This is a genomic window from Streptacidiphilus sp. ASG 303 (assembly GCF_020991365.1).
In the GTDB taxonomy this organism is placed as follows: domain Bacteria; phylum Actinomycetota; class Actinomycetes; order Streptomycetales; family Streptomycetaceae; genus Peterkaempfera.
On sequence record NZ_JAJLRA010000003.1, the window covers coordinates 113,937 to 170,587 of the forward strand.

Sequence of the window (56,651 nt, forward strand, 5' to 3'; positions counted from 1 at the left end):
ACCCGCTGCTGGCGCGGCTGTACGCGCTGGGCGCGCTCTTCATGGCGGTCTTCGGCGCCGTCTACACCACCGCCGGGTACCGGCTGATCGCCGAGCCCTTCCGCCTGCCCGAGTCGGCCGCCGCCTCCGTCTTCGCCGTCTACCTGGTGGGCACCGCCACCTCGGCGGGCGCCGGGCGGCTGGCGGGCCGGCTCGGCCGGCGCGGCGCCCTGTACGCGGCGACCGGCACCACCGTGGCGGGCCTGCTGGTCAGCCTCGGCGACACCCTCGTCTGCGCCCTGCTCGGTCTGGTCCTGATCACCGGCGGCTTCTTCGCCGGCCACGCGGTGGCCTCCTCGTCCGTCGGGCGGACCGCCGCGACCGGCCGCGCCCAGGCCTCGGCGCTGTACCTGATCGCGTACTACACGGGCAACAGCCTCGGCGGCACCCTCGGCGCCGACGCCTTCCACGCCGCCGGGTGGCCGGGCACCGCCGCCGTCGGCCTGACCGCGATGGTCCTCGCGGCCGGCGTCACCCTGTACGCCACCCGCCGCGCCCTCGCCGACCGCCGGGCGGGCGTCCGCGCCCTGTCGGGCTCCGCCTAGCCGCAGGGCGCCGGACCCCGCGCGGACGGATGCGGTCGGGGCGGAGCCGTCCCTGTCCGCCGCCGTGCGGAGCCGGTCCGCGGGGCGGGGCGCGGCGGGCGCCCCGGACAGCGCCCGGGCAGCGGGGCCGCCGGGGGCGGAAAACCGGTCGCCGGGGGCGGGGTCGGGGCGCAGACTGGCGCGGTGCCCGACCTCGCCTTCTCCGACCCGGACCTGGCCGCCCTGTACGACGTGCTCAACCCCTGGCGGCCGTGCGACGACTTCTACCTGGGCCTCGTGATGCCCGCGGCCTCCGTGCTCGACGTCGGCTGCGGGACGGGCGCGCTGCTGCGCCGGGCCCGCGAGGAGGGCCACACCGGGCGGCTGTGCGGGCTCGACCCCGCCGCCGCGATGCTGGACCGGGCCCGCGTGCGGACCGACGTGGAGTGGGTCCTCGGCGACCTCGGCACGGCCGGGTGGCGCGAGGAGTTCGACCTGGCGGTGATGACCGGCCACGCCTTCCAGGTCCTCGTCGGCGACGACGAGGTGCGGGCCGCGCTCGCCGCCGTCCGCGCCGCCCTCGCCCCCGGCGGCCGCTTCGCGTTCGAGACCCGCAACCCGGCCGCCCGGGCGTGGGAACGCTGGACCCCGGACCGCGCGGTCGGGGCCGTGGACGGCGCCGGACGCCCGGTACGGGTCTCGCACGCGGTGGAGGAGGCGTCGGGGGGCGTCGTCCGCTTCACCGAGACCTACACCGGCCCCGCCTGGGACCGGCCGCGGGTGAGCCGCAGCACCCTGCGGTTCCTCGGGCCGGAGGCGCTGGCGGACTTCCTGGCCGGGGCGGGCCTGGCGGTGGAGGAGCAGTACGGGGACTGGGACCGCAGCCCGCTGACCGCGGCCTCCCCCGAGATCGTCACCGTCGCCCGCCGCCCCTGACCGGTCCGCGCCCCGGAGGCCGGGCCGCCCGTGACGCACTGCCGCCCGGCCCCGTGCCCGTCGGCATGCACCGGCCGGCCCGCGACAATCCGGTGGCCCCGGCGGACCGCCGCCGCTAGTCTGCGCCGCCGTGACAGGAACCCCCGCAGCGGAGCTGGTGATCCGCCCCGAGACGTCCGCCGACCACGCCCTGATCCGCGAGGTCCACGCGCGGGCCTTCGGCGACGCCGTCCGCGTCCCGGGCCTGGTGGACGCGCTGCGGACCGCCCCCGCAGCCCTGGAGCCGCTCTCCTTCGTCGCCGTGCACGACGGCCGGGTGGTCGGCCACGTGATGCTCAGCGCGGCACGTCTGGACGCCCCGCGGCGGATCGTGGACGTCCTCACCCTCTCGCCCCTGGGCGTGCTCCCCGAGCACCAGGGCCGCGGCGTCGGCACCCGGCTCGTCGGCCACGCCCTGGCAGCCGCCGCGGCGGCGGGGGCACCGCTGGTCTTCCTGGAGGGTTCGCCGGACTACTACGGCCCCCGCGGCTTCGAGCGCGCCGACGCCGCAGGATTCCGCTCCCCGTCGCTGCGCATCCCTCCCCCGGCCTTCCAGGTCGCCCGGCTCCCCGCGTACGAACCGTGGATGACCGGAACCTTCGTCTACGCGGAGACCTTCTGGGCGCTGGACTGCGTGGGCCTGCGCGAGGAGGGCGGCGGCGGGTGACGCCGCACCGCCCGGGGGCGGACGGCCCCCGCGGCCGGCCGGTAGGGTCGGGCGGCGTGACGGACCTGGAGGGCCTGCCCGAGGGGGCGCTGCGGACGGTCGACGGCACCACGGTCGCCCTGGTCGCCCCGCACGCCGGACTGGACCGGCTGCCCGAGGCGGTCGGCGCGCTGCGCGGCCTGCGCCGCGTCGACCTCGACGGCAACGCCCTGACCGGCCTGCCCGCCGGCGTCACCGGCCTGCCGCACCTGGAGACCCTCCTGCTCTACGGCAACCGGCTCACCGAGGTGCCCGCGGGGCTGGACCGGGCCGCCGCCCTCCGGCACCTGAGCCTCGGCGGCAACCGCCTCACGTCGGTCCCCGACACGCTCTGGCGGCTGACCGGCCTGCGCTCCCTCAACCTCGCCGAGAACGCGCTCACCCACGTCCCCGAGGCCGTCGGCCGCCTGACGGAGCTGCGGATGCTCGACCTGGGCCACAACCGGCTGGACCGCGTCCCCGAGGCGGTCGGCGACCTGCCGCACCTCACCGACTACCTGTACCTGAGCGACAACGGCCTCACCTCGGTCCCCGCCTCCCTCGGCAGGCTGGACCGGCTGGACTACCTCAACCTCACCGACAACCGGCTCACCGCGCTGCCCCCGGAGATCGGGGGCATGGCGGCCCTGTGCGAGCTGCGCCTGTACAACAACCGGCTGGAGGCGCTGCCGGACACCATCGGCCGGCTGTCCCGGCTGCGCGAGCTGCACCTCGCGGGCAACCGGCTCACCGCCCTGCCGGGGAGCGTCGGGGACCTGCGGCGGCTGCGCGTCCTGGACCTGCGCGGCAACCCGCTGGAGCGGCTGCCCGCCTCGGTGGGGCGGCTGACGGACCTCACCTGCCTCGACCTGCGGGCGACCCGGCTGCGCGAGCTGCCCGACGGCCTGGGCGCGCTGCCCCGGCTGGAGAGGCTCGACCTGCGGTGGACCAAGCCCGACCGGCTGCCCGACTGGATCGACGCACTCCGCGGACGCGGCTGCCGGGTCCTGCTCTGACGGCCGGGACCCGCGGTCCGACGTCCCCGGGCATGTCCGACGGCCCGGGTCGTGCGGGGGGTCCGCGGCCGGACGGCCGCGGACCCCCCGCACACATGACGCCCCGTCAGACGATCCGGTCCAGGACGATCGGGGACGGCGTGAAGGCGGTGCCCGCCGGGGCCACGGAGACCGCGCCGTCGAGGGCCTCGGCCGCGTAGGCGAAGCGCTCGGGGGTGTCGGTGTGGAGGGTGAGCAGCGGCTGCCCCTCGGTGACGGTGTCGCCGGGCTTGGCGTGGATCTCCACGCCGGCGCCCGCCTGCACCGGGTCCTCCTTGCGGGCGCGGCCCGCGCCGAGGCGCCAGGCGCAGACGCCGACGGCGTACGCGTCGAGGCCGGTGAGCACGCCGGAGGCGGGGGCGGTGACGACCTGGCGCTCGCGGGCGACGGGCAGCTCCGCGTCGGGGTCGCCGCCCTGGGCCGCGATCATCCGGCGCCAGTGGTCCATGGCGGAGCCGTCGCGCAGGGCGTCGGCCGGGTCCTTGCCGTGGACGCCCGCCGCGGCGAGCATCTCGCGGGCGAGCGCGAGGGTGAGCTCGACGACGTCGGCGGGGCCGCCGCCGGCCAGCACCTCCACCGACTCGCGGACCTCCAGCGCGTTGCCCGCGGTGAGGCCGAGCGGGGTGGACATGTCGGTGAGCAGGGCGCGGGTCTCGACGCCGGCGGCCCTCCCGAGGCCGACCATGGTGCGGGCGAGCTCGCGGGCGTCGTCGAGGTTCTTCATGAAGGCGCCGGAGCCGACCTTGACGTCGAGGACCAGGGCGCCGGTCCCCTCGGCGATCTTCTTGCTCATGATGGAGCTGGCGATCAGCGGGATGGCCTCGACGGTGCCGGTGACGTCGCGCAGCGCGTACAGCTTCTTGTCGGCCGGGGCGAGGCCGTCGCCCGCGGCGCAGATCACGGCGCCGCAGTCGCGCAGGGTGCGCATCATCTCGTCGTTGGAGAGCAGCGCCCGCCAGCCGGGGACGGACTCCAGCTTGTCCAGGGTGCCGCCGGTGTGGCCGAGGCCGCGGCCGGAGAGCTGCGGGACGGCGGCGCCGCAGGCGGCGACCAGCGGGGCGAGCGGCAGGGTGATCTTGTCGCCGACGCCGCCGGTGGAGTGCTTGTCGGCGGTGGGCAGCGGCAGGGAGGAGAAGTCCATCCGCTCGCCGGAGCGGATCATGGCGTCGGTCCAGCGGCTGATCTCGCGGGCGTTCATGCCGTTGAGGAGGATCGCCATGGCGAGCGCGGACATCTGCTCGTCGGCGACGTCGCCGCGGGTGTAGGCGTCGATCACCCAGTCGATCTGCGCGTCGGTCAGCTCGCCGCGGTCGCGCTTGGTCCGGATCACGGAGATGGCGTCCATGGGGGTTCCTTGCTGTGGGGAGGAAGCACGAGGAGTGTCGCGCCCCGGCCGGGGCCGGTGGGCCAGGACCGGGCGCGACACTCCTCGGGGGCACCCGTCGGGAAGACCCGCCGGGGTGCGTTCGGGTGTGCAGGGACCGCCGGGTCAGCGCCCCGGGAGTCGCTCGGGGCCGAAGGCGTCGGGCAGGACCTCCCGCATCGGGCGGATGCCCGACGGCAGGTCGACCAGGAGGTCCGGGCCGCCGTGCTCGTGGAGCAGCTGGCGGCAGCGGCCGCACGGCATGAGCCGCTCGCCCTCGCCGTCGCAGCAGGTGAAGGCCACCAGCCGGCCGCCGCCGCTGAGGTGCAGGGCGGAGACCAGGCCGCACTCGGCGCAGAGGCCGAGCCCGTAGGAGGCGTTCTCCACGTTGCAGCCGGTGACCGTGCGGCCGTCCTCGACCAGGGCGGCGGCGCCGACCGGGTACTTGCTGTACGGGACGTACGCGTGGGCCATGGCGTCCCGCGCGGCGGCCCGCAGGCCCTCCCAGTCGACGGCCGCGTCCGCGTCCCGGGCGGCCGTCACTTGCCCTGTCCCCTGCGGTAGACGAGGCCGTCCGCCTTGGGCATCCGCAGCCGCTGCGAGGCCAGGGAGAGCACCAGCAGCGTGGCCACGTACGGGGTGGCGCCGACGAACTCGATCGGCACGGTGTCGGTCGTGGCGTACCAGACCAGCAGCCCCGCGCCGGCGACCGCGCTGACGACGGCGGCGGTCCACCGGCGGCGGTAGGCCCGCCACAGGGCGATGACCAGCAGCAGCACGGCGACCAGGAGCAGCAGGGCGTGGACGGAGGGGCCGCCGTTGCGGAGCTGCAGCGAGTCGGTGTAGCCGAAGAGGCCCGCGCCCATGGCGAGGCCGCCCGGCCGCCAGTTGCCGAAGATCATCGCCGCGAGGCCGATGTAGCCGCGGCCGCCGGTCTGGCCCTCGTTGTAGATGTGCGAGGGGACCATGGCGATGAAGACGCCGCCGAGGCCCGCCAGGGCGCCGGAGGCGATGACGGCCAGGTACTTGTAGCGGTAGACGTTGACGCCGAGGGACTCGGCGGCGGTCGGGTTCTCGCCGCAGGAGCGCAGCCGCAGGCCGAAGGCGGTCTTCCAGAGCGCGAAGAAGGTGCCGATCAGCAGGGCCACCGCCAGCAGCGTCAGCAGCGACACGTCGGTGGTGAGGCCGCCGAGGATGCCCGCGACGTCCGAGACCAGGAACCAGTGGTGCGCCGCGACCTTGTCCAGCCAGTCCGAGACCCACGGGAGCGAGACGCTGCCGATGTCGTCGATCGGCGGGGACTGCTTGGGGCTGCCCGCCGGCTTGTCGGCGAAGACCAGCTTGGCGAGGTACTGGGTGGCGCCCAGCGCCAGGATGTTGATGGCCACACCGGAGACGATGTGGTCGACGCCGATGGTGACGGTGACGAAGGCGTGGACCAGGCCGCCGAGCGCGCCGCCGGCCATGCCGGCCAGCACGCCGAGCCAGGGGCTGGTCTGCCAGCCGGCCCAGGCGCCGAAGAAGGTCCCGAGGATCATCATGCCCTCGAGGCCGATGTTGACCACGCCGGCCCGCTCGGCCCACAGGCCGCCGAGGCCGGCCAGGCCGATCGGCACGGCCATGGTGAGGGCGCCGGCGATCTGGCCGGGGGAGGTGACGTCCTGGGCGCCGGTGAGGGCGCGCACGGCCGAGACCGCCACCAGGGCGCCCGCGACGATCAGCAGGACCACCGCCGGGGAGAGCCTGCGGCGGCCGGTCAGGCGGGCGGCCTGGCCGGCGCCGGTGGTGCCGGCGAGGGCCTCGGCGGTCTTGTCGCCGGTGGGGCTGGGGGCGCTCACGCCGGCACCTCCTGGTTCTGGGTCTGGACGGCCTGGGCGGCGAGCTCGCGGCCCACCCGGCTCTGCTGGCGGCGCAGCCCGTACCGGCGGACCAGCTCGTAGGCGACCACGACGGCGAGGACGATGACGCCCTGGATGACGCCGGCGATCTCCTTGTCGTAGCCCGCCATCTCCAGGTGGCCGGTGGCGCGCTCGATGAAGGCCCACAGCAGTGCGCCGACGGCGACGCCGATCGGGTTGTTGCGGCCGAGGAGGGCCACCGAGATGCCGGTGAAGCCGACGCCGGCCGGGAAGTTGAGGCTGTACTGGTAGGAGTTGTTCAGCAGCTCCGGCATGCCGACCAGGCCGGCCATGGCGCCGGAGATCAGCATGGCGGTGACGACCATCCGCCTGACGTTGACGCCGCTGGCGAGGGCGGCGCTGTCCGAGCCGCCGGCGGTGCGCAGGTCGAAGCCGAAGCGGGTGCGGGACAGGCCCCACCAGAAGGCGACGCCGGCGACGACCGCGACGAGGAGGAAGCCCCACAGGGGGCCGCCCTTCGTCGCGAACGAGAAGAAGTGGCCGGAGTCGGGGATGAGCGGGGTGGCGACGTTCCCGGAGGAGTCCAGGTTCGCGAGCCGGCTCGGGTTGAGCAGGTAGGAGATCAGGTAGGTGGCGATCGCGTTGAGCATGATGGTCGAGATGACCTCGCTCACGCCGCGGGTCACCTTGAGCGCGCCGGCGATGCCGGCCCACATGGCGCCGACCAGCATGGCGACCAGCACGATCACCAGGACGTGCAGCACGCCCGGCAGGTGCAGCTGCGCGCCGACCACGGCGGCGAAGAAGGCCGCCATGCGGTACTGGCCGTCCACGCCGATGTTGAACAGGTTCATCCGGAAGCCCAGGGCGACCGCGAGACCCGCGAGGTAGTAGGTGGTCGCCTTGTTGAGGATGTAGACCTGGCTGTCGGCCTTGGAGCCGTAGTCCAGCATCTCGGAGAACGCCTGGAAGGGGTCCTTGCCGGAGGCGAGCAGCACCAGGGCGGTGACGACCAGGGCGGTGACCACGGCGAGCACCGGGGCCGCGAGGCCGAGGAGCAGCCGCTCCCCGTCCAGCTTCTTCAGGGACTTGTTCATGGGGCTACTTCTCCGCCTGCTCGGTGGTGCCGTCCTGCCCGGTGGTGCCGTCCTGCCCGGTGGTGGCGGCCTCGCCGGAGGCGGGCCCGTCGGAGGCGGGGGCCTCGCCGGGGCCGGCGGCGGGCTCGGCGGTGCCGGACTCCCCGGCGGGGCTCTCCAGGTGGCCGCGGGCGGCGCCGGTCATGGCGGAGCCCAGCTCCTCGGGGGTGACGGTGGCCGGGTCGGCGTCGGCGACCAGGCGGCCGCGGTACATGACCCGGAGGGTGTCGGACAGGCCGATCAGCTCGTCGAGGTCCGCGGAGATCAGGAGGACCGCCAGGCCCTCGCGGCGGGCCTCGCGGATGTGGTCCCAGATCTGGGCCTGCGCGCCGACGTCCACGCCGCGGGTCGGGTGGGCGGCGATGAGCAGCCGGGGCCGGTGGCTCATCTCGCGGCCGACGATCAGCTTCTGCTGGTTGCCGCCCGACAGGGAGGAGGCGGTGACGTCGATGCCGGGGGTGCGCACGTCGTACTCGGCGACGATCCGCTCGGTGTCGCGGCGGGCCGCGCCCGGGTTGAGGACGCCGCGGCGGCTGTTGGGCTCCTCGGTGACGTGGCCGAGGATCCGGTTCTCCCAGAGCGGGGCCTCCAGCAGCAGGGCGTGCCGGTGGCGGTCCTCGGGGATGTAGCCGATGCCGGCCTCGCGGCGGGCCCGGGTGAGGGCGTGCGAGAGGTCGGCGCCGTCGAGGGTGACCGTGCCGGCGTCGGGCCTGCGCATGCCCATGATGGCCTCGACCAGTTCCGCCTGGCCGTTGCCCTCCACGCCGGCGATGCCCAGGACCTCGCCCTTGTGGATGGTGAAGCCGATGCCGTCGAGGACGACGCGGTCGACGCCGTCCGGGTCGACCTCGCTGAGCCGCAGGCCGTCGACGGTGAGCATCGGCACGTCGGTGACGGTGGACTCGCGGGTCTCCGGGGAGGGCAGCTCGCTGCCGACCATCAGCTCGGCGAGCTGGCGGGAGTTGACCTCGCGCGGGTCGACGCTGGCGACGGTGGTGCCGCGCCGGATGACGGTGATCGCGTCGGCGACGGAGAGCACCTCGTCGAGCTTGTGCGAGATGAAGATGACGGTGAGGCCCTCGGACTTCAGCCCGCGCAGGTTGTCGAAGAGCGCGTCGACCTCCTGCGGCACCAGGACGGCGGTGGGCTCGTCGAGGATCAGGGTGCGGGCGCCGCGGTAGAGGACCTTGAGGATCTCCACCCGCTGGCGGTCGGCGACGCCGAGGTGCTCGACCAGCACGTCGGGGCGCACGCCGAGGCCGTAGGCGTCCGAGATCTCCATGATCCGGGCGCGGGCCCGGCCGGAGATGCCGTGCAGCTTCTCGGCGCCGAGGACGACGTTCTCCAGCACCGTGAGGTTGTCGGCCAGCATGAAGTGCTGGTGCACCATGCCGATGCCGCGCGCGATGGCGTCGGCCGGGGTGTGCAGGTCCGCGCGCTCGCCGTCGAGGGTGATGGTGCCCTCGTCGGGGCGCTGCATCCCGTAGAGGATCTTCATCAGGGTCGACTTGCCGGCGCCGTTCTCGCCCACGAGGGCGTGGACGGTGCCGCGGCGGACCGTGATGTCGATGTCGTGGTTGGCGACGACGCCGGGGAAGCGCTTGGTGATACCGCGCAGTTCGACGGCGGCAGGCTCGGTCCCGGCGCCGGCTGGGGGTTCGCCCTTGCGGGCGCTCGGAGCAGTGATGGCGCACTCCTGGAGGGGCTGTGGCATCCGCCCCGGGTGGACGCGAGGCAGAACTCGGACGGTGCGGGTGGGGGGCATGGCCTGGACCGGGTCCGGTGCCGGGACGTGTCGTCCGGCCCGGCCCCGCCCGGTACGGGAAGGGGCCCGCCGCGCGCGGCGCGTTCGGCGGGCCCCTCGACCGTCGGTGCGGAACCTGCCCCGGGGGGCAGGGACCGGCGTTACTGCTTGACGGTGGTCGGCGGCGTGACCTTGCCGTCGATGATGTCCTGCTTGGCCTTCTCGATCTTGGCGACGGTGGCCGCGTCGAGGGCGGCGGTGTTGGTCTTGGAGTAGCCGACGCCGCCGCTCTTCAGGTCGAAGGTGACGGTGCCGGTCTTCGCCGAGCCGTCCTTGACCGACTTGATGAAGTCGAAGACCGCGACGTCGACGTTCTTGATCGCCGAGGTGAGGATCGCGTCCCTGCTCTTGGCGAGGGCGTCCTGCTTGTACTGGTCCGAGTCGACGCCGATGGCCCAGGCCTTCTTGGCGGCGACGGCCTCGATCGCACCGTTGCCGGAGCTGCCGGCCGCGGCGTAGACGACGTCGACGCCCTTGTCCAGCATGCCCTGCGCGGCGGCCTTGCCCAGGTCGGGCGAGGTGAAGCCCTTGAAGTCCGGCGGCTGCGAGAGGTACTGCGGGGTGACCGTGGCGCTCGGGTCGGTCGCCTTGACGCCCGCGGTGAAGCCGGCCTCGAACTTGTTGATCAGCGGCACGTTGACGCCGCCGATGAAGCCGATCTTGTGGGTCTTCGACTTCGCCGCGGCGGCCACGCCGGCGAGGTAGGAGCTCTGCTCCTCGGTGAAGACCAGGCTGGTGACGTTCGGGGCGTCGACGACGGAGTCGACGATCGCGAACTTGGTGTTCGGGTGCTCCTTGGCGACCGTCTTGACGGCGTCGGCGTAGGAGAAGCCGATGGCGATGATCGGGCTGTAGCCCGCCTCGGCCAGGTCCTTCAGACGCTGCGTCTTGTCGGCGGGGGTCTCGTTGGCGCCGGCGGAGAGCTCCTTGGTGGCCACACCGAGCTGCTGCTTGGCCTGGTCGAGACCGCGGGCGGCCGAGTCGTTGAAGGACTGGTCGCCACGGCCGCCGATGTCGTAGGCCATGCCGACCTTGACACCGCCGCCGGCGGCACCGGCCCCGGCCGAACCGGAGGGGCTGGTGGTGGTGGAGCTGCTGTCCGACGTGCTGCCGCAGGCGGCGAGCGTGGCGATGCCCAGCGAACCGCTGAGCACAACCGCGGCGAGCTTGGTTACTCGGCGCAAGGGAGTTTCTCCTTCCGACACGCACCTGTCTGGCGTGATCGAACGCCACCGTAACGCGCGTAGAACACAGTTGTGTTACGGCTTCGCCGGAAGGGGCGGTTGTTATCAAACCGTGGCGGGACGGGGCGTATAGCGGGCGGAACGGGCGGTGACACCGCCCTTTCGACCCCTTGCGCTCCCGTACCGTACCCCTCCCGGCGGCCCCCGGTCAGGGGGCGCGGGTCAGAGGGCGCGCGCGTGCTCCAGCGCCAGCGAGCAGAACAGCTCCACGCCCACGCCGATCGCCCGCTCGTCCACGTCGAAGGTCCCCTGGTGCAGGTCGCGGACCCCGGACTCGGCGGGGTCGCGCACCCCGAGCCGGGCCAGCGCGCCGGGGATCTTCTCCAGGTACCAGGAGAAGTCCTCGCCGCCGAGGCTCTGCTCGGTGTCCTCCACGACGGTGGTGCGCGGCCCGCCGAAGCGGGCGTGCATCGCGGCGTCCAGCTGGGCGACCGACTCGGCCTCGTTGACCACCGGCGGCACCCCGCGGTGGTAGGTCAGCTCCCACTTGGCCCGGTGGGCCTCGGCCATCCGGGCGATCAGCTCGTGCAGCAGCTCGGGCGCCTCGCGCCAGCCGGCCAGCTCCAGGCAGCGGACGGTGCCCTCCAGCTCGGCGTGCTGCGGGATCACGTTGGCGGCCGAGCCGGAGGTGATCCGGCCCCAGACCAGGCTGACGCCCCAGCGGGGGTCCACCCGCCGGCCGAGAGCACCCGGAAGGTCGGCGGCCATCCGGGCGACGGCGCCCACCAGGTCGGTGGTCAGGTGCGGCCGGGCGGTGTGCCCGCCCGGCCCGTCGAGGGAGAGCACCAGGCGGTCGCAGGCCGAGGTGATCGCCCCGACGCGCAGGCCGACCCGGCCCACGTCGACCTTCGGGTCGCAGTGCACGGCGAACATCCGGCCCACGCCCTCCAGGCCGCCGGCCTTGATGACGTCCAGCGCCCCGCCCGGCATGACCTCCTCGGCGGGCTGGAAGACCAGCCGCACCGGCTGCCGCAGCCGGCCCGCCTCCGCCGCCTCGGCCAGCACCAGCGCGGTGCCCAGCACCACGGCGGTGTGGACGTCGTGGCCGCAGGCGTGCGCCCGGCCGGGCACGGTGGAGCGGTACGGGACGTCGGTCTTGGCGTCGTCGATGGGCAGCGCGTCGATGTCCGCCCGGAACGCCAGCAGCGGGGTGCCCGACGGCGTGCCCTCGGGGACGATGTCGCAGACCAGGCCGGTGCCGGCGGGCAGCACGCGGGGCTGCAGGCCGGCCCGGGTCAGGCGCTCGGCGAGCAGCGCGGTGGTGCGGAACTCCTCGCGGCCCAGCTCGGGGTGCATGTGCACGTCGCGGCGGAAGGCCACCAGCTCGGCGGCGTGCGCGCGGACCCGGGCCCGGAGGAGGTCGGCCCCGGGGAGGTCGGTGCCGAGGAGGTCCGCACCGGGGAGGTCGGGCGCGGGCAGTCCGGAGCCGGGGAGATCGGCGCCGGGGAGGCCCGCGGCCGGTGCATGGTCCGCGGCGGGGTCGTCCGATACCGGGTCGAGGGGGGAGGCGACACTCCCGGGCGTTGGGTGGTTCACCTCAACTAGGTTACGACCGATCCGCTTGTCCAGCCGGTGATCGTCGTAATTACCGACCCCCCGGGGCGAAAAAGTCCCCCACCCGGCGCATGGTGAGCGGCGGGTTCGGGTATGACCTGTGGTTTACGCCACCTTCCCGGGTGACCCCTTCCGGCGCCGCCCCGCCGCCCCGCCGGCTCTCCCGCCCCCGCGGCCGCCTCCCGCCCCCGCGGCCTCCGCCGCCCCGGCCGAGGAGCCGTGCCTCCCGGCCGGACACCGCCCGGACACCGCGGGGAGCGCCCGCCGCGGCCCCCGGCCGCCCGGGCGCGCACCGGCCGGCGCCCCCGGGTGCCGACCGGGATCGGCGGCTCAGGACCGGCCGGTCCGGACCGGCGGCCCCGGACCGGCCGTCCTGTGCAACGACCGGCAGCCCGGCGGGACACGACCGGGTCATGTCAAGGCAAAGCTTCTCCCCCGGCCCTTGAGACGCCACGTTCGTTGCATATACACATCAACGGCACCTCTGTCGCACTCCTGTCCCAGATGCGACGACCAGTCCCACGGCCGCCGCGCCCGGCACAGGGCGCTGCCGCCCCATGACCGAACTGGGGGAACCCACGTGCCACAAGCTGCCCGCAGGCGGCTCTCCCGCATATCCGTGGCGGCGTCCGCCACGGCTCTGATCGCGGGATCGCTCGCCCTCGCGGCCCCCGCGGCCACCGCCTCCGCCGCCGCCCCGACCGGGGCCGCCCGGAGGCTCGCCGGCACCCACCCGGCCTGGGCCACCGCCTCGGCCGACCGGGGCGCCGCCTCCGCGAACTCCACCGCGGACGTCCGCGTCTACCTCGCCGGGCAGGACCCGGCCGGGCTGGCCGCGTACGCCCGCGCCGTCTCCGACCCGGCCTCCCCGCAGTACGGCCGGTACCTGACGCCCGCACAGGCGCGGGCCCGCTTCGGGGCCTCCGCCGCGCAGGTCGACGCCGTCCACGCCTGGCTGGCCGGCAGCGGTCTGAGGGTCGGCCGCACCACCGCCCACTACGTGGAGGTCTCCGGCACCACCGCGGCGCTGGAGAAGGCCTTCGGCACCCGCATCCACACCTACCGCACCGGCGGGGGCGTCCACCGCGCCCCGGCCTCCGACGCGGTGCTGCCCGCGTCCGTCGCGGGCGCCGTGCTCGGCGTCAGCGGCCTCAGCGACACGGTGCACAAGGCCGTCTCGCAGGCCGTGCCGGTGGACCGCAGCCGGCGGTCGGCCTCCCTCTTCGCCCGCGCCGCCTCCGGCGTCCCGGCGCAGAAGGGCCTGCCGACCGTCCCGACCTGCTCCGCCAAGTACGGGGAGCGCACGGCCAAGGGCGCGCCCGCCGGGTACGAGGCGAACGAGCCGTTCGCGCCGTGCTCCTACACCCCGAAGCAGCTCCGCGAGGCCTACGGCGTCAACGACAGCGGGCTGACGGGCAGGGGCGCGAAGGTCGCGGTCATCGACGCGTACGGCCTGCCCACCATGGCGGCCGACGCCTCGCACTTCGCCACCGCCCACGGCGACCGGGCGTTCCGCGCCGGCCAGTACACCGAGTACGTGACGCCGGGGCAGTGGACGCACGAGGACGAGTGCGGCGGCCCCGCCGGCTGGGCCGGCGAGGAGGCGCTGGACGTGGAGATGGTCTACGGCCTCGCGCCCGACGCCCAGGTCGTCTACGTCGGCGGCAACTCGTGCTACGACGACGACCTGTACGACGCCATGGCGAAGGTCGTCGACGAGCACCTGGCCGACGTCGTCACGAACTCGTGGGGCGAGATCATGCACTCCACGGCGGGCGACATCGACCCGGCCGTGGTCAAGGCCGACGAGCAGGTCTTCATGCTCGGCGCCGCCGAGGGCATCGGCTTCACCTTCTCCACCGGCGACTGCGGCGACGACTCCCCCGGGGCCGCCGCCACCGGCGTCAACTGCGAGCCGACCACCAGCCGGGCGCAGACCCAGTGGCCGGCCTCCTCGGTGTGGGTGACCGGCGTCGGCGGCACCGCGCTCGGCACCTCCTCCTCGCGCGGCCGGTACGGCTTCGAGACCAGCATGGGCGACCAGCGCTCGGTGCTCTCCGCCGACCAGAGGAGCTGGAACCCCTTCCCGGGCCGCTTCTACTTCGGCGGCGGCGGCGGCACCAGCGAGGACTTCGCGCAGCCGTGGTACCAGAAGGGCGTGGTGCCGAGGTCGGTCTCCACCACCCTGATGACCGGGGCGAAGGCGAAGAGGCCGATGCGCACCCTCCCGGACGTCTCGATGAACGGCGACCTGGTCACCAGCGTGCTGGTCGGCTACGACGACGGCACCGGGTACAGCGAGGGCGGCTACGGCGGCACCTCGGTCTCCTCGCCGGAGTACGCGGGCCTGCTCGCCGACGCGATCCAGGCGCGGCACGGCCGGGCCGTCGGCTTCGCCAACCCGGGCATCTACGACCGGGCCGGCACCTCGGCGTACCACGACGTCGACGACACGGCCGTGCACGCCAAGCTCGGCAATGTCGTGGACCTCGGGGTCGTCGACGGCAGCCTGCGGGTGCGGCTGTACCGGATCGGGGCGGACTTCGGCCTCAGGGCCGTCCGCGGCTACGACACCGCCACCGGTGTCGGCTCCCCGGCGAAGGACTACCTGAGGTCCTACCTGCCGCGCCGCTGACCCCGCGTCACACCGCCGCAGCACCACGGCACACCACGGCCCAGCGGCACCACCGCACGGAAGCCGGGGCCCGGGATCACCGCGATCCCGGGCCCCGGCCCCTTCCGCCGCCCCGTCAGAAGCTGTCGACCGGGGTGTAGGTGCCCCAGACGCCGCGCAGGGCGTCGCAGACCTCGCCGACGGTGGCGCGGGCGGCCAGCGCCTCCTTCATCGGGTGCAGGACGTTGTCCGTGCCCTCGGCGGCGCGGCTCAGGGCAGCGAGGGCGCGGTCGACGGCGGAGGAGTCGCGGTCGGCGCGGAGCTTGGCGAGGCGCTCGGCCTGCTGGGCCTCGATGGCCGGGTCGACCCGCAGCGGCTCGTAGGGCTCCTCCGCGTCGAGCTGGAAGCGGTTGACGCCGACGACGGTCCGCTCGCCGGAGTCGGTCTCCTGCTGGACGCGGTAGGCGCTCCGCTCGATCTCGGCCTTCTGGTAGCCGCGCTCGATGGCCGCGACCGCCCCGCCCATGTCCTCGACCTTGGCCATGAGCTCCACGGCGGCGGCCTCGACCTCGTCGGTCATCGACTCGACCACGTAGGAGCCCGCGAAGGGGTCGACCGTGTGGGTGACGTCGGTCTCGTAGGCGATGACCTGCTGGGTGCGCAGCGCGAGGCGGGCGGACTTCTCGGTGGGCAGGGCGATGGCCTCGTCGAACGAGTTGGTGTGCAGCGACTGGGTGCCGCCGAGGACCGCCGCCAGGGCCTGGACGGAGACGCGGACCAGGTTGACCTCGGGCTGCTGGGCGGTGAGCTGCACGCCCGCGGTCTGGGTGTGGAAGCGCAGCATGAGCGACTTGGGGTTCCTCGCCCCGAACTCCTCGCGCATCACCCGGGCCCAGATACGGCGGGCCGCGCGGAACTTCGCGACCTCCTCCAGCAGGGTGGTGCGGGAGACGAAGAAGAAGGAGAGCCGGGGGGCGAAGTCGTCGACGTCCATGCCGGCCGCGACGGCGGTGCGGACGTACTCGATGCCGTTGGCGAGGGTGAAGGCGATCTCCTGCGCGGGCGTCGCCCCGGCCTCGGCCATGTGGTAGCCGGAGATCGAGATGGTGTTCCACCGGGGGATCTCGGCCCGGCAGTACTGGAAGACGTCGGCGATCAGGCGCAGCGACGGCTTGGGCGGGAAGATGTACGTCCCGCGGGCGATGTACTCCTTGAGCACGTCGTTCTGGATGGTGCCGGTGAGCTTCGACGACGGCACGCCCTGCGCCTCGCCGACGAGCTGGTAGAGGAGCAGCAGCAGCGAGCCGGGCGCGTTGATGGTCATGGAGGTGGAGACCTCGCCCAGCGGGATGCCGCCGAAGAGCACGCCCATGTCCTCGACGGAGTCGACCGCGACGCCGACCTTGCCGACCTCGCCGTGGGCGATGGCCGCGTCGGAGTCGTACCCCATCTGGGTGGGCAGGTCGAAGGCGACCGACAGGCCCATGGTGCCGTTGGCGATGAGCTGCTTGTAGCGGGCGTTGGACTCGGCGGCGGTGCCGAAGCCCGCGTACTGGCGCATGGTCCACGGGCGGCCGGTGTACATGGACGGGTACACGCCGCGGGTGAAGGGGTACTCCCCGGGCCGGCCCAGCTTCGTCGCGGGGTCCCAGCCCTCCAGGGCCTCCGGGCCGTAGAGCGGCTCGATGGGGAGTCCGGACTCCGAGAGTGCCATGGGGTTCCTCCGCTGGGGGTGAGGGCCGCTGGGGTGAGGGTCGGGCCGCCCCGCCCGGTGCAGGGCGGTGGGAGTCGGAGCCGGTCCCGCACGGCCGGTCCCCGCTCCTGCGGCGCCACGCACTGTAATCGTGCCGCGTACGGCCGCACAGGCGCATCCCCTGGGAGGTTGCTCACACCGGCCTGCGATGATCCGGGGCAGGCGGGGCGCGGGGACCCGGCGCGGAAGAACCCGGCAGGGAAGAACCCGGCACGGAAGAACCCGGCACGGAAGAGCAGCACGGAGCACGGGGCACGGAAGGGGACAGGCATGGACGGGCGGAAGGTGGCGGTGGTCACCGGGGCCAGCAGCGGCATCGGCGCGGCCACCGCGCGGGGGCTGGCGGCGGCCGGCTACCGGGTGGTGCTGGCGGCGCGGCGCGCGGAGCGGATCGAGGCGCTGGCCGAGGAGGTCGGCGGCGAGGCCCGGGTGCTGGACGTCACCGACCGGGCCGCGGTGGACGCCTTCGCGGCGTCCCTGGACCGGGTGGACGTGCTGGTCAACAACGCCGGCGGGGCGATCGGGGCGGAGTCGGTGGAGTCCTCCGACCCGGGCGACTGGCTGGCCATGTACCAGGTGAACGTGATGGGTGTGCTGCACGTGACGCAGGCGCTGATGCCGGCGCTGCGGGCGAGCGGCGACGGCACGGTGGTGGTGCTCTCCTCCACGGCGGGCTTCACGGCGTACGAGGGCGGCGGCGGGTACGTCGTGGCGAAGCACGGCGCGCACGCGATCGCGGGGACGCTGCGGCTGGAGCTGTGCGGGGAGCCGATCCGGGTGATCGAGATCGCGCCGGGCATGGTGCGCACCGAGGGGTTCGCGGTGAACCGCTTCCGCGGGGACGAGGAGAAGGCGGCGGCGGTGTACGCGGGCGTCGCCGAGCCGCTCACCGCCGAGGACGTGGCGGACACGGTGGTCTGGGCGGTCACCCGGCCCCCGCACGTCAACGTGGACCTGCTGGTGGTGCGCCCCCGCGCGCAGGCGGCGCAGCACAAGGTGCACCGGGAGCACCCGAAGGGGTGAACGCGCTCCCGCGCGACACCCGGATCGGGTGAATTCCGGGATCGGCGGCGCGGAGGCCCGGCGGGGCCAGTACCTTGGGAGCGGCCCTGTCCGCGCAGGCGCGGGGGCCGCGACCCTGCCCTGTCCCCGCACTAGCCTGTCCCGCACGGCCCGCCCCGTGCAGACCGCCACCGCAGCAGTCCCGCAGCGCCGCCGGTCCCCCTCCACCGCACGGCACCCGCCCGGGCAGGGGCCCCGGCCTTCCCCGTCCCCCCGGTTCCCCCGGCCTCCCACCCCTCATGAGGAGGACCCGCTGTCCAGCGACGTCCCGGCGCCCCGGCCGCCGGCCCAGGCGCAGGCCCCCGCGGGCCTGCGCAGGTTCAACGACGCGGACCACGGCGCGGCCGAGGAGGCCCTGCTCGCCTGCTGCGGCAGCACCCGCTGGGCGCTGCGGCTGGCCGCCCACCGCCCCTACCCCGACGTGGAGTCGCTGCTGGCGGCCGCCAGCGAGGCCTCCTACGACCTGCGGCCCGCCGACCTGGCCGAGGCGCTGGCGGACGAGAGCTGGATGCCGCACTCGCTGCTGGGCATGCGGGCCCCCGGCAGCCAGGCGGCGCGCACGGCGCTCCAGGCGGCGCACGCCGCGTACGAGGCGCGGTTCGGCCACGTCTTCGTGGTCTGCCTGGAGGCGTGCCCGCCGGAGGAGATGCTGGACGCGGTGCTGGCGTCGGTCCGCGGCCGGCTCGGCAACGACCCGGACGAGGAGCGGCTGGTGGCGGCCGAAGAGCTGCGGCGGATCGCCCTCGGACGCCTGGAACACCTGGTGGCGAGCCCTACGGGGGCGGGCGCGCCGGCCTGAGGGGGGACGTCCGCGGGGCCGGGAGGCCCGTCCGGACTGACCCGGTCGGGGCGGATCCGCGCCGGTCGGGACCCCCGGCAGGCTGGTGCGTTCCCGGCGTCGCTACGATGGCACCGGCCGGTGGACCGTACCCGGCCGGGCTGACCGACACCGAAGCCGGCCGAGCCCCGATCCCGCTTCCGGAGGGTTTTCCGTGCCGGCTGGAACGCTGTACCGCGGCCGGGAAGGCATGTGGTCGTGGGTGGCTCATCGAGTCACCGGCGTACTCATCTTCTTCTTCCTCTTCGCCCACGTACTCGACACGGCGCTCGTCCGCGTCTCTCCCGAGGCGTACGACAACGTCATCGCGACCTACAAGGTCTGGTTCGTCAACCTGATGGAGTACGGCCTGGTCGCCGCCATCCTCTTCCACGCGCTGAACGGCCTGCGGGTCATCGCGGTGGACTTCTGGTCCAAGGGCACCCGCTACCAGCGGCAGATGCTCTGGAGCGTCGTCGGCCTGTGGGTCCTGCTGATGGCCGGGGCTTTCTACCCGGTGCTGAAGCACACCCTCACGACCTGGTTCGGGAAGTGATCCGCGATGTCCACTGAGACCTCCCCGGTGGAGCTCGTCTCCTCCTCCCAGCCGCACACCGGCAAGGGCCTGTCCGCCGACGGCGTGCACGTCATCGAGCCGCCGCGCGCCCGCACCCCGAGGACCCCGCGGGTGACCCGCGGCAACTTCGAGATGTGGGCGTGGCTGTTCATGCGCCTCTCCGGCGTCGTGCTCGTCGTCCTGGTCCTCGGCCACCTGGTGATCCAGCTGGTCGTGGACGGCGGCGTGTCGAAGATCAGCTTCGCCTTCGTGGCCGGCCGCTGGGCCTCGCCCTTCTGGCAGGGCTGGGACCTGCTGATGCTCTGGCTGGCCATGCTCCACGGCTCCAACGGCCTGCGCACCGTCATCAACGACTACGCCGAGCGGGCCAACACCCGCCTGTGGCTGAAGTCGCTGCTGCTGGTCGCGACCGTCTTCACCGTGCTGCTCGGCACGCTGGTGATCTTCACCTTCGACCCGAACATCTAAGCGGCAGCAGACGAGGCGAACGAGACCCCCATGCAGATCCACAAGTACGACACCGTCATCGTCGGCGCCGGCGGCGCCGGCATGCGCGCCGCCATCGAGTCGACGCAGCGCAGCCGCACCGCCGTGCTGACCAAGCTCTACCCCACCCGGTCCCACACCGGCGCGGCCCAGGGCGGCATGTGCGCCGCCCTCGCCAACGTCGAGGAGGACAACTGGGAGTGGCACACCTTCGACACGGTCAAGGGCGGTGACTACCTGGTCGACCAGGACGCCGCCGAGATCATGTGCAAGGAGGCCATCGACGCCGTCCTCGACCTGGAGAAGATGGGCCTGCCCTTCTCCCGGACCCCCGAGGGCCGCATCGACCAGCGCCGCTTCGGCGGCCACACCCGCAACCACGGCGAGGCGGCCGTCCGCCGGTCCTGCTACGCCGCGGACCGCACCGGCCACATGATCCTGCAGACGCTGTTCCAGAACTGCGTCAAGCACGGTGTGGAGTTCTTCAACGAGTTCTACGTCCTGGACCTCCTCCTCAACGAGGGCCGGACGGCCGGCGTCGTGGCGTACGAGCTGGCCACCGGCGAGCTCCACGTCTTCCAGGCCAAGAGCGTCGTCTTCGCCTCCGGCGGCAACGGCAAGTTCTTCAAGGTCACCTCGAACGCGCACACCCTGACCGGCGACGGCCAGGCCGCCGTGTACCGCCGGGGCCTGCCGCTGGAGGACATGGAGTTCTTCCAGTTCCACCCGACCGGCATCTGGCGCATGGGCATCCTCCTCACCGAGGGCGCCCGCGGCGAGGGCGGCATCCTCCGCAACAAGGACGGCGAGCGCTTCATGGAGCGCTACGCGCCGACCATCAAGGACCTCGCCCCGCGCGACATGGTCTCCCGCGCGATCTACACCGAGATCCGCGAGGGCCGCGGCTGCGGCCCCGACGGCGACCACGTCTACCTGGACCTCACCCACTTGCCGCCGGAGCAGCTGGACGCCAAGCTGCCCGACATCACCGAGTTCGCGCGGACCTACCTCGGCATCGAGCCCTACACGGACCCGATCCCGATCCAGCCCACGGCGCACTACGAGATGGGCGGCATCCCGACCAACGTCGAGGGCGAGGTGCTGCGGAACAACACCGACGTCGTCCCCGGCCTCTACGCCGCCGGCGAGGTCGCCTGCGTGTCGGTCCACGGCGCCAACCGCCTCGGCACCAACTCGCTGCTGGACATCAACGTCTTCGGCCGCCGGGCCGGCATCGCCGCCGCCGAGTACGCCTCCACCGCCGGCTGGACCGAGCTGCCGGCGAACCCGGCCGCCCAGGTCGAGGAGCTGCTGGAGCGCCTGCGCAGCGGCGAGGGCACCGAGTCGGTCGCGGAGATCCGCCGCGAGCTGCAGGAGTCCATGGACACCAACGCCATGGTCTACCGCACCGAGGCCACCCTGAAGCAGGCGGTCGCCGACATCGCCGCCCTCAAGGAGCGCTACAAGAACGTCTCCGTGCAGGACAAGGGCAAGCGGTACAACACCGACCTGCTGGAGGCCGTCGAGCTGGGCAACCTGCTCGACCTGGCCGAGGTGCTGGCCGTCTCCGCGCTGGCCCGCAACGAGTCCCGCGGCGGCCACTACCGCGAGGACTACCCCAACCGCGACGACGTCAACTTCATGCGCCACACCATGGCGTACCGGGAGGTCGACGCCGACGGGAACACCACGGTGCGGCTGGACTACAAGCCGGTCGTGCAGACCCGCTACCAGCCGATGGAGCGTAAGTACTGATGAGCACCCCCACGCTTGAGAAGCAGCCGTCGGCCGGCCCGGAGGCCGGAGCGGAGGCCGCGTCCGGCCTGATCCCGATCACCGTCCGCATCCGCCGGTTCAACCCGGAGGAGCACCCGGAGCCGGTGTGGGTGGACTACGAGCTGCTCGCCGACCCCAAGGAGCGCGTCCTGGACGCCCTCCACAAGATCAAGTGGGAGCAGGACGGCACCCTCACCTTCCGCCGGTCCTGCGCGCACGGCATCTGCGGCTCGGACGCCATGCGCATCAACGGCCGCAACCGGCTGGCCTGCAAGACGCTCATCAAGGACGTCAGCCCGGAGAAGCCCATCACGGTCGAGGCCATCAAGGGCCTCACGGTCCTCAAGGACCTGGTCGTGGACATGGACCCCTTCTTCCAGGCGTACAAGGACGTCATGCCGTTCCTCATCACCAAGGGGAACGACCCGACGCGTGAGCGCCTGCAGTCCCAGGCCGACCGCGAGCGGTTCGACGACACCACCAAGTGCATCCTGTGCGCGGCGTGCACGTCGTCCTGCCCGGTCTTCTGGAACGACGGCCAGTACTTCGGCCCGGCGGCCATCGTCAACGCCCACCGCTTCATCTTCGACTCGCGCGACGAGGGCGGCGAGCAGCGGCTGGAGATCCTCAACGACCGCGAGGGCGTGTGGCGCTGCCGCACCACCTTCAACTGCAGCGAGGCCTGCCCCCGCGGCATCGAGGTCACCAAGGCGATCCAGGAGGTCAAGCGGGCGCTGGTGACGCGCCGCTTCTGACCGTCCGCGGCCGCCGCACGGCGGCCCGCACGCCGGAGGGGGCGGACCCGGGAGATCCCGGGTCCGCCCCCTCCGGCGTGTGCAGGGCCCCGCCCGCGCCGAGCCGGGCGGGCGCGCGTCAGCGGCGCGTCCAGAGCTGCACGACGAAGCCCCGCACGCGGGTCTCCGCGGTGCGGCGGTAGTGGGCGTCGAGCACCCGCTGCAGCTCCTGCTCCCTGTCCTGCCCCGTGGTCCAGCGCCCGCGGCCGGCGAGCATCCACACCCGGGCGTGCGGCAGCAGCACCTCCGCGAACCGCGCGACGGGGACCTCCACCCCCGCGAAGGTGCCGGAGGCGTCGGGGGTCCGCGCCAGCAGCACGTCGGCCGTGCCGCGGAAGGCGTCGGGGTAGACGGCCTCCAGGGAGCGGCGCAGGTCCGGCGCGAAGAGCACCGCGTCGCCGGGCCGCGCCCCGGCGCGGAGCACGTCGGCGGCCCCGCGGAAGTCGTCGGCGCGGGCGAGCGGGGTGCGCAGGTGGCGCTGCTGGTGCAGCTCCACCGCGAGCACCCCGGCCGCCGCGGAGGCGGCGAGCACCGCCCCGGCGGCCACCGCTGCGGTCCGGCGCACGGACGGGGCGAGCGGGCGGACGGCCGCGCGGACGGCGCCCTCCAGGCCGGCCCCCGCGAGGAGGGTCAGGCCGGGCAGGCTGTAGAGGACGTAGCGGTCGTAGTACAGCGGGGTGGCCAGCGACACCGCCATCAGCAGGGCCGGGGGCAGCAGCAGCCAGGGCAGCGCGAGGGCGCGCACCGCCACCGGGGCGCCCGGGCGGCGCAGGGGCACGAGGAGGCCGAGCACGGCGAGGGTGAGGACGGCGGCCGTCACCCTGGGGGCGGGGCCCGCGAAGCTCTCCAGCAGGGCGAGCGGCGTCCGCCCGTCGACCTGCGGCAGCCAGACCACCTGGGCGGCCTGGGAGCTGGAGAGGAGGGCCAGCGGTACGGCGCAGGCCGCGGCCGCGGCCGCCGAGGCCGTCCAGGCCAGCCGGACCCGCCGGCCCGCTCCGCGGGTCAGCAGGACGGCGGCGCCGTGGGCGGGCAGGACCAGCAGGGCGAACTCGTGGAGCAGGCCCACCAGCAGCACGCAGGCGGCGTAGCAGGCCCAGCGGCGCGCGGTGGGCCGCTCCCAGGCCCGCAGCAGGAGCAGGCCGGCCCCCACCACCCCCGCGGTGACCAGGGCGTACGACCGGCCCTCCTGGGCGTACCTGGAGGCGAAGGGGGTGACGGCGAACAGCAGGCCCGCCGTGAGCCCGGTCACGGGGCCCGCCAGCCGGCGGCCGATCAGCGCCACCCCGGCGGCGGCCCCCGCCATCGCCAGCACCGACGGCAGGCGCAGGGCCGTGAGGCCGTGGCCGAACACGAGGAGGACCCCGTGCATGAGGAGGTAGTAGAGGCCGTGGACCGCGTCGACGTGCTGGAGCAGGTGCCAGGTCTCGGACCAGCCGCGCGTCGCCGCGTCGAGGGTGGCGGCCTCGTCCCGCCACGGGCCCCGGCCCTCCAGCCGCCAGAGGCCGAGCGCCAGCATCACCCCGGCGGGCGGCAGCGCCACGGCCGCGCCGGGGGCGCGGAACGGCCGCGGCAGCGGGCGGCCGCCGGCGGGGGGATCCGGTGCGGTGCGTGCGGAGGGGGCTCCCGGGGTGCGGGTACCTGGCGTGGTCACGTGGGTCCTCGGTGCTCAGCGAGCGGATGTCACCAGTTCTGACGACGGAGCCGGCCCATCGGATGCCCGTGGAACGTTAAATGTCCGGTAATCCCCGGTGTCCGGCGCCCTGCCCGCCCTGTGCCCCGCGCCCCGGTTCCGGAGCCGGGCCGGGGGTGCGGGACGCGGGGCGGGACTCCGTGTCAGGGGGCCGGGGTGCTGCGCGCGGCCCGCAGGCCGCGCAGCCCCACCAGGCCCACCAGGGTGCCGAGGACGAAGGAGGTGACGGCCAGGGCGAGGTGGATCCAGAAGTAGGCGGTCGGGTGCGCGTGGCCGCCGCCGGTGAAGGCCTGGCCGGAGGAGTCCTTCCAGAGGTTCTTCACGAAGGTCGTCCAGATGATCCAGCTCCACACGCCGAAGGCGGCCAGGAACCAGGAGGTGCGACGGCTGAGTCTCATCGGTGGCGTCCAGGGGTCCTCGGATGCGGCAGGGGCGTGTCCAGTATGGGCGGTTGCGGTGCGGGACCGGACGGCGGGGCGGCCCGGGGCGCGGACCGGACAGGGCCGGTGCGGGGGCGGTGCGGGGGCGGTGCGGGAGGCGGAGCCGGGGTCGCGGGGGCGGTGCGGGAGGCGCTCCGGGCGGCCCGCACCCGCCGGACGGCGGGGGTCGGTTCCGTCGAAAGGGGGACCCTGACGGCCGGGTTGACGCACGGAGCGCGCCGCCGGGTACCGTCACGACGTGACCAGCGCCGACGACTCCGCGGGTGCCCGGCCGACCGGCGGCATATCCCCCGCAGCGGTTCCCCCGCCCGCCTCCCGACGCCGCCGCGGCCGCGCCCTCGCCGCCTGCCTGGCCGTGGCCGCCGCCTCCGCCGCCGTCCTCCCCTGCGCCGCACCGGCCGCCGCCCGACCCCCGGTCCGGCCCGCCGCGAAGCCCGCCGCGAAGCCCTCGCCCAAGCCGTCCGGGAGGGCCTCCAGACGCCCGGCGCCACCGGAGCGGATGTCCGCCGTGGGCGGCGAACTGCTGGGCCTGCCCGGCGTCCAGGTGCGGCCCCTGGCGGGCGCGCCGGAGCTCCCGAAGGAGATCACCGGCCTCTCCTGGATCGTGAGCGACGCCACCACCGGCGAGGTGCTGGCGTCCAGGAACGCCCACTGGCGGCTGCCCCCCGCCTCGACGCTGAAGATGCTCTTCGCCGACACCGTGCTGCCCCGGGTCCCCCGGCACGCCCGGCACGTGGTGGAGCCGGAGGAGCTGGCCGACATGGGCGAGGGCAGCAGCCTGGTCGGCATCAAGGAGCACCTGGAGTACCGGGTGGAGGACCTGTGGCGCGGGGTGTTCCTGCGCTCCGGCAACGACGCGGTCCACGTGCTCTCCCACATGAACGGCGGCGTGGCGAAGACCGTCCGGGACATGCAGGCCCGGGCGGACGCGCTGCAGGCCGACGACACCCACGTGGTGAGCCCGGACGGGTACGACGCGCCGGGGCAGGTGTCCTCGGCGTACGACCTCACGCTCTTCGCCCGGGACGGGCTGCGCGACCCCGACTTCCGCTCGTACTGCTCGACGCGGACCGCGTCGTTCCCCGGCGACGTCGACCCGAGGACGCACAAGCGGCAGAGCTTCGAGATCCAGAACACCGACCGGCTGCTCACCGGCGCGTGGGGCATGACGCCGTACCCCGGCCTGATCGGCGTGAAGAACGGATTCACCAGCAACGCGGGCAACACCTTCACCGGTGCCGCGGTGCACGGCGGCCACACCCTCATCGTCACCGTGATGCACCCCGAGCCGGTGCACCCCAACCAGGTCTACCTGGAGACCGGGGCCCTGCTGGACTGGGGCTTCTCCGCACTGGGCCGGGTCGAGCCGGTGGGCGCCCTGGTCGGCCCGCGGACGGCGGGCGCCGCGTCCCCGGCGCCCGCGGGCACCGGCCGGCAGGCGCGGCCGGGTCCGGGCGCGGGCGCGGGCGCGGCGGCCGTGCAGGCGGGCAGCACCGACGGGGTCCCCACGGGCTGGGTGGCGGGCGGCATCGCCGCGGTGCTGGCGGCGGGCGGCTGGGGCCTGGCCCGCGGCCGGGCCCGTGCCCGGCGGCGCGCGGCCTGGGCGGCCGCGCCGGGGACAGGGTCCGGAACGGGGTCCGCGACGGGAGGGGGCTCCACGGCGGCGGGCGGGGGCGGCCGGACCGGCTCCACCGCGGTCGGCGGACGGCGCAGGAGGCGGCTCCCGCGCGGCCGCGGCTGACGGACCGCCACGGCTGACGGGCGGCCGCGGCTGACGGGCGCGGTGGTCAGCCGCCCGACGCACCGCCCCCGGGTGCCGGCCGCGGGCCCCTGCCGGGTCCCGGCCGCACCTCCCCGGGCGGGGGCGTGCCGGACTCCTTGCGGAGGTCCGGTGCGCCGCCGGCCCCGGAGGGCGCGGACTCCTCGCCGCCCGCCTCGCGGTAGGCGTGCAGCGCCCGCTCGCGGGCGCGCCGGCGCGCCGCCTCGGGATCGGCCAGCGCCGTCCAGCCGACGCAGTACATGAGCAGCCGGGTGACGAAGTTGATCCACAGGAGCAGGGCCACCGGCACGCCGAAGGCCCCGTACATGGACTTGCCGGCCACCCCGCTGATGTACGACGAGAGCAGCACCTTCAGCACCTCGAAGCCGACGGCACCGATCAGGGAGGCCGCCAGCACCGTGCGGCGGCTCTGGTCGGTGATCCGGGGGAAGGCGGTCAGCAGGTAGGCGAAGAGGATCATGTCGGCGCCCACCGCGATCGCGAACCCGGCCAGCCCCAGCAGCCAGGAGCCCACGCCGCTGCGCTGGAGGCCCAGGGCCTCCGCGACCTGCCCGGTGAGGGCGCTGAACAGGGCGGAGGCGCCGAGCGAGACGGCGGTGGCCACGCCGAGGCCGACGAGGACGCCGACGTCGAGCAGCTTGCGCAGCACCGGGTTGCCCGGCTCGGCGTCCAGCTGCCAGAGCGTCCGGATGGACGCCCGCATGGTGTCCACCCAGCCGAGGCCGGAGACCAGCAGCAGCAGGCCGCTGACCAGGCCGACGGTGCCCGCGTTGCGGACCAGGGCGCCCAGGTCCAGGGAGTCGGCGATGCCGGGGATCTGCTCGGCGATCTTCTTCTGGATGTCCGCGACCTGCTGGTCCGAGAGGGCCGCCGCGGCGAGGGCCATCGCCAGGGTGAGCAGGGGGAAGAGCGCGAGGAACCCGAAGAAGGTGATCGCCCCGGCCAGCCGGTTCCCGCCCAGGCCGTTCACGTGGTCCCAGACGCGGTAGGCCCTGGTGCGCAGCAGGCGGGCGACCAGGGGGCCGACGACCGGCAGCCGGGTCAGGAAGTCCATGATCGGCGCCTACCCCTCGGCCGTCCGGCCACACCCGCGGCCCCTGCCCGCCTGCCCGCCCGCCTGCCCGCCTGCCCGTCGACCCGCCTGCCGGTGGATCCGCACGCCCGCCGACCGGGCCGCCCCCCGCTCAGCCGGAGGAGCTGAGCGCCTCCGCGAGCCGGTCGCCGCCCTGGGCGGGCACCGAGCGGCCGCACCGGACCAGGGCCTGCACCGGGTCGGGGGCCGGGGTGCGGTCGGCCGGGGGGACGTGCGGCAGCGGCGCGGTCTCGCCCAGGAAGACGCGGCGCACCACCCGCTCGGCGGCGCGCCCGTCGTCGAACTCGCAGAACCGCGCCCGGAAGGCGGCGCGCAGCTCCGCCGCCGCCTCGCCCCGCCACGCACCCGAGGCCAGCACCTCCAGCAGCTCCTGCTCGCTGCGGGCCACCGCGCCGGGCGTCTCGCCGGGACGGCCGGAGAGCACGTCGAGGTAGGCGCCGCGGGACTCGCGGTAGACCTCCCAGTCGTCGGCGTAGACGACGATCGGCCGGTCCAGGTTGGCGTAGTCGAACATCACGGAGGAGTAGTCGGTGACCAGGGCGTCCGCCGCCAGGCAGAGCCGCTCCACCGAGGGGTGGCCGGAGACGTCGACCACCGCGCCGGCCCGGTCCCCGGCGGCGCCGTCCCCCTGCGGGCCGGCGGCGTCCTGCCGGTCGTGGAAGTAGTGGGAGCGGGTGAGCAGCACGTAGCCGGGGCCGAGGGCGCGCATCAGGCGGTCGGGGTCCAGCCGCGGCCGGTAGGAGGTGCGGTAGTCGCGGTGGGTGGGGGCGTAGAGCAGCGCCACCGCGCCGTCCGGGATGCCGAGCTCGGCGCGGGCGTCCAGGACGTCCTGGGCGGTGGCCGTGTAGAAGACGTCGTTGCGCGGGTACCCGTACTCCAGCGTGGTGTAGCCGGCCGGGTAGGCCCGCTCCCACGCCAGGGTGGAGAAGCGGTTGCTGCTGAGGCTGTAGTCCCAGCGGTCGACCCGCTCCAGCAGCCGCTCGAAGTCCATCCGCGCCGCCGGGTACCCCTGCAGGTCCAGGCCCATGTACTTCACCGGCGTGCCGTGGTGCGTCTGCAGGTGGACCGTGCCCGGCCGCTTGACCGCGGAGTCGGGGAAGTTGACGTTGTTGACGAAGTACCTCGCCCTGGCCATCACCGCCCGGTGGCGGCGGGAGCCGGGGTGGACGAAGCGCACGCCGGGCGGGACCTCGGCGCGGCGCCGCCGGTCGACCACCCACACCGTCTCGACGTGCGGGGCCAGCTCGCGCAGCTTCGCGTGGATCGCGGCCGGGTTGCAGGACGGCCCGCGGTTCCAGTACGCGGCGAAGACGGCCAGGTCGCGGCGGACCGGGAGGCGGTGCTGGATCCGCTGGTAGGCGCCGAGCAGCGGGCGGCCCACCGCGTGCCGCAGCCGCCGCAGCGCCGTCGGGGAGGTGCGGCGCACCCACTCCAGGGCGCGCAGCGCCGAGTGGGCGCGGCGGCGGCCGCGGGCGAGCAGCCGCAGCCGGGCGGCCTCGGGGCCGGGCGGCTGCCGGTACCCGGCGGGGCGGTGGCGGCGGCAGTGCCGGGCGGCGCGGCGGAAGTACTCGCGGCGGGCGTCGGCGGGCACCCGGTCGGGGCGGCTGACGACGGTGTGCAGGTGGTGCAGCATCCGGCCGTAGACGACCGGCCGCCACCGCTCCAGGTCGGGGCGGGAGTCGAGGAAGGCGAAGACCCGGTCGTACTGGTCGAAGACGTCGAAGTGCTTGCGGCTGCTGGTGGAGAGGATGTTGCCCTGCCGGCGCTGCCGGTAGTGGACGCAGACCCGGTCGAGCAGGGCGATCCGCTCGGCGGCGAGCATCGCCGGGTAGGTCCAGGGGGTGTCCTCGTAGTAGCCGGGCGGGAAGCGCAGCCCCTGCCGCTCGACGAAGTCGCGGCGGTAGGCCTTGTTCCAGACGACCATGAGCAGGCCGAGCAGCTCGGGGCGCTGGTCGACCGCGAAGACGTCCGGCCCGGGGCGGGAGAAGAGCTCCGCGTCGCGGCTGCGGCGCACCTTCCGGTTCCAGTAGGTGCGCGCGTAGTCGTAGACGAGGATCTCGGGGTCGTCGCACGCCGCCAGCCGGTCGGCGACGGCCTGGAGGGCGCCGGGGGTGAGGGTGTCGTCGCTGTCCAGGAAGAGCACGTACTCGCCGGTGGCCGCCTCCAGCCCGGCGTTGCGGGCCCGGCCCAGGCCGACGTTCTCCGGCAGGTGGAGCACGGTGACGCGGTCGTCGCGGGCGGCGGCCTCGTCGAAGATCTCGCCGCAGGCGTCCGGGGAGCGGTCGTCGACGCCGATCAGCTCGAAGTCCTCGAACGACTGCGTGAGGACCGAGTCGATGCACGGGCCCAGGTAGGCCTGGACCTTGTACGCGGGGACGATGATGCTGAACCGGGGCATGGGCATCCACATCGGGTCGACGGGCACGGTACGCGGGTGCCCGGGCCGCGGGTGCCTTCCTCCGCCTGCGGGCAGGCGGACCGGCCGACAGCCGGTCCGTCACCTGCCTCAACGACCGTACGGCGCAGGGGACACGCCCGCCGGAGGGTGAAACGTGGCCCCGCGTCCCCCTCGCCGACACCGGGCGGACACCCGGCGTTGCCCCGCCGTCCGGCCCGGCCCGGGCCGGGCGGCACGTGGACGCGTGCCGCCCGCCCCTAGGACGCGCCGAACGCGTACGCGTGCAGCGGCCGCCAGACCTCGTCCGCGCCGAAGCGGTACAGGCTGTACCCGGGCACCTCGAACGAGGCCCGGAAGCCCCTCATCTCCTCGTACGCCCGGTCCAGGGCGTCGTCGGGGAGGTTGTGCGCGACCGTCACGTGCGGGTGGAAGGGGAAGTTCAGCTCGCGCGCCAGGGGCCCGGAGCGCACCGACGCCTCCACCTCGCGGCACTCCTGCATGCCCTCCTCGACGCGCACGAAGACCACCGGGGACACCGGGCGGAAGGTGCCGGCGCCCAGCAGCAGCATCGGGAACGGCCGGTGCCGGGCGGCGACCGTGCGCAGGTGCTCCTGCACGGCGGGCAGGTCCGCGACCGGGACCTCGGTCGGCGGCAGCAGGGTGACGTGGGTCGGTATGGAGCGGGCGAGGGGGTCGCCGAAGGAGTCCCGGGCGTCCTGGACCTCCTTGCCGAAGGGGTCCGGGACGGCGATGGACACGCCGATGACGACGCTCCGCGGCGCCCCCTCCCCGTCCGCCGGGGCGGCTCCGGTGTCCATGCGGGTCAGTGCTTCGCGGGGAGGAAGCCGACGCGGTCGTAGACGGCGGCCAGCGTCACCGAGGCGGTCTCGCGGGCCTTCTCCGCGCCGCGGGCCAGCACCCGGTCGAGCTCCGCCGGGTCGTCCAGGTAGGCCCGGGTCCGCTCCTGGAAGGGGGTGACCCAGTCGGTGAACGCCTCGGCCAGCTCGGTCTTCAGCGCGCCGTACAGCTTGCCCTCGAAGTGCCGCTCCAGCTCGTGCACCGAACGGCCGGTGATCGCCGAGTAGATGAGGAGCAGGTTGGAGACGCCGGGCTTCTTGTCCTCGTCGTAGCGGATCACCGTGTCGGTGTCGGTGACGGCGCTCCGCAGCTTCTTGGCGCTGGACCTCGGGTCGTCGAGCAGGTTGACGAGGCCCTTGGGGGACGACGCCGACTTGCTCATCTTGACGGCCGGGTCCTGCAGGTCGTAGATCTTCGCCGTCTCCTTGACGATGTACGGGGCCGGGACGGTGAAGGTCTTCCCGAAGCGGGTGTTGAAGCGCTCCGCGAGGTCGCGGGTGAGCTCCACGTGCTGGCGCTGGTCCTCGCCGACCGGGACGGCGTCGGCCTGGTACAGCAGGATGTCGGCGACCTGCAGGATCGGATAGGTGAACAGGCCCACCGAGGCCCGCTCGGCGCCCTGACGGGCGGCCTTGTCCTTGAACTGGGTCATCCGGGAGGCCTCGCCGAAGCCGGTGAGGCAGTTCATCACCCAGGCCAGCTGGGCGTGCTCCGGCACGTGCGACTGGACGAAGAGCGTGCAGCGCTCCGGGTCGAGGCCCGCGCCCAGCAGCTGCGCGGCGGAGACCCGGCTGTTCTCGCGCAGCACGGCCGGGTCCTGGTCCACGGTGATCGCGTGGAGGTCCACCACCGCGTAGAAGGCGTCGTGGGTCTCCTGCAGGGCCACCCACTGGCGTACCGCACCCAGGTAGTTCCCCAGGTGGAACGAGCCGGAGGTGGGCTGGATGCCGGAGAGCACGCGCGGGCGATCAGTGACCATGCCGCCCATTCTCTCAGGAAAGGCGGGCGGCTCTGCGACAGGTTCCGACTCGTCGTGTTTGACCGGGTCGCCCGCCCCGGTGCGGCGGGGCGCCGGCGCGGGGCCGGGCGCACGGGTCCGGCCGGGGAGCCGGGGCGGCCCGGCCCGGGGCGGCCCGGCTCAGGGCACCTGGCGCAGGTACAGCGCCCCGCAGCTGTGGCAGAACGGCTCGGCCGCCTCGCTGCCCCAGGCGTCCGCGGACTGGGTCGGCGCGCCGGGGTCGAGGTCGCGGCCGCACAGGGCCCGGACCCCGCCGTCCTCCACCATGTGCCAGTGCCTGACCGCGCCGTCCTCGGCGTCGTACTCGGCCCGCATCTCGTACGCCATGGCGGCCGCTCCTCTCCGTCAGGTCCGTACGTCCTCCCCTCCACCATGACCGCTCCGCGCGCCGCCCGCCCCCGGAGGGGCGCGGGCGGCGGCCCCGGCGTCACGGACGGGCCGCTCCGGAGGGTCCCGGGCGGCCCGGACCGGGCACGGACTCGGCGGGACCGGCCGCACCCGGCGCACCCGGCGCACCCGGCGCACCCGGCGCACCCGGCGCACCCGGCGCGGGGACGCCCGCAGCGGTGACGCGGACGCGGGCGATGCGGCGGCCGTCGAGCGCGGCGACGGTGAGGCGGTAGCCGCCCGCGGCCGCGACCTGGTCGCCGACGGCCGGCAGGCGGCCGAGGGCGGCGACCGTGTAGCCGGCGACGGTCTCGTACGGTCCCTGCGGCAGCTCGACGCCGGTCTCCTCCGCGAAGTCGGCGAGGTTGAGCAGTCCGTCCACCTCCATGCCGCCGCCCGCGAGCCGCAGGGTGGCGGTGGCGGCCTGGTCGTACTCGTCGCGGATCTCGCCCACCACCTCCTCCACGAGGTCCTCCAGCGTCACGATGCCCGCCGTGCCGCTGTACTCGTCGACGACGATCGCCAGGTGGTGCCCCTCGCGGCGCATCTCCGACATCGACGGCAGGACGCGGTTGGTGTCCGGGAGCAGCTTCACCGGGCGCGCGAGGTCGCGCACCGTGCGGGCCGGGGCGCCGGAGCCGTCGTCGGGCCGGTACAGGTCGCGGACGTGCACGAAGCCGACCACCGTGTCGTACGAGCCGTCGACCACGGGGTAGCGGGAGTGCGGGTAGCGGCCGACCTCGGCCCGGACCTCGTCCAGCGCGCGGTCCGCGTCGAGGAAGGTGACCTCGGTGCGGGGCACCATGACCTCGCGCAGCTGCCGCTCCCCCGCCGCGAAGACCTCCGCGATCAGCTGCCGCTCGTCGGCGCCCAGCTCGGTGTTGGACGCCACCAGGCCGCGCAGCTCCTCCTGGCTCATCGCGTCCCGCCCGGCCCTGGGGTCGCCGCCCAGCAGCCGCACCATGAGGTTGGTGGAGCGGGAGAGGAGCCAGATCGCCGGGCGCAGCACGACCGAGATCACGTCCACGGCGGGCGCGGCGAGCAGGGCGATGGGCTCGGCCCGCTGGAGGCCGATCCGCTTGGGGGTCAGCTCGCCGAGGACGAGGGAGATGTAGGAGATCACCAGCGTGAGCCCGACCAGGGCCACGGTGTCGGCGATCCCCGGCGCCAGGCCGAGGTCCTCGAAGAGCGGGGCGGCCTTGCCCGCGAGGGTCTCGGCGCCGAAGGCCGCCGACAGGAACCCCATGCAGGTCACCCCGACCTGCACGGCGGCCAGGAAGCGGTTGGGGTCGCCGGCCAGGTGGGCCGCCCGCGAGGCCCGCTTGGTGCCCCGCTCGGCGAGGGCCCGGATCTGGCCCTCCCGCAGGGAGATGAGGGCGATCTCGGCCACGTTGAAGAGGCCGCCGACCAGGATGAAGACCAGGACGAGCGCGGCGTCCCCGAGGGTGTCGTTCACAGGGGAAGTCTAGGAACCCGCCGGCGCCCGTGGTCCCGCCCGGCCGGGCGGGCCCGCCGGGCCCTGCCGGAGGCGGGCGCGGGCCCCTACAGTCGAGGCAGGGGCCGCACGGCCACGGGCCCCGCCCTCGGTCAACGGCGACCCGGTGGAGAGAAGCCATGAGCGATCCGCACAGCCCCGCACCCGGCCCGGCCGCCGGCCCGGCCGCCGCCCCCGACCCGACCGCCGGTCTCATCGCGGCCGCGGACGCCCACAGCGCCCACAACTACCACCCGCTGCCGCTGGTGGTCGCCGAGGCGGAGGGCGCGTGGATGACGGACGTGGCGGGGCGCCGCTACCTGGACCTGCTGGCGGGCTACTCGGCGCTCAACTTCGGCCACCGCCACCCCCGGCTGGTCGCCGCCGCCCGGGCGCAGCTGGACCGCGTCACCCTGACCTCGCGCGCCTTCCACCACGACCGCTTCGCCGCGTTCTGCACGGAGCTGGCGGAGCTGTGCGGGATGGAGGCGGTGCTGCCGATGAACACCGGCGCGGAGGCGGTGGAGACGGCGGTAAAGGCGGCCCGGCTGTGGGGCTACACGGTGAAGGGCGTGCCGCCGGGCCGGGCGCGGATCGTGGTGGCGGCGGGCAACTTCCACGGCCGCACCACGACGATCGTCTCCTTCTCGACGGACCCCGAGGCCCGGGAGGGCTTCGGCCCGTACACGCCGGGCTTCACGGTCGTGCCCTACGGGGACCGGGCCGCGCTGGAGGCCGCCGTGGACGAGGACACGGTGGCGGTGCTGCTGGAGCCGATCCAGGGCGAGGCGGGCGTGGTGGTGCCGCCGCCCGGCTACCTGGCGGCGGTCCGGGAGGTGACGGCGGCGCGCGGCGTGCTGCTGGTCGCAGACGAGATCCAGTCCGGCCTGGGCCGCACCGGCCGGACCTTCGCCTGCGAGCACGAGGGCGTGGTGCCGGACGTGTACGTGCTGGGCAAGGCGCTGGGCGGCGGCATCGTGCCGGTGTCGGCGGTGGTGTCGTCGCGGGCGGTGCTGGACGTCTTCACGCCGGGCAGCCACGGCTCGACCTTCGGCGGCAACCCGCTGGCGTGCGCGGTGGCGCTGGAGGTGATCGCGCTGCTGCGGACCGGCGAGTACCAGCAGCGGTCCGCGGAGCTGGGCGCGTACCTGCACGGGGAGCTGGCGGCGCTGGCGGCGGACGGGGCCGTGCGGGCGGTGCGCGGGCGCGGGCTGTGGGCGGGGGTGGACGTGGACCCGGCGTTCGGCTCGGGGCGGCGGGTGTCGGAGCTGCTGATGGAGCGGGGGGTGCTGGTGAAGGACACCCACGGCTCGACGGTGCGGATCGCCCCGCCGCTGGTGGTCGCCAAGGAGGACCTGGCGTGGGCGCTGGGGCAGCTGCGGGAGGTGCTGACGGGCTGACCGGTGCGGATCCGGGCGCCCGGGCGCCGGCGGACCGTCAGAGGATGACGTGCGGCAGGAAGCGCGCGTACTCGTCGGTGACCGGCCCGTCGGACTCGCGGATGCCGAGCCCGGCCGGCTCGTCCTCCACCACCCAGGCGCCCAGGACGGTCCGGTTGCCGTCGAAGTCGGGCAGCGGGGCCAGCTCCTGCCAGCAGTGGCGCACCGCCGGGTCCGGCACGGGGGCGGGCCCGGTGCCGTCGTGGAGCAGCACGCCGGCGCCCTCCCGGCCGAGCAGCGGCTTGGCCGCCCAGCGGGCCAGGCCGCGCGGGCCGTCGAGGTACGCGGGGAGCAGGTTGGGGTGGCCGGGGTTGAGCTCCCAGAGCACGGCGAGCAGCGCCTTGTTGGAGAGCAGCATCTTCCAGGCCGGCTCGATCCACAGGGTGGAGCCGGTGCCGCCGCCCAGGTCGGCGGTGCGCAGGGCGTGCGCGCCGAAGGCGTCGGAGACCAGCCACTCCCACGGGTAGAGCTTGAAGACGGTCCGCAGGAAGCGGCACTGCCGGTCGACGAACCGGCCCGCGAGGGAGTCCCAGCCGATGTCCTCGACGGCGAGGGAGCGGGTGTCGAGGCCGGCCTGCCGGGCGGTCTCCATGAGGTAGACCACCGTCATCTGGTCCTCGCCGAGCTCGTCGTCGTGCGAGTGGGCGAAGTGCACGGGGTGGCCGGGCGGCAGCAGCCGGGCCTGGTTGCGCCAGGCGGCGACGAGGCGCTCGTGGAGGGAGTTCCACTGGTCGGCGCCGGGGAAGCGCTCCTCCATCCAGAACCACTGGGGGCTCGCGGCCTCCACCAGCGAGGTCGGGGTGTCGGCGTTGTACTCCAGCAGCTTGGCCGGGCCGGTGCCGTCGTACCGCAGGTCGAAGCGGGCGTACAGGCTGGGCTGCTCGGCGCGGCGGCGCCAGGACTCCGCGACGGCGGCGGCGACCGCCGGGTCGGTGATGCCGAGGTCGGCGAAGCGGTCCTCGGCCACGATGTGCGCGGCGGCCTCCAGGCAGAGGCGGTGCAGCTCCTCGACGACCCCCTCCAGCGCCTCGACCTCGGGGAGGGTGAAGGAGTAGTAGGCCGACTCGTCCCAGTAGGGGCGCAGCGAGCCGTCGGGGTGGCGGGTGAGCGGGTAGATCAGGCCCTGCTCCTCGACGGTCTGCTGCCAGCCGGGGCGGGGCTCGGTGCGGTGGCGCTGCATCGGCCGCTCAGCCGCCGCTGCTGTGCCCGTGGCCGCCGAAGCCGCCCCAGTGGAAGCCGGAGCTCTTGTGCGAGCCCTTGGAGACCCGGGGGCCGGTGTAGCGGTGGCCGTAGTAGCCGCCGGCGGCGGTGCCGTGGCGGTGGCCGTCGTCCTCGTACCACTGGTAGCGGTCGGTGGAGGCGTAGCCGTTGCCGGGCTGGCCGTTGCACAGGCGGTCGGCGACGTTCTTGAAGGTCTTCGTGTCGACGCAGCGCAGGTCGGGGCTGTCGTCGCTGCCGCAGGAGGTCAGGGCGAGGGCGACGGCGCTGACGACGCCGAGCTGGAATGCCTGGGACCGCTTGCGTCTCGCGCCGGTCGCCGCCGTGTCCGCCATGGTGCTCCGCTCCCCGTGTCCGCCGGCCGCCGCGGGGGGCGGCCGGACCGTGCGGCCCGAGGGGCCGCGTCCGTACCGGCCGACCACCCTAGCGGCCGGGCCGCGGCGGCGGCAGAGGGGGTGCTGCGCCGGACGCCGGGGGTGCGGACGCCGGGCGTGCGGGTGTCGGGCGTGCGGGTGTCAGGCGTGGTCGTGGCGGGGCGTCGGGGACATGCGGGTGGCGACGCCGATGCGGTTCCAGGCGTTGATGGCGACGGCCAGGGCGAGCAGGCGCGCCAGTTCGGGCTCCTCGAACCGGCGGGCGGCCTCGTCGTACACCTCGTCCGGCACGCCGTGGTCGCCGAGGCGGGTGACGGCCTCGGTGAGGGCCAGGGCGGCGCGCTCGCGGGCGGTGAAGAAGGGGGTCTCGCGCCAGGCGGCGAGGGTGTGGAGCTTGTGCTCGGGCACGCCGCGGCGGCGGGCGTCGCGGCTGTGCATGTCGAGGCAGAAGGCGCAGCCGTTGAGCTGGGAGGCGCGGGTGCGGACCAGTTCGGCCACCACCGGGTCGAGGCCGTCGGCGGCGGCCTTGTCCAGGGCCGTCATGGCCTCGTAGACGCCGGGGACCTGCTGGAGGCGGATGCGCGGCGCGGGCGCGGGGACGGGGGCGTCGTCGAGGGCGGGTGCTGTCGTCGTCATGGGTTCCACGCTAGGGGCGGGGCGGCCCGCGGGCGTGGTCCACTTGGGGCATGGGACCACGGGCCATTCCTGGCAGCGACCTGCACCTCGACCTCGCCCCGGGCCCCGGGGTGCGGGCGGCCCTGGAACGGGCGCTGCGCGACGCGGTGCGGGGCGGGCGGCTCGCGCCGGGGAGCCGGCTGCCGTCGTCGCGGACGCTCGCCCGCGACCTGGGGCTGGCCCGCAACACGGTGGCCGACGCGTACGGGCAGCTCGTCGCCGAGGGCTGGCTGACGGCACGTCAGGGCTCGGGGACGCGGGTGGCGGAGCGGCCGGACGGCGCGCCGCGGGCCGGACGCGCGCCACGGCGCCGGTCCGCCCCGGACGACCCGTTCGCGGCACCGGGCGACGCCTCGCTCCCGTACGACCTGCGGCCCGGCAGCCCGGACCTGTCGCTCTTCCCCCGCACCGCCTGGCTCGCCGCGACCCGGCGGGCCCTGGACGCCGCACCCAACCGCGTGCTCGGCTACACCGACCCGCAGGGGCTGCCGGAGCTGCGGCGCGCCCTGGCGGGGTACCTGGCCCGCACCCGGGGGGTGCGCACCGACCCGGAGCTGGTCGTGGTCTGCACCGGCTTCGTGCAGGCGGCCGGGGTGCTGGGGCGGGCGCTGCACCGGCTGGGCGGCCGGCGGGTCGCGGTCGAGGCCCTGGGCTTCCACGACACCCGGCGGGTCCTGGAGGCGGCGGGCCTGGCGGTGGACCGGCTGCCGGTGGACGCGGGCGGCGCCCGCACCGACCTGCTGGCGGCGGGCCCGGCCGCGGCGCTGCTGACCCCCTCCCACCAGTTCCCGGCCGGGGTGCCGCTGCGCCCGGACCGGCGGACCGCCGCGGTGACGTGGGCGCGGCGCACCGGCGCGGTCCTGGTGGAGGACGACTACGACGGCGAGTTCCGCTACGACCGGCAGCCGGTGGGCGCCCTGCAGGGCCTGGACCCGGAGCACGTGGTGTACGCGGGGACGGCCAGCAAGAGCCTCGCGCCCGGGCTGCGGCTGGCCTGGCTGGCGGTGCCGCCGCGGCTGCTGGACGCCGTGGTGGCGGAGAAGCGGCTCTCCGACCACCACTCCCCCGTCCTGGAGCAGCTGGCCCTCGCCGAGCTGATCGACTCCGGCGGGTACGACCGGCAGGTGCGCCGGGCCCGGCTGCACTACCGGCGCCGCCGCGACCGGCTGGCGGCGGCGGTGGCGCAGCACGCCCCGGACGTGGCCGTGACCGGGATCGCGGCGGGCCTGCACGCGGTGCTGGAGCTGCCGCCGCGGCTCGCCGGGGAGGGCCCGGCGCACGCGGACGGGAAGGCGCTGACGGCGCGCGCCGCCCGGCGCGGCCTGGCCCTGCACACCCTGGGGCGCTACCGCGACCCGGCCGACCGGGAGCCGTACCCGCCCGCGCTGGTGGTCGGCTACGGCACCCCGCCCGACCACGCCTTCACGGGGGCCCTGGACCTGCTGTGCGGGCTGCTGGCGGACCGTGCTCGGCTGTCCGCTTGACTCTCCCCCCGGGTCAGGCGGGAACCTCGAGAGGCCGGGCCGACGGGGTCCGGCGCGGAGGGGTGCACACGTGGGGGACGACGGGGCCCGCTGTCCGTCGGCGAGTCCGCCCGCCGGTCCCGGCCGTCGGTGAGGGCGCTGCGGCTGTACGACCGGCTGGGGCTGGTGGTCCCGGCGGAGGTCGACGCCGCCGGCGGCCACCGCCGGTACCGGGAGGACCGGCCGGCCGACGCCCGCCTCGTGGCCCTGCTGCGGCGGCCGGACATGCCGCCGGCGGCCACCGCCGAGGTGCCGGCGCTGCCCGGCGCCGAGGCGGCGGCCAGGGGCGGGGCGTCCCGGGAGTCGGTGGAGCGCCGGGTCGCGGCGCGGCGGGAGCCGGCCGTGCACCTCCGCATCCGGTCGGCGGGGGACGAAGGGAGGACGGGGATGTTCGAGATCCGCGAGCGGGAGGTCCCGGAGCAGTGGGTGCTCACCGAGCGGCGCACGGTGCGGGTGGCGGAGCTGCCCGGCTGGATCGGGGAGGCCGTGCGCCGGCTGGAGGAGGCGGCCCGGCCGCTGGGCGGGGTGGCGGCGGCGCCGTTCGTCGTCTACCACGGCGAGGTGACCGAGGACGGCGCCGGGCCGGTGGAGGTGTGCGTGCCCGTCGCCGGCGGGCGGACGGTCCCGGCGGGGACCGCGTCCCGCCGGGAGCCGGCGCACCGCGAGGCCTACACCCGACTGGTGAAGGCGCAGGTGGCGTACCCGCAGGTCCTCTCGGCGTACGACGCGGTGGCGCAGTGGATCGCGGCGGGCGGACGCCGCCGCACGGGCCCGGGCCGGGAGGTGTACTTCGCCGACTGGGCGGCGGCGGGGCCGGACGACGCGGTGTGCGACGTGGCGTTCCCGGTCGGCTGAGGCGCGGACGCGCGGCGGCCCGCCGCCCCGGGGAGGGGCGGCGGGCCGTCGTGCGCGCTGCGGGCCGCCGTGCGCCGCGGGGCGCGGGCGTCCGGCTCAGATGAGGCCGAGGGAGCGGACCGCGTCGCGCTCCTCGGCGAGCTCCTTGACGGAGGCGTCGATGCGGGCGCGGGAGAAGTCGCTGATCTCCAGGCCCTGGACGATCTCGAACTTCCCGTCCTTGCAGGTGACCGGGAAGGAGGAGATGAGGCCCTCGGGCACGCCGTAGGAGCCGTCGGAGACGATGCCCATGGAGGTCCAGTCGCCCTCGGCGGTGCCGTTGACCCAGGTGTGGACGTGGTCGATGGCGGCGTTGGCGGCCGAGGCGGCCGAGGAGGCGCCGCGGGCGTCGATGATGGCGGCGCCGCGCTTGGCGACGGTCGGGATGAACTCCTCCGCCAGCCACGTCTCGTCGTTGACGGCCTCGGCGGCGTTCTTGCCGGCGACCTCGGCGTGGAAGATGTCCGGGTACTGGGTCGCGGAGTGGTTGCCCCAGATGGTGAGGCGGCGGATCTCGGAGACGTCGGCGCCGAGCTTCTTGGCGAGCTGGGCGACGGCCCGGTTGTGGTCCAGGCGGGTCATGGCGGTGAAGCGCTCGGCCGGGACGTCCGGGGCGTGCTGCTGGGCGATCAGGGCGTTGGTGTTGGCGGGGTTGCCGACCACCAGGACCTTGATGTCGTCCGCGGCGTTGTCGTTGATGGCCTTGCCCTGCGGGCCGAAGATGCCGCCGTTGGCGGAGAGCAGGTCGCCGCGCTCCATGCCCGCGGTGCGGGGGCGGGCGCCGACCAGGAGGGCGACGTTGGCGCCGGAGAACGCCTTGTTCGCGTCGTCGGTGATCTCGATGCCGCGCAGCAGCGGGAAGGCGCAGTCGTCGAGCTCCATGGCGGTGCCCTCGGCGGCCTTGAGGCCCTGCGGGATCTCCAGGAGGTTCAGCTTGACCGGGGTGTCGGCACCGAGCAGCTGGCCCGACGCGATGCGGAACAGCAGCGCGTAGCCGATCTGGCCGGCCGCGCCGGTGACGGTGACGGTGACGGGAGTGCGGGTCATGGTCTGCCTTCTCCAGCTGATGCCTGAGTGAGGGGTCAGTGCTCCGGCAGAGCACGCCCGCCATGCCGGACCCTGATCGGTCTCTCGACTTCGAGAGACCGCTGGCCAGGCTATCCCAGGACGGAGGGGGGCGGGGTGGCGCCCCGGAGGTTGACACCCGGGAGGCCGCCGCCCGGTCCGCCGGGCCGCACCCCGCCGGCCCCCGTGGCGTCGGGCCGCACCCCGCCGGGCCGGTGCGCCGCCGCGGACGCCGGGGGTGCGGCCGCGGGGGACGCGGGGATCGCGGGCAGCAGCAGCGGGGGCCCGGCGCGGCCGCTGCCGGTGCACGCCTCGGCCACGCCGGCGACGAGGCAGGCGACGGCGCTGCCGGGCACGGCGGCGGCGAGCATCGGGCTCCGTCCGGCGGACGCCCGGGAGGCCAGCAGGACCCCGTCGCGGCCCTGGACGACGAGGGTGGCGTCGGACGGCGGACGCCCCGACGCGACGAGGTCGGCCCAGGCCGCGGCGCAGCGGGTGCTCCACCGCAGCCGCAGCTCACCGCCCGGCAGCAGGGCGCTGTTCGCGGTGCGGGCGTCGCGGGCGCAGCCCTCCCGGAGGGGGTCGCGGCCCTGGCAGGCGGCGGCGCGGCAGGCGCGACGGGACGCGGCGGGCCGGGGTCCGGCCGACCGGGCGGCGGCCTGCGCGGCGCCGGGCCTCGCAGTGCCGGGCCTCGCAGTGCCGGGCCTCGCAGTGCCGGGTCCCGGGATGCCGGGTCCCGGGATGCCGGGTCCCGGGGTGCCGGCGCCCGCCGGGGCGGGGGCCCTGGCGGGCGGGGCCGGGACGGGGGCGTCCAGCAGGGACCGGACGGTGTCGCGGACGGTCCGGGCGCCGGGGCCGCCGAGGGCGGGCGCGGCGGCGCAGAGCAGGACCGCGAGCAGGAGGGCGAGCGCCGGTGCGAGGGCGGGGGCGGTGGGGCGCGCCTGCCGGGGACGGCGTCCCGGCCGCAGGAGCAGGGTCCGCACGGAGGGCCGGCGGGCCGGGGGCGGGCCGTCGGGCGGCGGGTCGGGCAGCCGCTGCCCGGGGGCGGCGGACCGCACGGGCGGGGCCGGGACGGCGGGCGGGGCCTGCGGCGCGGGGGGCGGCGCGGGGGGCGGCGCGGGGGCCGTGGGCCCGCAGCGCTGCGCGGCGTCCAGGCGGCTGCGCTCGGCGAGCCCCCAGAGCGCCAGCAGGCGCGGGGCGTCGGCCCCGGCGATCCGCCCCAGGGCCTCCACCGCCTGCCGCGGGGGGAACTTCAGCCCATTGAGGTACCGCTGCCACGCCGACTTGCTGTACGGGGTGCGCGCGGCGAGGGCGGCCAGGGTCAGTCCGCTGCGGTCCTTGAGCCGCCGCAACTGCTCGACCAGGCGGTGCAGATCCGGATCGAGCGTGCCGGGCAGCGGCTGCCAGCGGGCCATGTCCCATCCCCGTCCCAGGTTCTCCGTACGCGATGGGCGTCCCCGCAGGCCCAGGGGCTGGGACTTCCCTTCCGTCCCAGGCACCTCCTTCTGGATACCCGCTCCGCTGTCGGCGGGCAACTCTGGGTGACGGAAGGGGTGGACGTCCCGCAGGGGCGGCGCCCCCCAGCTTCCGCCTTCAGCCAAAGGAACGGTGCAGATTCCATGACCACTCGCTCTACCGCCAAGCGCCTGGCCGTCGCGGCCACCCTCGCCGTCGCGGGCTGGGGACTCGTCCTCGGCTCGGCGGGTGCGGCCGGTGCCGTGACCACCGACGTCCCGGCAGCCTCCGGCGCGCCCTCCGCGCACTCCGAGCACGCCCGGCACGCGGAGCACGTCGAGCACGCCCGGCACCACGGCCGCCACGGCTACGGGCGCTACGGGCGCCACCACGACCGCCGGCACCACGTGCGCCACGACCGCCACGACCGCCGTGACGACCGGCGCCACGACCGGCGCCACGACCGCCGTGACGACCGCCGCCACGAGGGCGGCCGCGAGGGCGGCCGCGCCTTCGGCCGCGGCTGACGCCGCGGGGCCGCCCGCCGCCCGGTGACCCCGGACGGCGCGGCGGAGCCCCGGCAGCACGGCGCCCCGCCCCTCCGTCGCGGAGGGGCGGGGCGCCGAGGCGTCACGGACCGGGCCGCGGGGCCCGGCCGCCGCGCGTCAGGTGGGGCGGCCCAGCAGCCCGGTGATCCGGTCCAGGAACGGGACGTGGATCCACGGGTGGGGCTGCGCCATCAGGGCGAGCAGCACGATCGCGCCGCCCAGCACGCACAGCAGCGCCACGTCGGTGAAGCGGCTGCGCACCGCGAGCATGCCCACCTCCGGCAGCAGCGCCCGCAGGGCCGCCCCGAGCAGCAGGGCGGCGCCGACGACGAGGGCGCCGACGCGGAAGCGGTCCGCGGCGGTGACCGCCAGGCCCGCCGCGGCGACGGCGATCACCGTGCTGATCGGCCACTGCCGGACCGGCAGCGGCCGGTCCCGGTCCGCGGCCGGCGCCGCACCCTCGGGCGGCAGCGTGCCCGTGGTCCGCAGCGGCGGCCTGCGGCGCGACCGGCTCCGTACGGCACCCATCGGCATCCCCCGGCTCCTCAGTTCTGCGCGGCGTCGGCGGCCTTCTCGGCCGCCTCGACGATGTTGGCGAGCAGCATGGCCCGGGTCATGGGGCCGACGCCGCCCGGGTTGGGCGACAGCCAGCCGGCGACCTCCGCCACGCCCGGGTCGACGTCGCCGACCAGGCCCGCCTCGGTGCGGCTGACGCCGACGTCCAGCACGGCCGCGCCGGGGCGCACGTCGGACGCCTTGACCAGGTGCGGCACGCCGGCGGCGGCCACGATGATGTCGGCGCGCCGCAGCTCGGCCGAGAGGTCGCGGGTGCCGGTGTGGGTGAGGGTGACCGTGGCGTTCTCGGAGCGGCGGGTCAGCAGCAGGCCGATGGAGCGGCCGACGGTGACGCCGCGGCCGACGACCACCACGTGGGCGCCGCGGGTCTGCACGCCGTGGCGGCGGAGCAGTTCGAGGATGCCGTTGGGGGTGCACGGCAGGGGCGCCTCGATGCCGAGGACCAGGCGGCCCAGGTTCACCGGGTGCAGGCCGTCGGCGTCCTTGGCCGGGTCCATCAGCTCCAGGACCCGGTTGGGGTCCAGGCCCTTGGGCAGCGGGAGCTGGACGATGTAGCCGGTGCAGGCCGGGTCCTCGTTGAGTTCGCGCACCGCGGCCTCGACGTCGGCCTGGGTGGCGTCGGCCGGCAGGTCGCGGCGGATGCTGGCGATGCCCACCTGGGCGCAGTCGCGGTGCTTGCCGCGGACGTAGGAGTGGCTGCCGGGGTCGTCGCCGACCAGGACGGTGCCCAGGCCGGGGGTGACGCCCCGGGCCCTGAGCGCCGCGACGCGCTCGGCGAGTTCGGACTTGATCGCTGCTGCGGTGGCCTTGCCATCGAGAATCTGGGCGGTCATACCCCCATCCTCCCGGATCGGCGGCCGGGCACGCGCATCCGGCTGCCCCTTCCCGCGCCGGGGGCCTCCGACACCAAGCGGAGCGTAGTGATCCGGTTGCGGTTGCGCCACGGTTGTGTGCGCTCCTCGTGCAACGACTGGACACACCCGCTCCACCGCGACGACGATTGGCCCCGCACATGTCCGGCGCCGCAGCGGCAGCCGTGATCGGGGGGAGACAGGTGAGCAGTCCGCAGCATGCACGGACGCCCGGGACCGGGGGCGGTGCGCCGCCGGGCGCCGGAGGCGTCGGCGGCACCGCCGGTCCCGCACCCGCACCGGTCCCCCTGCCGGCCGCGCCGGAGCGCCGCGCCCGCCTCCGCGGCGGCGCGCCCCGCCGGCCCTCGCCCGGACCGGCCGCCCCCGCCGCACCTCCCGGGCGGCACGGCCGCAGGAAGGCGGCGACGCCCCTGCCGGGGCACGCCCCCCGCGGCCTGACGGCGGGACCGCGCGCCCCGCGGGCGGCTCGGTAGTCTCTCCGGCCGGTCCCCGGACCACGCACGCCCGCCGTCCCCAAACACGTCCACCCGTCCCCCTTCCTGCCCGGAGGCGACCGTGAGCTACCCGCCCGACCCCAACAACCCCTACGGCCAGCAGCCGCCCCCGCAGCCCGGCTACGGCTACCCGCAGCAGCCCCAGCCGCCGCAGCAGCCCGGCTACGCGTACCCGCAGCAGCCGCAGGCCGGCTACGCCTACCCGCAGGGGCAGCCCGGCTACGACCCCAACGCGGCCGCCGCCTACGGCTACCCGCAGCAGTCGCCCTACGGCGCGATGCCCTACGGGACGCCGCAGATCGCGTCGATGGGCGCCCGGTTCGGCGCGCGGCTGATCGACGGCGTGCTGGTGGGCGTCGTCTACTCGATCGTCATGTTCGCCGGGGTGGCGGGCGCCGTCGGCCTCGGCTCCAAGGCCGAGACCCAGTACAACCCGACCACCGGGCAGTACGAGCTGAGCCAGAGCGCGTCGATGGGCCTCATCGGCACGATGATGGTGACCTTCCTGGTGTTCGCCGTGCTCTCGCTCTGCTACGAGTGGCTGATGGTCGCCTTCGCGGGCGGGACGCTCGGCAAGAAGATGGTCGGGCTGCGCGTCGTCAACGAGACGACCGGTCAGAACCCGGGCCTGGGAGCGTCCTTCGTCCGCTACATCATCCCGATAGTCGGCTGGGCCGTGTGCTACCTGCCGGGCCTGCTGGTCTGGCTGTCGCCGTTCTTCGACAACTCCGGCCGCCAGCAGGGCTGGCACGACAAGGCCGCGCACACCCTGGTCATCAGGAAGTAGCGGACCCGCGCCGGAACGCCGGACGGCCCGCCACCCCGCGTACGGGGGTGGCGGGCCGTCCTGCGTCGGCGGAGGCGTCAGTGGAAGAAGTGGCGGGTGCCGGTGAGGTACATGGTGACCCCGGCCTCGCGGGCCGCCGCGACGACCTCCTCGTCGCGGACCGAGCCGCCCGGCTGCACGACCGCCCGCACGCCGCCCTCGACCAGCACCTGGAGGCCGTCGGCGAAGGGGAAGAACGCGTCGGAGGCGGCGAAGGCGCCGGCCGCGCGCTCCCCGGCCCGCTGCACGGCGAGGCGCGCGGAGTCGACCCGGTTGACCTGGCCCATGCCGACGCCGACGGTGGCGCCGTCCTTCGCCAGCAGGATCGCGTTGGACTTGACGGCCCGGCAGGCCCGCCAGGCGAACGCCAGGTCGGCCAGTTCGGCCCCGGAGAGCGCCTCGCCGGTGGCGAGCGTCCAGGTGGCCGGGTCGTCGCCCGGGGCGTCGATGCGGTCGGCCTGCTGGAGCAGCACGCCGCCGGAGACCGGACGGGCCTCGACCGCGGCGTCCGGGGCGCCGGGGGCGCGCAGCACCCGGATGTTCTTCTTGCGGGCGAGGACCTCGACCGCGCCCTCCTCGAAGTCGGGGGCGACGACGACCTCGGTGAAGATCCCCGCGACCTGCTCCGCCATGGCGACGGAGACCGGGCGGTTGACGGCGATCACGCCGCCGTAGGCGGAGACCGGGTCGCAGGCGTGCGCCTTGCGGTGGGCCTCCGCGACGTCGGCGCCGGTGGCGATGCCGCACGGGTTGGCGTGCTTGATGATCGCGACGGTCGGACCGTCGTGGTCGTAGGCGGCGCGGCGGGCGGCGTCGGTGTCCACGTAGTTGTTGTAGGACATCTCCTTGCCGTGCAGCTGCTCGGCGCCGGCCAGGCCGGTGCCGCTGCCGTCGGTGTAGAGGGCGGCGGCCTGGTGGGGGTTCTCGCCGTAGCGGAGGACCGCGCGGCGCTCCCAGGCGGAGCCGAGGAAGACGGGGAACGCCTCGTCGTCGGCCGGCGCGTAGCCGTCGGCGAACCAGGACGCGACCGCCACGTCGTAGGCGGCGGTGTGGGCGAACGCCTCGCCGGCCAGGCGGCGGCGGGCGGCCAGGTCGAAGCCGCCGGACGCGACGGCGGAGAGCACGTCGGCGTAGCGGGCGGGGTCGACGACCACGGCGACCGAGGGGTGGTTCTTGGCGGCGGCGCGGACCATGGAGGGGCCGCCGATGTCGATCTGCTCGACGCACTCGTCCGGGGTGGCGCCGGAGGCGACGGTCTGCCGGAACGGGTACAGGTTGACGACCACCAGGTCGAACGGCTCGACGCCCAGGTCGGCGAGCTGCGTGCGGTGGGACTCCAGCCGCAGGTCGGCGAGGATGCCCGCGTGCACCCGCGGGTGCAGGGTCTTGACGCGGCCGTCCAGGCACTCGGGGAAGCCGGTCAGCTCGGCGACCTCGGTCACCGGGACCCCGGCGGCGGAGATCCGGGCGGCGGTGGAGCCGGTGGAGACCAGCTCCACCCCGGCGGCGTGCAGGCCCCGGGCCAGCTCCTCCAGGCCGGTCTTGTCGTAGACGCTGACCAGCGCCCTGCGGATGGGGCGGACGTCCTCGGAGGTGGGGGGCGGGGTGCTACCGGCGGCGGTCATGCAGGGATCCGTACCTTTCGTCCCTCGATGCGGTGGCCTTCGCGGGCCAGCCGGCCCACGACGTCGACGAGCAGGGTGCGCTCGACAGTCTTGATGCGCTCGTGCAGCGCCTCCCCGCCGTCGGCGTGGTCGTCCTCGGCGACCTCGACGACGCCCTGGGCGATGATCGGGCCGCTGTCCACCCCGGCGTCGACCAGGTGGACGGTGCAGCCGGTGACCTTGACGCCGTACGCGAGGGCGTCGCGGACGCCGTGGGCGCCGGGGAAGGAGGGCAGCAGGGCGGGGTGGGTGTTGACGATGCGGCCCTCGTGGCGGGCCATGAACTCCTTGCCGAGGATCTTCATGAAGCCGGCCGAGACCACCAGGTCGGGCGCGTACTCCCCGGTGGCGGCGGTGAGGGCGGCGTCCCAGGCGGCGCGGTCGGCGAAGTCGCCGACGCGGCGGACGAACGTGGGGATGCCGGCCCGCTCCGCGCGCTCCAGGCCGGCGATGCCGTCGCGGTCGGCGCCGACCGCGACGATCACGGCGCCGTAGGCGGGGTCGGCGCAGGCGTCGATCAGGGCCTGCAGGTTGGTGCCCGAGCCGGAGACCAGGACGACCAGGCGGGCGGGTCCCGGGGACGGCGGCGGGAAGGTGAGGACGGGGGGCGCGTCGGCGGCCACTGCTCGGTTCTCCGGGATCATCCGTCGCCCGCCGCCCCGGGACCGGCGCCGGCCACTGCCGGGGGCCTGCGGGGGGCGGCCCCGGGCGGTCGGACCCGGGTGGGGGCGGGGCGGGCTGGCAGTCGGGACATGCGGGGCGGGGAGGGCGTCGGCGGGGGGGAGGACGCGGCGAGGCCGTCCCGCCGCGCTGCGGGGCCTCGGGGAACCCGCGGGCCGCCCCAGCCGTCACCACGATAACGGCACGTCGGAGGCGCTCCGCACCCGGAGACGGGCGCAACGCGCGTAGATGAGAGAGGGATCTCGCGGCCGGGGTCCCGGGGCGGTGAGGAGGGCGGCGGGGAGACGGACGAGGAGGCGGCGGGGAGGCGGGCGCGGAGGCCCTCCGGACGCGCATCCGGAGGCGGACGGGGGGCGCCCGCGGCCCCCCGGACGGCACCCGGCGGCGGCGCGGACGGAGCGGGGGCTTAGCGTGTGCGGACGGGCGCACGGCGACCGCCCCGGAATCAGGGTCCGGCGGGGGGCGTCGGGAACGCCTCCTGGGGGATCATGAGGAGGACGGACCCGACGGCCGCCACAGGCGGGGCGGGGCGAAGCGGCAACGGACCACCGGGGAAGACGGACGGACGACTGATGAGCAGCGGCAACAGCACGGGTGAGCGCGACCCCTTCGCGCCGCCGCCGGCGGACGCCCCCGACCGGCCCTGGCAGCCGCGCACGCCTCCGCCGCCGGCCGGCGGCGGGACCGGCGCGGACGGGCCGGGCGGGTCCGAGGGCGGGCGGCCCGGGGAGGGCGGCGACCGCCCGGACGGCTCCCCCGGCCGGCCCCCGGTGCCCCCGCCGCACCCCTGGAGTCCGGGCTGGCAGGGCCGCCCCGGCGGCCCGTACCCGTCCGGCGGCCCGCAGCAGCGGTACGACCCCACCGACCCGGTGCAGCGCAGGGCCCGCTACGCGCTGCTGTGCGGCATGTGGGGCATGTTCTTCATGCTCTTCGACATCCCCTACCTCGGCCTGCTGCTCGGCGCCCTGGCGGTCTACTGGGGCGTCTCCGCCCTGCGCGGCACCCCGCGCGACGCCGCGGCGGCCGCGGCCGGCACCGGACCCGACGGGGCGGCACCCGGTGCGGCGGCACCCGGTCCCGCGGCCCCGCCGCCCGCCGGACAGCAGCCCGCACCCCTGCCGCCCCCGGGCTGGGCGGCCGTCCGGCCGCCCCGGCCCCAGGTGCCCGCCGCCGTCGGCGGCCTGGTCACCGGCGGTGTGGCCCTCGCGCTGGTCGCCTCGTCGTGGGCGGTGCACCTGGTCTACAAGGACTACTACGACTGCATGGCCGACGCCCTCACCCACAGGGCGGAGCAGAGCTGCAGCACGCTCGCCCCGGCCTGGGTGCACGGGGCCCGGCCCTGAACAGCACCTGACGCCCGCACCGGGCACGGCGCCCGGCACGGCGGGACGGCACGGCACGGCACGGCGGGACGGCACGGCACGGCACGGCGGGACGGCAAGGCACGGCGGCACGTCTCGGCACGGCACGGCGGGACGGTACGGGCCGCCGGGGGCGGTCAGGTCCTGCGCCGCCGCCGGTGCGCGTCACCGCCGGGGGCGCCGGGCGCGGCCCGTACGGCGCGGCGGCGCAGGACCCAGCGGACCAGCAGGGCGACCGGCGCCCCGGAGGCCGCGGTCCAGGCGGCGGCCGCCGCGCCCGTCGGCCACGGCGGCGGGCCGAGGACGGCCAGCCGCTCGGTACCGAGCGCCCCGCCGGAGGCGGCGGCGCAGGCCGCGAAGGCGGCGCCGGCGGCGAGGGCGGCCGCGCACGCCGCGACGGCGGTGGCCGCCGGGTGCCAGTCCCTGCCGGCCGCGGCCCTGCCGAGGACCGCCCCGAGCGCGGCGCCGGCCAGCGGCGGCAGGGCGAGGGCGGCCCACCCGAGCGGTCCCGGCACCCCGTGCGGCCCGGGCAGCGGCAGCGCGGCCAGCAGAGGGAGGCCCGGTACGGGCCCGGGGGACGCGGCGTACGGCGCCACCGTGCCGCCGCCGAGGGCGAAGCCGGGACCGAGCGCGTAGGAGGCGCTCCACACCACGGCGTCCGGGTATAGGGACAGGCAGAGCAGCACCAGGCCGGCCTGCCCGGGCAGGTCGGGGGCGAGGGCCGGCACGGCGCGCCCGGCCGCGTCGCCGTGGAGGAGCAGGGACGCGCCGAGCACCGCCGCCCCCACTCCCGCCAGGGCGGCCCACCCCGCGAGCGCGGCCCGCAGGACCGGGACCGCAGCCTCCCGGGGGAAGAACCGCTCCGCCGGACGCCACCGGCCCCGGCTGCTCCAGCGGCTCCACCGGCCGGGGGGCGGTCCGGCCGGGCCGTCCGGGCGCCGCAGCAGGGCCCGCAGACGCAGCAGGGCCCGCGGGGCCTCCGGCCGCCGCGGGCGGACCGCGGAGCGGAGGCCGGCAGCGGCGCCGACCACCGCCACCAGCACCGCGGCCGCCAGCGCGGGCACGGGCCGGGCGCGCAGCCCGGCGTCCCCGGAGGCGACGGCGGCGGCGACGGCCGCCACGGCCGCGTAGCCGCCGCAGACGGCGGGCAGGGCGGCGGCGACGGCGCGGAGCGGCAGCTCCGTGCCGTACGGGCGCCCGGCGGCGTCGCAGAGCGCCCGTCCGGTGCGGCGGCCGGCGCGGTGCAGGAGGGCCAGCACGGCCGCCGTGAGGAGCAGCGGGACCACGCCGACGGGCGCGGTGGGGGCGTCCGGGCCGGACGCGGTGGCACGGACCAGGTCGGCGCCGTGGGCGAGCAGCCACAGGCAGGCGGCGAGGTGGACGGCGCCCCCGGCGCCGTCCTGGACGTAGGGCGAGACGACCCACAGCAGCAGGACGGGCGCCGCGGTCAGGGCGAGGCCGCCGAGTGCGGCGGCGGCCCCGGCGGCGAGGCCGGTCGGGAGCGCGGAGACCGCCGGTGGACCGGGCGGCGGGCCGGGCGGCGCTCCGGACGGGGGGCCGGTTCGGGACGGCCCCGGTTTCCGGGGGGTCCGGGGGGTGGCCGGGGCCCGGCCGCCGGTGAGGGAGGTCATGTCCGACCATGCTGGCAGGGCGGAGGGCGCACGCGCCGAAGGGCGGAATGGTCGACGTGTCGCAGATCATATGGATATGCACACATCTCCGACCCGATGGCCGACCTGGGGCGAGGCGCCCGGGGAGCCCGCCTCCGCGGGGTGGTCGGTGGCCGGCCTGCGCGAAGGCGTCCGGAACCACCGCACCGCCGGGGACCGAGCCGCCTTCGACGCCCTGTACGGGGCCGCCGCCTGGCCGCTGCTGCGACAGGCCTTCCTGCTGCTGGGCGACGCACGCCGGGCGGACGCGTGCGTCCGGCGCGCCTTCGCGGCCGCCTGGGACCGCTGGCCCGACGTGGCGGAGGCCGCGGAGCCGGGGCAGTGGGTGCGGGCGGCGCTGTACGCGGACGCGCTCGCCCCGTGGCGGCGGGCCGCCCGGGGCGGGCGGCGCCGACGCGGCGGGGCCGCTTCCGGGGCGGCCGCGGCCGGTGGGACGGAGGCGGTCGGTGGGACGGAGGCGGTCGGCGGGGCCGAGGCGGTCGGGGACGCGCTGGCGGACGCCCTGCTGCGCCTGCCCCGCGGCAGACGGGCCGCGCTGGTGCTGCACGACGTGGCGGGGGTGGACACGGCGGAGACCGCCGCCGAGACGGAGGCGAGCGTCCCCGCCACCCGGCGGCGGATCGCCGCGGCACGGGAGGCGCTGGCAGGGGCGGTGCCCGGGGTGCTGTCCGGGTCGCTGTCCGGGTCGCTGTCCGGGTCGCTGTCCGGAGCGGCGGGGTCGGGGACGACGGTGCTCGGAGCGGTGTCCGACGGGCGGGACGACGGGCGGGGCAGCGGCCGGGACGGCAGGGCCGTCGGCGGACCGGCCGGTGACGCCGTCGGCCGGCGGATCGGCGGCCTGCTGCGGGAGGCGGCGGAGCGCGGGTGCCGGGCGGCACCGCCCGCCGCCACGGCCGAGCAGGTGCGGCGGCAGAGCGCGGTCCGCACCCGCGCGGTCGCCGGCGGCGCCGCCCTGCTGGTCGCGGGCGCCGTGGTCACGGCGCTGGCCACCGCGCTGGGCGTCGGGCCGTCGCGGCTGCTGGGGGACCACCGCGGTCCGGGGGAGCCGGCGTCGGCCTGCACGGCCGGACTCGACACGTGGTGCCCGGGGCCGGACGCCGTGCCGGACCCGGACGGAGGAGGAACCGGCGCGGGAGCGGACCGGGACGGCGGTCCGCCCCCGGGCACGGCCCCGGGCACGCCCCCGGACCGGGACGCGCCGAGGGCGCCCGACCCGGGACCGTGAGGTCCGGGCGGGGCGCCCTCGGCGGCGTGCCCGGCTGCCGCGCCGCCGGCCGGGTACGGCCGGGCGGCGCGGCGGCGGATCAGCCCTGGAGGAGCTGGCGGGCCAGGCGGGCGGTCTCGGACGGGGTCTTGCCGACCTTCACGCCCGCGGCCTCCAGCGCCTCCTTCTTGGCCTGCGCGGTGCCGGAGGAGCCGGAGACGATGGCGCCGGCGTGGCCCATGGTCTTGCCCTCGGGCGCGGTGAAGCCCGCCACGTAGCCGACGACCGGCTTGGTGATGTGCTCCTTGATGTACGCCGCCGCGCGCTCCTCCGCGTCGCCGCCGATCTCGCCGATCATGACGATCAGGTCGGTGTCGGGGTCGTCCTGGAAGGCCTGCAGGGCGTCGATGTGGGTGGTGCCGATGATCGGGTCGCCGCCGATGCCCACCGCCGAGGAGAAGCCGAGGTCGCTCAGCTCGTACATCATCTGGTAGGTCAGCGTGCCCGACTTGGACACCAGACCGATGCGGCCGGCCGAGGTGATGTCGGCGGGGATGATGCCGGCGTTGGACTGTCCGGGGCTGATCAGGCCGGGGCAGTTGGGGCCGATGATCCGGGTCTTGTTGCCCTTGGCGCCCGCGTACGCCCAGAAGGCGGCCGTGTCGTGGACCGGCACGCCCTCGGTGATGACGACGGCCAGGCCGATTTCGGCGTCGATCGCCTCGACGACGGCGTCCTTGGTGAACTTCGGCGGCACGAAGATGACGGTCACGTCGGCGCCGGTGGCCTCGATGGCCTCCTTGACGCTGCCGAAGACCGGGACCTCGCTGCCGTCCACGTCCACGGTGGTGCCGGCCTTGCGGGGGTTCACGCCACCGACGATGGCGGTGCCGGACGCGAGCATGCGGCGGGTGTGCTTCATGCCCTCGGAGCCGGTCATGCCCTGGACGATGACCTTGCTTTCCTTGGTGAGGAAGATAGCCATGGTTCGACCGTGTCCCTTACTTCGCAGCCGCGAGCTCGGCGGCCTTGTCGGCCGCTCCGTCCATGGTGTCCACCTGCTGCACCAGCGGGTGGTTCGCGTCGGTCAGGATCTGCCGACCGAGCTCCGCGTTGTTGCCGTCCAGGCGGACGACCAGCGGCTTGGTGACGTCCTCGCCCTTGGACCTCAGGAGCTCCAGGGCCTGCACGATGCCGTTGGCGACGGCGTCGCAGGCGGTGATGCCGCCGAAGACGTTGACGAAGACGGAGCGCACGTCCGGGTCGCCGAGGATGATCTCCAGGCCGTTGGCCATGACCTCGGCGGAGGCGCCGCCGCCGATGTCGAGGAAGTTGGCGGGCTTGACGCCGCCGTGGGCCTCGCCGGCGTAGGCGACGACGTCCAGGGTGCTCATGACGAGACCCGCGCCGTTGCCGATGATGCCGACCTCGCCGTCGAGCTTGACGTAGTTGAGGCCCTTGGCCTTGGCGGCGGCCTCCAGCGGGTTGGCGGCGGCCTTGTCCTCCAGCGCCTCGTGCCCGGGCTGCCGGAAGTCGGCGTTGGCGTCCAGGGACACCTTGCCGTCCAGGGCGATGATCCTGCCGTCACCGGACTTGATCAGCGGGTTGACCTCGACCAGCAGGGCGTCCTCGGCGACGAAGACCTTCCACAGCTGCTGGAGGACCTCGGCGATCTGGTCGGCGACGTCGACCGGGAACTTCGCGGCGGCGACGATCTCGGCGGCCTTCTCGGCGGTGCAGCCCTCGTTGGCGTCGACCGGGATCTTGGCGAGCGCGGACGGGTTGTTGACCGCGACCTCCTCGATCTCCATGCCGCCCTCGACCGAGGCCATCGCCAGGAAGGTGCGGTTGCTGCGGTCGAGCAGGAAGGAGACGTAGTACTCCTCGGCGATGTCCGCGGTGGCGGCCAGCATCACCTTGTGGACCGTGTGGCCCTTGATGTCCATGCCGAGGATCTGGCCGGCCTTCGCCACCGCGTCCTCGGGGTCGGCGGCGAGCTTGACGCCGCCCGCCTTGCCGCGGCCGCCGGTCTTGACCTGCGCCTTGACGACGGCGCGGCCGCCGAGGCGCTCGGCGACGGCGCGCGCGGCCTCCGGGGTCTCGATGACTTCACCGTCCAGCACCGGTACACCGTGCTTGGCGAAGAGGTCCCTCGCCTGGTACTCGAACAGGTCCACGCGCGTCCGTCCTTGTTCGTGATCGCGGTTGTGTGTCTGTGAGCGTGCCGCCGCGGGGTCGTCGCTGTGGTCTTCGTGACGGAGAGGTACGCAGGAGTCCTTGCGTCCACCACATCGCTGTTGCGCACACGTCGGCCGAGCACGCGGCATGTCCGTCTTGCAGGCTATCCCCGTGTGACAGGGACGTTTCCACCGGAGGGGGGTCCGACTTGGTGAGAACCGTCACAGCGGGCGTGCGGACTGGGCCGCGCGCCCGGGGGGCGCACCCGGAAACCTCCACGCGGAGTCGACAAGTCCTCCATGCGGCTTGCTTTTGGCCCCGCGCTCGGGGAGTGTGATTCAGGTCACCACTTCATTACTCAGCGTAGTGGACATCGGATGCACAGCGCACGTCACCGCGCCCGGAGCAGGAGCGCGGACAAGGACCCCGACCCGGACCCCGACCCGGACGACGACCCCGACGGCCCCGGGTCCGCCGCCGCGCCGGACGGCGCGGCGGCGGACCGCGCGGCCGCGCTGGGCGCCGCCCGCACGGTCTGGCCCATGGACCGCCAGGCGGCGGCGACCCTTCCCGGCGCACCCGAGGCCGTCTCCACCGCCCGGCGCTTCGTCCGGATCACGGCGGCCATGTGGCGGCTGGGCGGCGCGCTCGTCGAGGACGCCGAGCTGTGCATCTCCGAGCTGGTCGGCAACGCGGTGACGCACACGGACAGTCACCGTGTGCACTGCCGGATCTGGAGCGCCCGGGGAACGCTCTTCCTGGAGGTGGACGACGAGGGCCGGCTGCGGCTGCCGCTCGTCGCCTCCGCCGGCGAGGAGGACGAGCACGGCAGGGGCATGCTGCTGGTGGAGGCCTTCGCCGAGGCGTGGGGGACGGCCCCCCGGCCGGGCCTGTCCGGGAAGACCGTCTGGGCGGCGCTGCCGCTCCCCCCGGCATCGCTCGGCCCCTGACACCTGCCTTTGACCCGTCCCTCCCAGGAGCGCGCGGCCCGGAACACACGGCCCGGAGCGCCCGGCCCGGAGCGCGCGGCACGGGCCGCCCCGCTCCCCGTCGCCCGGCTTCCTGCTGCCCGGCTCCCTGCCGCCCGGCCCGCGGTCCTTCCGGGAGGGGAGGGGCTGCCCGATCCCCGGGCCGGCCGCCCGGGGTCCCCGTCCGAGGCCGTCACCCGGCGTCGGAGGCCGGGGCGGCGCCCGGGCCGGAGACCGGGGCGGTGCCCGGACCGGAGACCGGGACAGAAGCCGGAACGGCGGCCGGGAGCGGGATCGGCCGGTCCTCCAGGGCGGCGGCCATGACCTCGGGGAAGCGGTCGGGCGTGCAGGCGAAGGCGGGCACGCCGAGGGCGGCCAGCCCCGCGGCGTGCTCCCGGTCGTACTCCGGGGCGCCCTCGTCCGACAGCGCCAGCAGGGCCACGACCCGCACGCCCGCGGTCTTCATCGCGGCGACCCGGCGCAGGGCCTCCCCGCGGGCGCCGCCGTCGTGGAGGTCGCTGACCAGGACCACCACGGTGTCGGCGGGCCGGGTGATGCGCGACCGGCAGTAGGCGAGGGCCCGTCCGATGTCCGTACCGCCGCCGAGGCGGGCGGCGAACAGGACGTCCACCGGGTCGGCGATCCGGTCGGTGAGGTCCGCCACCGAGGTGTCGAAGACGACCAGCCGGGTGCCGAGGGCGGGCACCGAGGCGAGGACCGCCCCGAGGACCGCGGCGTGGACGACGGAGGAGGCCATGGACCCCGACTGGTCGATGCAGAGGACGACCTCCTTCCGCACCGCGCCCCGGGCCCGGGCCCGGCCGACCAGGTGCTCGGGGACGAGGGTGCCGCCGCCCGGACCGCCGTCGGCGGGCGGCCGGTAGTGCGCGAGGTTGGCCCGGACGGTGCGGTTCCAGTCGATGTCCCGGTGGCGGGGGCGGCGGGTGGGGGCGCTCCGGTCCAGGGCGTCCCCGACGGCGGTGCGGGTGCGGTGGGAGAGGCGGCGCTCCAGGTCCGCCGCGACGGCGCCGACCACGGCGCGGGCCGCCTCCCGGGCGGCGTCCGGCAGGGCGTGCCGCAGGGAGATGAGGGTGGCGGCCAGGTGGACGTCCGGTTCGACCGCGGCCAGCATCTCGGGCTCCAGCAGCAGCCGGGAGAGTCCCAGCCTCTCGATGGCGTCCCGCTGCATCACCTGCACGACCGTGCCCGGGAAGTACTCCCGGATGTCTCCCAGCCAGCGGGCGACCTGCGGCGCCGACGCGCCGAGACCCGCCCCGCGGGCGCCACCGCGGCCGGCGACGGCCGGATCCCGGCCGTCGCTGCGGTAGAGGGCGCCCAGCGCGCGGTCCATGGCGGCGTCCCGGCCGACGAGGCCGCGGCCGGTGCCGTCCCGGTCGCCGCCCAGGACCAGCCGCCAGCGGCGCAGCCGCTCCTCGTCGGCGGTGGCATCCGGGGCGGAGGGCCCGGGGAGGGGGAGCGGAGGCGGTGCGGTCATCCGGCGGACCTCTCTGCGGGAACGGGGACAGGGGAATGGGAACGGGAGCGGGGGCGGGGGGCGGGGACGGGGGGAACAGGGACGGGGTGACGAGGCGGCGGGCGGGGCGGCGGACCCGGCACGGGCAGCAGGGCCGGACCGGCCGGTCAGGCCCGCCGGACCCGTCGGAACGGCCGGGAGGCCGAGCCGGCCGGTACGGGGGCGGGAGGGCGGCGG

At 75.8% G+C, this 56,651-nt stretch carries 49 protein-coding genes (1 of these 49 only partly in view); 20 read left to right on the top strand and 29 right to left on the bottom strand.

The genetic code is table 11. The annotated features are described in order from the left end of the window. The 4 genes from LO771_RS05345 to LO771_RS05360 all read left to right on the top strand — a co-directional run. A protein-coding gene (locus LO771_RS05345) for an MFS transporter (protein ID WP_230649064.1) crosses the window boundary here: on the top strand, positions 1-584 show its 3' end. The gene continues 706 nt to the left of window position 1, outside the view; 584 of the gene's 1,290 nt are visible here — the last part of the coding sequence; its start codon lies off the left edge, out of view; the stop codon is at positions 582-584. Positions 585-767: 183 nt separating this feature from the next. Then, a complete protein-coding gene (locus tag LO771_RS05350) occupies positions 768-1,499 on the top strand; it encodes a trans-aconitate 2-methyltransferase (RefSeq protein WP_230648530.1) in 732 nt (243 codons plus the stop codon). A gap of 130 nt (positions 1,500-1,629) precedes the next feature. Continuing rightward, entirely contained in the window at positions 1,630-2,205 is a 576-nt protein-coding gene (locus LO771_RS05355; RefSeq protein ID WP_308188842.1) for an N-acetyltransferase, read from the top strand. Positions 2,206-2,261: 56 nt separating this feature from the next. Next, on the top strand, positions 2,262-3,239 hold the full coding sequence (locus tag LO771_RS05360) for a leucine-rich repeat domain-containing protein (protein ID WP_230648532.1): 978 nt from the start codon (positions 2,262-2,264) through the stop codon (positions 3,237-3,239). Between the two features lie 106 nt (positions 3,240-3,345). Here LO771_RS05360 and LO771_RS05365 read toward each other — a convergent pair whose 3' ends face one another. The 7 genes from LO771_RS05365 to LO771_RS05395 form a co-directional block, all read right to left on the bottom strand. Next, a complete protein-coding gene (locus LO771_RS05365; protein ID WP_230648534.1) occupies positions 3,346-4,623 on the bottom strand; it encodes a thymidine phosphorylase in 1,278 nt (425 codons plus the stop codon). Positions 4,624-4,767: 144 nt separating this feature from the next. Continuing rightward, positions 4,768-5,184 carry a cytidine deaminase gene (locus tag LO771_RS05370; RefSeq protein ID WP_308188843.1) on the bottom strand — a complete coding sequence of 139 codons (417 nt, stop codon included), beginning with the start codon at positions 5,182-5,184 and terminating at the stop codon, positions 4,768-4,770. Beyond that, positions 5,181-6,401, bottom strand: coding sequence for an ABC transporter permease (locus tag LO771_RS05375; RefSeq protein ID WP_230649067.1), 1,221 nt, complete (start codon positions 6,399-6,401; stop codon positions 5,181-5,183). Before LO771_RS05375 ends, LO771_RS05370 begins: the two co-directional genes overlap by 4 nt. A 74-nt stretch (positions 6,402-6,475) precedes the next feature. Continuing rightward, complete coding sequence (locus tag LO771_RS05380; RefSeq protein ID WP_230648536.1) at positions 6,476-7,597, bottom strand: ABC transporter permease; 1,122 nt, start codon at positions 7,595-7,597, stop codon at positions 6,476-6,478. Positions 7,598-7,601: 4 nt separating this feature from the next. Next, on the bottom strand, positions 7,602-9,350 hold the full coding sequence (locus tag LO771_RS05385) for an ABC transporter ATP-binding protein (RefSeq protein WP_230648538.1): 1,749 nt from the start codon (positions 9,348-9,350) through the stop codon (positions 7,602-7,604). 191 nt (positions 9,351-9,541) lie between these two features. Then, on the bottom strand, positions 9,542-10,624 hold the full coding sequence (locus tag LO771_RS05390; protein ID WP_230648540.1) for a BMP family protein: 1,083 nt from the start codon (positions 10,622-10,624) through the stop codon (positions 9,542-9,544). A 222-nt stretch (positions 10,625-10,846) separates the two neighbouring features. Beyond that, positions 10,847-12,103 carry an amidohydrolase gene (locus tag LO771_RS05395; RefSeq protein ID WP_374228083.1) on the bottom strand — a complete coding sequence of 419 codons (1,257 nt, stop codon included), beginning with the start codon at positions 12,101-12,103 and terminating at the stop codon, positions 10,847-10,849. Positions 12,104-12,818: 715 nt separating this feature from the next. On the opposite strand from LO771_RS05395, the gene LO771_RS05400 reads away from it, so the two are divergent. Next, positions 12,819-14,873: a protease pro-enzyme activation domain-containing protein gene (locus LO771_RS05400; protein ID WP_230648542.1), complete on the top strand. Its 2,055-nt coding sequence runs from the start codon at positions 12,819-12,821 to the stop codon at positions 14,871-14,873. Positions 14,874-14,988: 115 nt separating this feature from the next. Here the strand turns inward: LO771_RS05400 and LO771_RS05405 are convergent, their stop codons facing one another. Further along, entirely contained in the window at positions 14,989-16,566 is a 1,578-nt protein-coding gene (locus LO771_RS05405; protein ID WP_230648544.1) for a methylmalonyl-CoA mutase, read from the bottom strand. Between the two features lie 309 nt (positions 16,567-16,875). Here LO771_RS05405 and LO771_RS05410 point away from each other — a divergent pair, with 309 nt between their 5' ends. From LO771_RS05410 to LO771_RS05435, 6 genes are all read left to right on the top strand, one after another. Further along, positions 16,876-17,628 carry an SDR family NAD(P)-dependent oxidoreductase gene (locus LO771_RS05410; protein ID WP_230648546.1) on the top strand — a complete coding sequence of 251 codons (753 nt, stop codon included), beginning with the start codon at positions 16,876-16,878 and terminating at the stop codon, positions 17,626-17,628. Between the two features lie 292 nt (positions 17,629-17,920). Then, positions 17,921-18,466 (top strand): 2-oxo-4-hydroxy-4-carboxy-5-ureidoimidazoline decarboxylase, encoded by a 546-nt coding sequence (locus tag LO771_RS05415; protein WP_304944765.1) that lies wholly within the window; start codon positions 17,921-17,923, stop codon positions 18,464-18,466. Between the two features lie 193 nt (positions 18,467-18,659). Then, positions 18,660-19,040 carry a succinate dehydrogenase, cytochrome b556 subunit gene (sdhC, locus tag LO771_RS05420; RefSeq protein ID WP_230648548.1) on the top strand — a complete coding sequence of 127 codons (381 nt, stop codon included), beginning with the start codon at positions 18,660-18,662 and terminating at the stop codon, positions 19,038-19,040. 6 nt (positions 19,041-19,046) lie between these two features. Continuing rightward, positions 19,047-19,529, top strand: a complete 483-nt coding sequence (locus LO771_RS05425) for a succinate dehydrogenase hydrophobic membrane anchor subunit (protein ID WP_230648550.1) — start codon at positions 19,047-19,049, stop codon at positions 19,527-19,529. A 30-nt stretch (positions 19,530-19,559) separates the two neighbouring features. Beyond that, on the top strand, positions 19,560-21,302 hold the full coding sequence (gene sdhA / locus LO771_RS05430; RefSeq protein WP_230648551.1) for a succinate dehydrogenase flavoprotein subunit: 1,743 nt from the start codon (positions 19,560-19,562) through the stop codon (positions 21,300-21,302). After that, a complete protein-coding gene (locus LO771_RS05435) occupies positions 21,302-22,078 on the top strand; it encodes a succinate dehydrogenase iron-sulfur subunit (RefSeq protein WP_230648552.1) in 777 nt (258 codons plus the stop codon). The genes sdhA and LO771_RS05435 overlap by 1 nt, the downstream gene beginning before the upstream one ends. A gap of 118 nt (positions 22,079-22,196) precedes the next feature. Here LO771_RS05435 and LO771_RS05440 read toward each other — a convergent pair whose 3' ends face one another. Both LO771_RS05440 and LO771_RS05445 read right to left on the bottom strand, forming a co-directional pair. Beyond that, positions 22,197-23,768, bottom strand: coding sequence for a glycosyltransferase family 39 protein (locus tag LO771_RS05440; protein WP_230648554.1), 1,572 nt, complete (start codon positions 23,766-23,768; stop codon positions 22,197-22,199). A gap of 182 nt (positions 23,769-23,950) precedes the next feature. After that, positions 23,951-24,205, bottom strand: a complete 255-nt coding sequence (locus LO771_RS05445) for an SCO4848 family membrane protein (RefSeq protein ID WP_230648556.1) — start codon at positions 24,203-24,205, stop codon at positions 23,951-23,953. 280 nt (positions 24,206-24,485) lie between these two features. On the opposite strand from LO771_RS05445, the gene LO771_RS05450 reads away from it, so the two are divergent. Further along, positions 24,486-25,988 carry a D-alanyl-D-alanine carboxypeptidase family protein gene (locus LO771_RS05450; RefSeq protein ID WP_374228074.1) on the top strand — a complete coding sequence of 501 codons (1,503 nt, stop codon included), beginning with the start codon at positions 24,486-24,488 and terminating at the stop codon, positions 25,986-25,988. 46 nt (positions 25,989-26,034) lie between these two features. Here LO771_RS05450 and LO771_RS05455 read toward each other — a convergent pair whose 3' ends face one another. The 6 genes from LO771_RS05455 to LO771_RS05480 all read right to left on the bottom strand — a co-directional run bounded on the left by LO771_RS05455 (position 26,035) and on the right by LO771_RS05480 (position 33,237). After that, entirely contained in the window at positions 26,035-27,081 is a 1,047-nt protein-coding gene (locus LO771_RS05455; RefSeq protein ID WP_230648558.1) for a YihY/virulence factor BrkB family protein, read from the bottom strand. Between the two features lie 130 nt (positions 27,082-27,211). Then, entirely contained in the window at positions 27,212-29,518 is a 2,307-nt protein-coding gene (locus LO771_RS05460; RefSeq protein ID WP_230648560.1) for a bifunctional glycosyltransferase/CDP-glycerol:glycerophosphate glycerophosphotransferase, read from the bottom strand. 257 nt (positions 29,519-29,775) lie between these two features. Then, on the bottom strand, positions 29,776-30,336 hold the full coding sequence (locus LO771_RS05465; protein ID WP_230648561.1) for a 2'-5' RNA ligase family protein: 561 nt from the start codon (positions 30,334-30,336) through the stop codon (positions 29,776-29,778). 5 nt (positions 30,337-30,341) lie between these two features. Next, positions 30,342-31,355 carry a tryptophan--tRNA ligase gene (gene trpS, locus LO771_RS05470; protein WP_230648563.1) on the bottom strand — a complete coding sequence of 338 codons (1,014 nt, stop codon included), beginning with the start codon at positions 31,353-31,355 and terminating at the stop codon, positions 30,342-30,344. 159 nt (positions 31,356-31,514) lie between these two features. Continuing rightward, positions 31,515-31,721: a hypothetical protein gene (locus LO771_RS05475; RefSeq protein WP_230648565.1), complete on the bottom strand. Its 207-nt coding sequence runs from the start codon at positions 31,719-31,721 to the stop codon at positions 31,515-31,517. Positions 31,722-31,821: 100 nt separating this feature from the next. Then, entirely contained in the window at positions 31,822-33,237 is a 1,416-nt protein-coding gene (locus LO771_RS05480) for a hemolysin family protein (RefSeq protein ID WP_230648566.1), read from the bottom strand. A 158-nt stretch (positions 33,238-33,395) separates the two neighbouring features. Between LO771_RS05480 and rocD the strand changes: the two genes are divergently transcribed. After that, positions 33,396-34,655, top strand: a complete 1,260-nt coding sequence (gene rocD, locus LO771_RS05485) for an ornithine--oxo-acid transaminase (RefSeq protein WP_230648568.1) — start codon at positions 33,396-33,398, stop codon at positions 34,653-34,655. A 37-nt stretch (positions 34,656-34,692) separates the two neighbouring features. On the opposite strand, the gene LO771_RS05490 is transcribed toward rocD, so the two are convergent. From LO771_RS05490 to LO771_RS05505, 3 genes are all read right to left on the bottom strand, one after another. After that, complete coding sequence (locus LO771_RS05490) at positions 34,693-35,874, bottom strand: glutathionylspermidine synthase family protein (protein WP_230648570.1); 1,182 nt, start codon at positions 35,872-35,874, stop codon at positions 34,693-34,695. Between the two features lie 7 nt (positions 35,875-35,881). After that, positions 35,882-36,247, bottom strand: a complete 366-nt coding sequence (locus LO771_RS05495; RefSeq protein WP_230648572.1) for a hypothetical protein — start codon at positions 36,245-36,247, stop codon at positions 35,882-35,884. A 180-nt stretch (positions 36,248-36,427) separates the two neighbouring features. Next, positions 36,428-36,922 (bottom strand): carboxymuconolactone decarboxylase family protein, encoded by a 495-nt coding sequence (locus LO771_RS05505; RefSeq protein ID WP_230648574.1) that lies wholly within the window; start codon positions 36,920-36,922, stop codon positions 36,428-36,430. A gap of 50 nt (positions 36,923-36,972) precedes the next feature. Here LO771_RS05505 and LO771_RS05510 point away from each other — a divergent pair, with 50 nt between their 5' ends. Together LO771_RS05510 and LO771_RS05515 are read left to right on the top strand one after the other, a co-directional pair. Continuing rightward, on the top strand, positions 36,973-38,445 hold the full coding sequence (locus LO771_RS05510; RefSeq protein ID WP_230648575.1) for a PLP-dependent aminotransferase family protein: 1,473 nt from the start codon (positions 36,973-36,975) through the stop codon (positions 38,443-38,445). Positions 38,446-38,535: 90 nt separating this feature from the next. After that, on the top strand, positions 38,536-39,339 hold the full coding sequence (locus tag LO771_RS05515) for a MerR family transcriptional regulator (RefSeq protein WP_255743867.1): 804 nt from the start codon (positions 38,536-38,538) through the stop codon (positions 39,337-39,339). Between the two features lie 96 nt (positions 39,340-39,435). Here LO771_RS05515 and LO771_RS05520 read toward each other — a convergent pair whose 3' ends face one another. Both LO771_RS05520 and LO771_RS05525 read right to left on the bottom strand, forming a co-directional pair. Further along, the gene (locus tag LO771_RS05520; RefSeq protein ID WP_230648578.1) at positions 39,436-40,425 is read right to left on the bottom strand and encodes a malate dehydrogenase; all 990 of its coding nucleotides are present in this window, start codon (positions 40,423-40,425) and stop codon (positions 39,436-39,438) included. Between the two features lie 110 nt (positions 40,426-40,535). Further along, a complete protein-coding gene (locus LO771_RS05525; protein WP_230648580.1) occupies positions 40,536-41,858 on the bottom strand; it encodes an XRE family transcriptional regulator in 1,323 nt (440 codons plus the stop codon). A gap of 204 nt (positions 41,859-42,062) precedes the next feature. Here LO771_RS05525 and LO771_RS05530 point away from each other — a divergent pair, with 204 nt between their 5' ends. Further along, positions 42,063-42,425, top strand: a complete 363-nt coding sequence (locus LO771_RS05530; RefSeq protein WP_230648581.1) for a hypothetical protein — start codon at positions 42,063-42,065, stop codon at positions 42,423-42,425. 138 nt (positions 42,426-42,563) lie between these two features. On the opposite strand, the gene LO771_RS05535 is transcribed toward LO771_RS05530, so the two are convergent. Then, positions 42,564-42,980: a DUF3017 domain-containing protein gene (locus LO771_RS05535; protein ID WP_230648582.1), complete on the bottom strand. Its 417-nt coding sequence runs from the start codon at positions 42,978-42,980 to the stop codon at positions 42,564-42,566. Between the two features lie 11 nt (positions 42,981-42,991). Next, entirely contained in the window at positions 42,992-43,855 is an 864-nt protein-coding gene (locus LO771_RS05540; RefSeq protein ID WP_230648583.1) for a bifunctional methylenetetrahydrofolate dehydrogenase/methenyltetrahydrofolate cyclohydrolase, read from the bottom strand. A 594-nt stretch (positions 43,856-44,449) separates the two neighbouring features. Between LO771_RS05540 and LO771_RS05545 the strand changes: the two genes are divergently transcribed. After that, on the top strand, positions 44,450-45,175 hold the full coding sequence (locus tag LO771_RS05545) for an RDD family protein (RefSeq protein WP_230648585.1): 726 nt from the start codon (positions 44,450-44,452) through the stop codon (positions 45,173-45,175). A gap of 77 nt (positions 45,176-45,252) precedes the next feature. Here LO771_RS05545 and purH read toward each other — a convergent pair whose 3' ends face one another. Together purH and purN are read right to left on the bottom strand one after the other, a co-directional pair. Then, entirely contained in the window at positions 45,253-46,839 is a 1,587-nt protein-coding gene (purH, locus tag LO771_RS05550) for a bifunctional phosphoribosylaminoimidazolecarboxamide formyltransferase/IMP cyclohydrolase (protein ID WP_230648587.1), read from the bottom strand. Then, positions 46,836-47,522 (bottom strand): phosphoribosylglycinamide formyltransferase, encoded by a 687-nt coding sequence (purN, locus tag LO771_RS05555; RefSeq protein WP_374228075.1) that lies wholly within the window; start codon positions 47,520-47,522, stop codon positions 46,836-46,838. Before purN ends, purH begins: the two co-directional genes overlap by 4 nt. A gap of 609 nt (positions 47,523-48,131) precedes the next feature. Here purN and LO771_RS05560 point away from each other — a divergent pair. After that, complete coding sequence (locus LO771_RS05560) at positions 48,132-48,902, top strand: hypothetical protein (protein WP_230648590.1); 771 nt, start codon at positions 48,132-48,134, stop codon at positions 48,900-48,902. A 155-nt stretch (positions 48,903-49,057) separates the two neighbouring features. On the opposite strand, the gene LO771_RS05565 is transcribed toward LO771_RS05560, so the two are convergent. Further along, complete coding sequence (locus LO771_RS05565; RefSeq protein ID WP_230648591.1) at positions 49,058-50,551, bottom strand: DUF6350 family protein; 1,494 nt, start codon at positions 50,549-50,551, stop codon at positions 49,058-49,060. Between the two features lie 76 nt (positions 50,552-50,627). On the opposite strand from LO771_RS05565, the gene LO771_RS05570 reads away from it, so the two are divergent. Next, entirely contained in the window at positions 50,628-51,815 is a 1,188-nt protein-coding gene (locus tag LO771_RS05570; RefSeq protein WP_230648593.1) for an RNA polymerase sigma factor, read from the top strand. A 79-nt stretch (positions 51,816-51,894) separates the two neighbouring features. On the opposite strand, the gene sucD is transcribed toward LO771_RS05570, so the two are convergent. Continuing rightward, the gene (gene sucD, locus LO771_RS05575) at positions 51,895-52,779 is read right to left on the bottom strand and encodes a succinate--CoA ligase subunit alpha (RefSeq protein WP_230648594.1); all 885 of its coding nucleotides are present in this window, start codon (positions 52,777-52,779) and stop codon (positions 51,895-51,897) included. A 16-nt stretch (positions 52,780-52,795) separates the two neighbouring features. Next, positions 52,796-53,971 carry an ADP-forming succinate--CoA ligase subunit beta gene (gene sucC / locus LO771_RS05580; protein WP_230648596.1) on the bottom strand — a complete coding sequence of 392 codons (1,176 nt, stop codon included), beginning with the start codon at positions 53,969-53,971 and terminating at the stop codon, positions 52,796-52,798. Between the two features lie 378 nt (positions 53,972-54,349). On the opposite strand from sucC, the gene LO771_RS05585 reads away from it, so the two are divergent. Next, positions 54,350-54,922 carry an ATP-binding protein gene (locus tag LO771_RS05585; RefSeq protein WP_230648598.1) on the top strand — a complete coding sequence of 191 codons (573 nt, stop codon included), beginning with the start codon at positions 54,350-54,352 and terminating at the stop codon, positions 54,920-54,922. 211 nt (positions 54,923-55,133) lie between these two features. On the opposite strand, the gene LO771_RS05590 is transcribed toward LO771_RS05585, so the two are convergent. Beyond that, positions 55,134-56,435: a VWA domain-containing protein gene (locus tag LO771_RS05590; protein ID WP_230648599.1), complete on the bottom strand. Its 1,302-nt coding sequence runs from the start codon at positions 56,433-56,435 to the stop codon at positions 55,134-55,136. Positions 56,436-56,651: the final 216 nt, after the last annotated feature.

What these genes read in the sequence shown, in the direction of transcription:
- LO771_RS05455 (WP_230648558.1), bottom strand. Translation starts at nt 27,081, where the DNA reads ATGGACTTCCTGACCCGGCTGCCGGTCGTCGGCCCCCTGGTCGCCCGC.
- LO771_RS05475 (WP_230648565.1), bottom strand. Translation starts at nt 31,721, where the DNA reads ATGGCGTACGAGATGCGGGCCGAGTACGACGCCGAGGACGGCGCGGTC.
- LO771_RS05565 (WP_230648591.1), bottom strand. Translation starts at nt 50,551, where the DNA reads ATGACCTCCCTCACCGGCGGCCGGGCCCCGGCCACCCCCCGGACCCCC.
- LO771_RS05380 (WP_230648536.1), bottom strand. Translation starts at nt 7,597, where the DNA reads ATGAACAAGTCCCTGAAGAAGCTGGACGGGGAGCGGCTGCTCCTCGGC.
- sucD (WP_230648594.1), bottom strand. Translation starts at nt 52,779, where the DNA reads ATGGCTATCTTCCTCACCAAGGAAAGCAAGGTCATCGTCCAGGGCATG.
- purN (WP_374228075.1), bottom strand. Translation starts at nt 47,522, where the DNA reads ATGATCCCGGAGAACCGAGCAGTGGCCGCCGACGCGCCCCCCGTCCTC.
- LO771_RS05435 (WP_230648552.1), top strand. Translation starts at nt 21,302, where the DNA reads ATGAGCACCCCCACGCTTGAGAAGCAGCCGTCGGCCGGCCCGGAGGCC.
- LO771_RS05560 (WP_230648590.1), top strand. Translation starts at nt 48,132, where the DNA reads ATGAGCAGCGGCAACAGCACGGGTGAGCGCGACCCCTTCGCGCCGCCG.
- LO771_RS05460 (WP_230648560.1), bottom strand. Translation starts at nt 29,518, where the DNA reads ATGCCCCGGTTCAGCATCATCGTCCCCGCGTACAAGGTCCAGGCCTAC.
- LO771_RS05535 (WP_230648582.1), bottom strand. Translation starts at nt 42,980, where the DNA reads ATGCCGATGGGTGCCGTACGGAGCCGGTCGCGCCGCAGGCCGCCGCTG.
- LO771_RS05530 (WP_230648581.1), top strand. Translation starts at nt 42,063, where the DNA reads ATGACCACTCGCTCTACCGCCAAGCGCCTGGCCGTCGCGGCCACCCTC.
- LO771_RS05405 (WP_230648544.1), bottom strand. Translation starts at nt 16,566, where the DNA reads ATGGCACTCTCGGAGTCCGGACTCCCCATCGAGCCGCTCTACGGCCCG.
- LO771_RS05445 (WP_230648556.1), bottom strand. Translation starts at nt 24,205, where the DNA reads ATGAGACTCAGCCGTCGCACCTCCTGGTTCCTGGCCGCCTTCGGCGTG.
- LO771_RS05410 (WP_230648546.1), top strand. Translation starts at nt 16,876, where the DNA reads ATGGACGGGCGGAAGGTGGCGGTGGTCACCGGGGCCAGCAGCGGCATC.
- LO771_RS05490 (WP_230648570.1), bottom strand. Translation starts at nt 35,874, where the DNA reads ATGCAGCGCCACCGCACCGAGCCCCGCCCCGGCTGGCAGCAGACCGTC.
- LO771_RS05585 (WP_230648598.1), top strand. Translation starts at nt 54,350, where the DNA reads ATGCACAGCGCACGTCACCGCGCCCGGAGCAGGAGCGCGGACAAGGAC.
- LO771_RS05540 (WP_230648583.1), bottom strand. Translation starts at nt 43,855, where the DNA reads ATGACCGCCCAGATTCTCGATGGCAAGGCCACCGCAGCAGCGATCAAG.
- LO771_RS05365 (WP_230648534.1), bottom strand. Translation starts at nt 4,623, where the DNA reads ATGGACGCCATCTCCGTGATCCGGACCAAGCGCGACCGCGGCGAGCTG.
- sdhA (WP_230648551.1), top strand. Translation starts at nt 19,560, where the DNA reads ATGCAGATCCACAAGTACGACACCGTCATCGTCGGCGCCGGCGGCGCC.
- LO771_RS05425 (WP_230648550.1), top strand. Translation starts at nt 19,047, where the DNA reads ATGTCCACTGAGACCTCCCCGGTGGAGCTCGTCTCCTCCTCCCAGCCG.
- LO771_RS05505 (WP_230648574.1), bottom strand. Translation starts at nt 36,922, where the DNA reads ATGACGACGACAGCACCCGCCCTCGACGACGCCCCCGTCCCCGCGCCC.
- purH (WP_230648587.1), bottom strand. Translation starts at nt 46,839, where the DNA reads ATGACCGCCGCCGGTAGCACCCCGCCCCCCACCTCCGAGGACGTCCGC.
- LO771_RS05465 (WP_230648561.1), bottom strand. Translation starts at nt 30,336, where the DNA reads ATGGACACCGGAGCCGCCCCGGCGGACGGGGAGGGGGCGCCGCGGAGC.
- LO771_RS05510 (WP_230648575.1), top strand. Translation starts at nt 36,973, where the DNA reads ATGGGACCACGGGCCATTCCTGGCAGCGACCTGCACCTCGACCTCGCC.
- LO771_RS05520 (WP_230648578.1), bottom strand. Translation starts at nt 40,425, where the DNA reads ATGACCCGCACTCCCGTCACCGTCACCGTCACCGGCGCGGCCGGCCAG.
- LO771_RS05570 (WP_230648593.1), top strand. Translation starts at nt 50,628, where the DNA reads ATGCACACATCTCCGACCCGATGGCCGACCTGGGGCGAGGCGCCCGGG.
- rocD (WP_230648568.1), top strand. Translation starts at nt 33,396, where the DNA reads ATGAGCGATCCGCACAGCCCCGCACCCGGCCCGGCCGCCGGCCCGGCC.
- LO771_RS05590 (WP_230648599.1), bottom strand. Translation starts at nt 56,435, where the DNA reads ATGACCGCACCGCCTCCGCTCCCCCTCCCCGGGCCCTCCGCCCCGGAT.
- trpS (WP_230648563.1), bottom strand. Translation starts at nt 31,355, where the DNA reads ATGGTCACTGATCGCCCGCGCGTGCTCTCCGGCATCCAGCCCACCTCC.
- LO771_RS05385 (WP_230648538.1), bottom strand. Translation starts at nt 9,350, where the DNA reads ATGCCACAGCCCCTCCAGGAGTGCGCCATCACTGCTCCGAGCGCCCGC.
- LO771_RS05495 (WP_230648572.1), bottom strand. Translation starts at nt 36,247, where the DNA reads ATGGCGGACACGGCGGCGACCGGCGCGAGACGCAAGCGGTCCCAGGCA.
- LO771_RS05525 (WP_230648580.1), bottom strand. Translation starts at nt 41,858, where the DNA reads ATGGCCCGCTGGCAGCCGCTGCCCGGCACGCTCGATCCGGATCTGCAC.